This is a genomic window from uncultured Capnocytophaga sp. (assembly GCF_963525585.1).
GTDB lineage: Bacteria > Bacteroidota > Bacteroidia > Flavobacteriales > Flavobacteriaceae > Capnocytophaga.
Genome location: NZ_CAURLX010000006.1, coordinates 1 through 57,671 on the forward strand (window position 1 = coordinate 1; position 57,671 = coordinate 57,671).

The 57,671-nt window shown below is 37.5% G+C and carries 44 protein-coding genes and 1 pseudogene (1 of these 45 running past the window's edge); 25 read left to right on the forward strand and 20 right to left on the reverse strand.

The features are described 5' to 3' along the window. Window positions 1-198: 198 nt before the first annotated feature. From RYK20_RS02580 to RYK20_RS02590, 3 genes are all read left to right on the forward strand, one after another. Window positions 199-2,349 (forward strand): TonB-dependent receptor, encoded by a 2,151-nt coding sequence (locus tag RYK20_RS02580; protein ID WP_314894310.1) that lies wholly within the window; start codon window positions 199-201, stop codon window positions 2,347-2,349. A 148-nt stretch (window positions 2,350-2,497) separates the two neighbouring features. Further along, on the forward strand, window positions 2,498-5,554 hold the full coding sequence (locus RYK20_RS02585; protein ID WP_314894311.1) for a SusC/RagA family TonB-linked outer membrane protein: 3,057 nt from the start codon (window positions 2,498-2,500) through the stop codon (window positions 5,552-5,554). A 5-nt stretch (window positions 5,555-5,559) separates the two neighbouring features. Beyond that, window positions 5,560-7,107, forward strand: a complete 1,548-nt coding sequence (locus tag RYK20_RS02590) for a RagB/SusD family nutrient uptake outer membrane protein (protein ID WP_297980305.1) — start codon at window positions 5,560-5,562, stop codon at window positions 7,105-7,107. Window positions 7,108-7,243: 136 nt separating this feature from the next. Here the strand turns inward: RYK20_RS02590 and RYK20_RS02595 are convergent, their stop codons facing one another. Continuing rightward, window positions 7,244-8,053, reverse strand: a complete 810-nt coding sequence (locus RYK20_RS02595; RefSeq protein WP_297980302.1) for a hypothetical protein — start codon at window positions 8,051-8,053, stop codon at window positions 7,244-7,246. 287 nt (window positions 8,054-8,340) lie between these two features. Between RYK20_RS02595 and pheT the strand changes: the two genes are divergently transcribed. The 9 genes and pseudogenes from pheT (at window position 8,341) to RYK20_RS02640 (ending at window position 20,626) form a co-directional block, all read left to right on the forward strand. After that, window positions 8,341-10,767 carry a phenylalanine--tRNA ligase subunit beta gene (gene pheT / locus RYK20_RS02600; RefSeq protein WP_314894312.1) on the forward strand — a complete coding sequence of 809 codons (2,427 nt, stop codon included), beginning with the start codon at window positions 8,341-8,343 and terminating at the stop codon, window positions 10,765-10,767. 15 nt (window positions 10,768-10,782) lie between these two features. After that, window positions 10,783-11,391, forward strand: a complete 609-nt coding sequence (gene recR, locus RYK20_RS02605; protein ID WP_297980325.1) for a recombination mediator RecR — start codon at window positions 10,783-10,785, stop codon at window positions 11,389-11,391. A gap of 97 nt (window positions 11,392-11,488) precedes the next feature. After that, window positions 11,489-11,707: pseudogene (locus tag RYK20_RS02610) on the forward strand (biotin/lipoyl-containing protein); the annotation flags it as partial. Beyond that, the gene (locus tag RYK20_RS02615) at window positions 11,708-13,453 is read left to right on the forward strand and encodes a 2-oxo acid dehydrogenase subunit E2 (RefSeq protein WP_314894350.1); all 1,746 of its coding nucleotides are present in this window, start codon (window positions 11,708-11,710) and stop codon (window positions 13,451-13,453) included. It abuts the pseudogene before it with no gap. 9 nt (window positions 13,454-13,462) lie between these two features. Beyond that, complete coding sequence (locus RYK20_RS02620; protein ID WP_314894313.1) at window positions 13,463-14,356, forward strand: lysophospholipid acyltransferase family protein; 894 nt, start codon at window positions 13,463-13,465, stop codon at window positions 14,354-14,356. Between the two features lie 83 nt (window positions 14,357-14,439). Beyond that, window positions 14,440-17,250, forward strand: coding sequence for a 2-oxoglutarate dehydrogenase E1 component (locus RYK20_RS02625; RefSeq protein ID WP_314894314.1), 2,811 nt, complete (start codon window positions 14,440-14,442; stop codon window positions 17,248-17,250). Between the two features lie 311 nt (window positions 17,251-17,561). Beyond that, window positions 17,562-18,278 (forward strand): iron-sulfur cluster repair di-iron protein, encoded by a 717-nt coding sequence (ric, locus tag RYK20_RS02630; RefSeq protein WP_314801199.1) that lies wholly within the window; start codon window positions 17,562-17,564, stop codon window positions 18,276-18,278. Window positions 18,279-18,398: 120 nt separating this feature from the next. After that, a complete protein-coding gene (lepB, locus tag RYK20_RS02635) occupies window positions 18,399-20,000 on the forward strand; it encodes a signal peptidase I (RefSeq protein ID WP_314894315.1) in 1,602 nt (533 codons plus the stop codon). A 2-nt stretch (window positions 20,001-20,002) separates the two neighbouring features. Beyond that, the gene (locus RYK20_RS02640) at window positions 20,003-20,626 is read left to right on the forward strand and encodes a WbqC family protein (protein ID WP_314894316.1); all 624 of its coding nucleotides are present in this window, start codon (window positions 20,003-20,005) and stop codon (window positions 20,624-20,626) included. Window positions 20,627-20,660: 34 nt separating this feature from the next. Here the strand turns inward: RYK20_RS02640 and RYK20_RS02645 are convergent, their stop codons facing one another. The 3 genes from RYK20_RS02645 to rpsU form a co-directional block, all read right to left on the reverse strand. Next, on the reverse strand, window positions 20,661-21,425 hold the full coding sequence (locus tag RYK20_RS02645; protein ID WP_311456340.1) for a DUF6048 family protein: 765 nt from the start codon (window positions 21,423-21,425) through the stop codon (window positions 20,661-20,663). Beyond that, the gene (locus RYK20_RS02650) at window positions 21,391-21,888 is read right to left on the reverse strand and encodes a DUF6452 family protein (RefSeq protein ID WP_311456338.1); all 498 of its coding nucleotides are present in this window, start codon (window positions 21,886-21,888) and stop codon (window positions 21,391-21,393) included. The genes RYK20_RS02645 and RYK20_RS02650 overlap by 35 nt, the downstream gene beginning before the upstream one ends. 65 nt (window positions 21,889-21,953) lie before the next feature. Then, complete coding sequence (gene rpsU / locus RYK20_RS02655) at window positions 21,954-22,148, reverse strand: 30S ribosomal protein S21 (protein WP_297980079.1); 195 nt, start codon at window positions 22,146-22,148, stop codon at window positions 21,954-21,956. A gap of 188 nt (window positions 22,149-22,336) precedes the next feature. On the opposite strand from rpsU, the gene nadE reads away from it, so the two are divergent. From nadE to RYK20_RS02670, 3 genes are all read left to right on the forward strand, one after another. After that, window positions 22,337-23,122: an NAD(+) synthase gene (gene nadE, locus RYK20_RS02660; RefSeq protein WP_311456336.1), complete on the forward strand. Its 786-nt coding sequence runs from the start codon at window positions 22,337-22,339 to the stop codon at window positions 23,120-23,122. 114 nt (window positions 23,123-23,236) lie between these two features. After that, window positions 23,237-25,330, forward strand: coding sequence for a carboxy terminal-processing peptidase (locus tag RYK20_RS02665; RefSeq protein ID WP_314894317.1), 2,094 nt, complete (start codon window positions 23,237-23,239; stop codon window positions 25,328-25,330). Between the two features lie 111 nt (window positions 25,331-25,441). Next, entirely contained in the window at window positions 25,442-26,611 is a 1,170-nt protein-coding gene (locus RYK20_RS02670) for a serine hydrolase domain-containing protein (protein ID WP_314894318.1), read from the forward strand. 66 nt (window positions 26,612-26,677) lie between these two features. On the opposite strand, the gene RYK20_RS02675 is transcribed toward RYK20_RS02670, so the two are convergent. From RYK20_RS02675 to RYK20_RS02690, 4 genes are all read right to left on the reverse strand, one after another. After that, window positions 26,678-27,661 carry a DUF4837 family protein gene (locus RYK20_RS02675; RefSeq protein ID WP_314894319.1) on the reverse strand — a complete coding sequence of 328 codons (984 nt, stop codon included), beginning with the start codon at window positions 27,659-27,661 and terminating at the stop codon, window positions 26,678-26,680. Window positions 27,662-27,874: 213 nt separating this feature from the next. Then, entirely contained in the window at window positions 27,875-30,208 is a 2,334-nt protein-coding gene (locus RYK20_RS02680) for a UvrD-helicase domain-containing protein (protein WP_314894320.1), read from the reverse strand. 6 nt (window positions 30,209-30,214) lie between these two features. Further along, on the reverse strand, window positions 30,215-30,877 hold the full coding sequence (gene folE, locus RYK20_RS02685) for a GTP cyclohydrolase I FolE (protein WP_297980106.1): 663 nt from the start codon (window positions 30,875-30,877) through the stop codon (window positions 30,215-30,217). Between the two features lie 134 nt (window positions 30,878-31,011). Beyond that, window positions 31,012-32,232, reverse strand: a complete 1,221-nt coding sequence (locus RYK20_RS02690) for an HD domain-containing protein (protein ID WP_314894321.1) — start codon at window positions 32,230-32,232, stop codon at window positions 31,012-31,014. Between the two features lie 273 nt (window positions 32,233-32,505). On the opposite strand from RYK20_RS02690, the gene RYK20_RS02695 reads away from it, so the two are divergent. From RYK20_RS02695 to RYK20_RS02710, 4 genes are read left to right on the forward strand one after another with little or no spacing between them, the layout of a single operon-like run. Then, window positions 32,506-33,846 carry a dihydroorotase gene (locus RYK20_RS02695; protein WP_314894322.1) on the forward strand — a complete coding sequence of 447 codons (1,341 nt, stop codon included), beginning with the start codon at window positions 32,506-32,508 and terminating at the stop codon, window positions 33,844-33,846. A 10-nt stretch (window positions 33,847-33,856) separates the two neighbouring features. After that, window positions 33,857-34,885, forward strand: coding sequence for a ferredoxin--NADP reductase (locus RYK20_RS02700; RefSeq protein WP_311456329.1), 1,029 nt, complete (start codon window positions 33,857-33,859; stop codon window positions 34,883-34,885). 11 nt (window positions 34,886-34,896) lie between these two features. Continuing rightward, window positions 34,897-37,884 carry a tetratricopeptide repeat protein gene (locus tag RYK20_RS02705; RefSeq protein WP_314894323.1) on the forward strand — a complete coding sequence of 996 codons (2,988 nt, stop codon included), beginning with the start codon at window positions 34,897-34,899 and terminating at the stop codon, window positions 37,882-37,884. A 2-nt stretch (window positions 37,885-37,886) separates the two neighbouring features. Next, the gene (locus tag RYK20_RS02710; RefSeq protein WP_314894324.1) at window positions 37,887-39,599 is read left to right on the forward strand and encodes a TonB-dependent receptor; all 1,713 of its coding nucleotides are present in this window, start codon (window positions 37,887-37,889) and stop codon (window positions 39,597-39,599) included. Window positions 39,600-39,653: 54 nt separating this feature from the next. Here RYK20_RS02710 and RYK20_RS02715 read toward each other — a convergent pair whose 3' ends face one another. Next, window positions 39,654-40,568 (reverse strand): metallophosphatase, encoded by a 915-nt coding sequence (locus RYK20_RS02715; protein WP_311456326.1) that lies wholly within the window; start codon window positions 40,566-40,568, stop codon window positions 39,654-39,656. Window position 40,569: 1 nt separating this feature from the next. Continuing rightward, complete coding sequence (locus RYK20_RS02720) at window positions 40,570-41,331, reverse strand: 5'-nucleotidase C-terminal domain-containing protein (RefSeq protein ID WP_314894325.1); 762 nt, start codon at window positions 41,329-41,331, stop codon at window positions 40,570-40,572. Between the two features lie 76 nt (window positions 41,332-41,407). Between RYK20_RS02720 and RYK20_RS02725 the strand changes: the two genes are divergently transcribed. After that, window positions 41,408-41,920, forward strand: coding sequence for a hypothetical protein (locus tag RYK20_RS02725; protein ID WP_314894326.1), 513 nt, complete (start codon window positions 41,408-41,410; stop codon window positions 41,918-41,920). Then, window positions 41,917-42,798, forward strand: a complete 882-nt coding sequence (gene dapA, locus RYK20_RS02730) for a 4-hydroxy-tetrahydrodipicolinate synthase (protein ID WP_314894327.1) — start codon at window positions 41,917-41,919, stop codon at window positions 42,796-42,798. Before RYK20_RS02725 ends, dapA begins: the two co-directional genes overlap by 4 nt. Before the next feature lie 41 nt (window positions 42,799-42,839). On the opposite strand, the gene RYK20_RS02735 is transcribed toward dapA, so the two are convergent. The 10 genes from RYK20_RS02735 to RYK20_RS02780 all read right to left on the reverse strand — a co-directional run bounded on the left by RYK20_RS02735 (window position 42,840) and on the right by RYK20_RS02780 (window position 53,259). Beyond that, on the reverse strand, window positions 42,840-43,772 hold the full coding sequence (locus tag RYK20_RS02735) for an aspartate carbamoyltransferase catalytic subunit (protein WP_311456321.1): 933 nt from the start codon (window positions 43,770-43,772) through the stop codon (window positions 42,840-42,842). A gap of 35 nt (window positions 43,773-43,807) precedes the next feature. Continuing rightward, window positions 43,808-44,350 (reverse strand): bifunctional pyr operon transcriptional regulator/uracil phosphoribosyltransferase PyrR, encoded by a 543-nt coding sequence (pyrR, locus tag RYK20_RS02740; RefSeq protein WP_314894328.1) that lies wholly within the window; start codon window positions 44,348-44,350, stop codon window positions 43,808-43,810. 19 nt (window positions 44,351-44,369) lie between these two features. Further along, window positions 44,370-44,885 carry a hypothetical protein gene (locus RYK20_RS02745; RefSeq protein ID WP_314894329.1) on the reverse strand — a complete coding sequence of 172 codons (516 nt, stop codon included), beginning with the start codon at window positions 44,883-44,885 and terminating at the stop codon, window positions 44,370-44,372. After that, a complete protein-coding gene (locus tag RYK20_RS02750; protein WP_314894330.1) occupies window positions 44,885-46,510 on the reverse strand; it encodes an OstA-like protein in 1,626 nt (541 codons plus the stop codon). Before RYK20_RS02750 ends, RYK20_RS02745 begins: the two co-directional genes overlap by 1 nt. 82 nt (window positions 46,511-46,592) lie before the next feature. After that, window positions 46,593-47,126: a gamma carbonic anhydrase family protein gene (locus RYK20_RS02755; protein ID WP_314894331.1), complete on the reverse strand. Its 534-nt coding sequence runs from the start codon at window positions 47,124-47,126 to the stop codon at window positions 46,593-46,595. A gap of 29 nt (window positions 47,127-47,155) precedes the next feature. Then, window positions 47,156-48,895 carry a DNA mismatch repair protein gene (locus RYK20_RS02760; RefSeq protein WP_314894332.1) on the reverse strand — a complete coding sequence of 580 codons (1,740 nt, stop codon included), beginning with the start codon at window positions 48,893-48,895 and terminating at the stop codon, window positions 47,156-47,158. Between the two features lie 82 nt (window positions 48,896-48,977). After that, on the reverse strand, window positions 48,978-49,661 hold the full coding sequence (locus tag RYK20_RS02765; protein WP_314894333.1) for a hypothetical protein: 684 nt from the start codon (window positions 49,659-49,661) through the stop codon (window positions 48,978-48,980). Between the two features lie 14 nt (window positions 49,662-49,675). Then, window positions 49,676-50,017 carry a hypothetical protein gene (locus tag RYK20_RS02770; protein WP_314894334.1) on the reverse strand — a complete coding sequence of 114 codons (342 nt, stop codon included), beginning with the start codon at window positions 50,015-50,017 and terminating at the stop codon, window positions 49,676-49,678. A gap of 26 nt (window positions 50,018-50,043) precedes the next feature. Beyond that, window positions 50,044-50,811 (reverse strand): DUF6261 family protein, encoded by a 768-nt coding sequence (locus RYK20_RS02775; protein ID WP_314894335.1) that lies wholly within the window; start codon window positions 50,809-50,811, stop codon window positions 50,044-50,046. Window positions 50,812-51,105: 294 nt separating this feature from the next. Then, window positions 51,106-53,259: a sulfatase-like hydrolase/transferase gene (locus tag RYK20_RS02780; RefSeq protein ID WP_314894336.1), complete on the reverse strand. Its 2,154-nt coding sequence runs from the start codon at window positions 53,257-53,259 to the stop codon at window positions 51,106-51,108. 98 nt (window positions 53,260-53,357) lie between these two features. Here RYK20_RS02780 and RYK20_RS02785 point away from each other — a divergent pair, with 98 nt between their 5' ends. The 4 genes from RYK20_RS02785 to RYK20_RS02800 form a co-directional block, all read left to right on the forward strand. Further along, a complete protein-coding gene (locus tag RYK20_RS02785; RefSeq protein WP_314894337.1) occupies window positions 53,358-54,281 on the forward strand; it encodes an ATP-binding cassette domain-containing protein in 924 nt (307 codons plus the stop codon). Between the two features lie 40 nt (window positions 54,282-54,321). Continuing rightward, window positions 54,322-54,555 carry a uracil phosphoribosyltransferase gene (locus RYK20_RS02790; protein ID WP_314894338.1) on the forward strand — a complete coding sequence of 78 codons (234 nt, stop codon included), beginning with the start codon at window positions 54,322-54,324 and terminating at the stop codon, window positions 54,553-54,555. A 200-nt stretch (window positions 54,556-54,755) separates the two neighbouring features. Continuing rightward, on the forward strand, window positions 54,756-56,924 hold the full coding sequence (locus tag RYK20_RS02795; RefSeq protein ID WP_314894339.1) for a S9 family peptidase: 2,169 nt from the start codon (window positions 54,756-54,758) through the stop codon (window positions 56,922-56,924). A gap of 18 nt (window positions 56,925-56,942) precedes the next feature. Then, window positions 56,943-57,671: the beginning of a peptide MFS transporter gene (locus tag RYK20_RS02800; protein WP_314894340.1), read on the forward strand. Its footprint extends 735 nt past the window's final position; the window shows 729 of its 1,464 coding nt (coding positions 1-729); the start codon lies at window positions 56,943-56,945; its stop codon lies off the right edge, out of view.

Below are 57,671 nucleotides of genomic sequence, written 5' to 3' on the forward strand. Positions count from 1 at the left end.
TGATTTATAGACGTTTTATGTGTTTCTTTAACTAATATTCTATTTCTAAAAGAAGTATATCGCCCCACAAATGATGGAGAATACAAACTTGTATATAAGCAAAGGTATTTTTATTCATCTATTCAGTAATATTTATATTTATTTGTTTTATTTCTAAATAATTTTATATATTTGCACCCAAATATATAAATTGTTTTTATGAAGAAAATAGCCATTTTTGCTATGTCTTTTTCTGCTATAGGTTATGCACAACAGCCAAAAGCATATAATATAGAAAAAGATACTCTTGGGTTGGAGGAAGTCGTGATTACAGCTAATCGTATAGTTGAGAAAAAGACCAATGCTGTAGCCAATGTAACAGTTATTGACCAAAAACAGCTTAAGGAGTTTATACAAATAGCTCCAGACCTTTCCCAACTGATAGGAATGGTAGAACCAGCCTTGGCACTATCTAGCAATACGACTAATAACCGTTATCAGACGCTGCGCGGACGAAGTATGTTGGTGCTTATTGACGGAATACCCCAGTCTTCTCCTTTGAGAGAAAACAGTATTCGCCTACGTACTATAGATCCCTCTGCTATTGAGCGTATAGAAATTGTCAAAGGGGCTTCCGCTATCTATGGGAATGGAAGTGTAGGGGGCGTGATGAATATTGTAACCAAAAAAATACCCGAAAGTGGGGTCATAGGAGGACAGACTACCATAGGAGCTTCTGCTCACGAATCTATCAAGGAGGACGAGGGCTTTGGTTATGACCTCAAGCAACAATTCTATGGGAATTACAAAGGTTTTAGCTATTTGGTAGCAGGAGCTTTAGGACAAACAGGAACCGCTATTGATGGGGAAGGCTTGTATATCTCTCCTCGTTATGGATTGGGGAATATTCGTTCCTATAATGGAATGGTGAAGCTCGGATATAAGATAGATGAAAATAGCCAAATAGAGGGTATGTATAACTATTTCCAAAGTATCCAAAATTCTCCTTTAGTAGCTTCAGGAGGGCAGTACGGAATAAGTCCTCGTATAGGAGTTTTTGGTTCTCGAAATCCAGAAGAAAAACCTGATGGTACTTACTATGCCCATAATGCCTATCTAAAAGCTACCTCCAATAATATATTTTCTAATACAGACTTAGAAATAGTAGCTCTCACCCAGCACTATAAGCTTATGGCTGATTATCGTCGCCACAATCCTCGAGCACCTCGCTGGCGTAGCACCAGCGGACAAGCTACTATTGTAGGAGAGAAATATGGAATTCGTGCCCAACTTACTTCTAAATTCTTACTAGGCAAAAATATCTTTGCTTACCTACTCTATGGAGCAGATGCTCTTATTGACAAAACAGGACAACCCCTTGTGGATGGGCGTGTTTGGGTGCCTATGCTAACGGCTTATAATTCAGCTCCTTTCCTGCAAGCAAAAGTTACTCTCTACAACTATTGGACACTTAAGGCAGGTGCACGTTATGACTATATCAATGTATCTATCCCTACTTTTGAAGCACTACGCAATAGGAATACAGACCCAGTAACCATTGTGGCGGGGGATAATCTTTACTACAAAAACTTATCGCCTAATGTAGGACTTTCTTACAACCAATATAAATATTTCCAACCATTTGTGTCTTATTCACAAGGATTCTCCATTTATGATTTAGGACGTACAGTACGTGAAGCTACAAGTGCCGATGCGCTTAAAGGAAAAATCAATACTGACCCTGTAGTGGTAGATAATTATGAGGCAGGCTTCTATTCTCAGATAGGAAAGTATCTGGATCTTAGTGGTTCCTATTTCTATACAACATCTGAATTGGGTAGCGAGTTGGAAATGGATAGAACTACACATTTTTGGGTAGTGAGCAAAGACCCACAAAGAATATATGGCTTCGAGGTAGCTCTGGATGTACACCCTACACATTGGCTTACCCTTGGTGGTAGCTATATTTCTTATGAAGGAAAGAAGAAACCCAAAACGAGTAATAGTTTTGACACTTATATGAATAGCTCTTCTATTTCTCCAGCTAAAGCTACTATTTATGCCAATGTAAAACCAACTAAGAATTCCTTTGTACGTTTGAACTATTTACATTCAGGAGAACGCGATCGCTTTTTGGTAGATCCAGCTACAGGAAAATACAACGAAGGGCAAGGTGCCATTCGTTCTATAGACCTCTTCTCTCTCAGTGCAGGCTATGCCTTTAATAAGAACCTATCCTTAGGCTTAGGGATAGAGAACCTTATGGATAAGGTATATTATACAGTAGCTTCTATGCACGTAGCCCGTGATGTTGAATATGCTCGTGGTAATGGACGTTACTTTAACCTAAGTCTTACTTACAGATATTAATCAATAAGGATATTTAGGTCTTAAAAAGAAAAATCGTTTTATTAAAAACCTTAATAAAGCGATTTTTTTTATTAACAAAAGAAAAATAAAGAAATATTTGTTAGTTTCGTTTTTTTTATAGATATTTGCACTCTTTAAAAAAATGGAAATGAGACTAAAAATTTTCTATGGATTTATTCTGTTCTTACTAACCACTCCTCTGGTTTTTGGGCAGAATATTACCGTTACAGGAACGGTGAAAGATGGGCAAGGAGAACCCTTACTTGGTGTATTTATCCTTATCAAAGGAACTAGCAAGGGAGCTTCTACGAATGAAAAAGGGCAATATACCATTGCTACTAAGGTAGGGGATGTCCTTTATTACTCCTTTGTCGGGATGAAGAATATTGAGAAAAAAGTGACAGCCAAATCTACAATAATGAATATCACGATGCAGGAAGATGTACAGGAGATAGATACAGGGCTTGTCATAACAGGTTATGGAGCTCCTAAGGTAGGGAGTAAGACGGTAGCTTCTATAGCTACTGTACAGGGTAAGGAAATAGCACGAACTCCTGATGCTAATGCGATGGATGCTCTTGCGGGACGTGTAGCAGGGATGGTGGTCACCACAGGTTCAGGACGTCCAGGTAGCTCCTCAAGTGTGCTTATTCACGGTTTTAATAACTTCCAGTCAGCACTTCAAGGAAGTGTCTCAAACCAAACTCCTCTTTATATAGTAGATGGAATGCAAGTAAGTTCTGGTATTATGACAGATCTTAACCCTAATGATATAGAGAGTGTTACAGTGCTTAAGGATGCGGCTTCTACTTCTATTTATGGGTCACGAGCAGCTAATGGAGTGATTCTTATTACTACTAAGCGAGGTAGATTTAATGAACGAACCAATATCTCTATTAGTCATCAGTCTGGATTCAATGCAATTACAAGTGCCAGCCGTAAGTTCTTTGATGATATGATGACTCCTCGTGAGTATTTAGAATTTTGGTCACAGAGAGATCCTGCAGCAATACGTTCAGCAGCAGGCGTATCAGGCCGTACAGAGGTAGATACACAGCGAGCAGTAGAGAAAATCTTAGCTGAAAATCCCTACAATACCCGTTGGGATAAGGTCTTTTTCCGCGATTTCGTACCTACCACTCGTACCGATGTCTCTATTTCAGGAGGAACAGCCTCTACAACCTATTATCTTTCAGCAGGTTATTTAAAGCAAGAAGGTTCTACAGCTCCTTCTCAAGATTTCAAGCGTTATAACCTTAGTACAAGTGTGGATACTCGTATTAATAAATGGCTTAAGGCTGGGCTTTCACTCTCTGCGGGGTATAGTGAGCGAGAAGGAGGACGGTCTACTGTAGCAGGGGCAAGAGTACTTGCTTTGCCACTTTATACTCCTACCAATCCAGATGGAAGCCGAAAAAACTTTATTACAGGGATTACAGGACGTGCCACAGGATTCTATCACCCAGAGTATGATGCAGAGAAGCATCCTAGTAACTCCTATGGAACTGACCTAATGCCTATAGGATACTTAACGATTGAGCCTATTAAAAATTTAGTATTCAAAACACAAGGAGGGGTTCAGTATAGTGAAGGAGAATCTCAAAACAAACAATTACGTTCATTCACTGATTACAGATTTGGTTATGAGAATATAGCTTATACACAAGTATCTGAGAGTAAATCTTATAGAAAGACTTTTACTAATACCCTAGAATACAGATTTTTGTTAGGAGCTTCACACAGTTTTACTGCTCTCTTAGGGCAGGAATCTATTGAAAATATTTCTAAAGCATTAGAATCGCGTACCACAGGACAGCCCTCGGATGGACTTTCTATGCTCTCTCACGGAAGCAAAGAAGTTTATACAGGAGACAGCAAAACAGTCAGTGCCTTTAATTCTTATTTTGCTCGCTTAGAGTATGATTATCAGAATCGCTATTTTCTAGATTTTTCAGGGCGTCGTGATGGATCTTCTAACTTTGGAGCCAACAACCGTTATGCCAACTTCTGGGCAGTAGGGGCTATGTGGAAGATCAAAAAAGAAGCTTTTCTTAAAGATGTAAAATGGCTTACCGATTTAAACTTGCGCATGAGTACAGGAATTTCAGGAAATGCAGGAGGACTTAATTATAGTAATATTAATGTAATAAGCCCATCTCTATTATATGATTCACAAACTGGTTATACTCTCAATAGGTTAGGGAACCCTAATATACGTTGGGAAGAGCAACAGAAAACAAGTCTAGGACTTAATGTTGTTCTCTTGCACAATACTTCTCTTAATGTAGAATATTATAATCGTAGGACTTATGATGTACTTGCTTATCGAGATAATAACTCTACTAGTGGGCGTACCCAGCTTTATGGGAATTCAGGAGGAATGCAAAATCAAGGGGTAGATGTGAGTATTTCCTCACGAGTATATTATAATGAGGCAAATAACTTAAGTATCCGTCCTTATTTTAATATGAACTATAACCAACAGAAGATAACAGAAATTTTCGAGGGAAGAGAATCTCTAGTCAGCCTTAATAGTAATTTAGGATTTAAGATAGGTCGCCCTCTTGAATATACAGCAGTACTTCGTAAAGGAATAGATCCCAATACAGGGCTTACCCAGTGGTATATTCCTGGTGCCGATAAGATGGAAACACAAACGGATGATAGCCAGATAACAACCTCTTATAATACTAATTTGGCACAAACTACAGGGAAGAAAATGCATGCACCTCTAAATGGAGGGTTCGGATGGACTGTTACTTATGGAGGATTTAGCTTAGATATGAATTTCTCCTTTACAGTGGGTAACTGGAAAGTGAATAATGATATGCGTTATAGTGAAAATCCTGGTACATTCGCTTCTGGGAATATCAGTCGTAAAGTGTTTGATTATTGGAAAGCAGTAGGAGATAATCCTCGCCATCCAAAAATTACAGAGGGAACCTTTGTATATTCTGGAGATTCTCGCTTAATACAAAATGCAGATTTTCTCCGCTTAAAGAGTATTAGCTTGAGCTATACACTTCCTAAGGAAGTCATTGAGCAAATAGGATTTTTCGAGGGAGTTCGCTTATATGGTACAGCTCGTAACATTTTTACTTTAACCAAATATGAAGGGGCAGACCCTGAATTTTCTAATCCTATATCTTTAGGAGGCTATCCTCCTTCAAGACAGTTTTCTTTTGGGGTTGAACTTAAATTTTAGAAATAATGAAAAAGATATTTAATAGATTACCACTATACGTTCTTGCAGCTTTCTCCTTGCATAGCTGTGTCAAATTAGAACAAGAACCTTTTAATGAACTCAGTGAACATAAATCATTCCTTAATATAGAAGATGCTCAGTATTGGGTGAATGGAATGTATGACGGGCTCCGTGAAAATACTTATGGGAATGCTATGTATAGTACTGATGTACAAGCAGATTTTCTTAATGCTGTACGTAGAAATAATGAAACTCTCCCTGAGATACACCGCTGGAGTACTTTCACTTCCTCTAACGCAACTACAGCTGCCATTTGGATGGCTTACTATAAAGCTATTCAAGATATTAATATAGCACTGAAAGGAATTCCAAATATTCCTATTGTACAAGAGAGAGAACGTGTAGAAAGAGCTCAAATACAACGTAATTTGGGAGAACTTTACCTAGGGCGTGCTTATTATTATACATATCTAGTAACTCACTTTTGTGGAGCTTATGATGAATCATCAGCCTATGGATTACCTATTATAAAAGAATTTAAGGTGACAGATTTTCCAGCTCCTAGCTCTCTAAAAGAAACTTATGATTTTATTTTAGAAGATATAGCACAAGCTGAAGAATTGCTTGCCAATACAGCTGGAACAGTTGGCTCTACTACCTTTACTATAGATGCAGCGAAGGCTCTTAAGGCTCGTGTGCTTCTCTACAAAGGAGAGTGGGCTACGGCTTATGCTACTGCAAAGGCTCTGATTGATGCAGGAACATATCCACTTGCAACAACCCAAACATCACTTGCAGCTATTTGGAAGGAAGATGCTGTAACAGAGAGTATTGTGCAACTTTTTGCAAAGGCTCCTACAAGTATTGCTGGAGGAGTGAGTGATGAGTTACCTAAGTCTAATGATATCTATATAGGGGCTAATAACTATGACCGACGCTTAAGGCGTTTCCTCTATAATCCAAGTTTTATTCCTACCCAGTCCTTTGTAGATTTATTCGATACAGCTGACCGTAGGAAAAGTATTTACTTCACTAAGCTCTTTGTAGATTACGGAAATACTGTGTATAGGGATATTTATCTGGTAACCAAATATCCTGATAATAATAATCTAAAGATCAATTTTTCAGGACTACCTACCTATATGCACAAGCCAAAATTGCTCCGTGTAGCTGAGCTATACCTTATTGCCGCTGAGGCTGCTTATAAGAATGGAGACGAGACCAATGCGAAGACCTATCTTAATGCACTTAGGACAGCACGTATATCGGGAGCTACCTCTATTACAGCTACAGGAACAGCACTTTTTACTGAAATCCAAAACGAACGCAATCGTGAGTTAGCCTTCGAGGGCTTTCGCTTGTACGATATCAAGCGTTGGAACTTAGGCGTAGTCAGAGGGACTCCTCAGAATGTAGCAGCGATTTTCTCTACACCTGCCGATGAATACTATCAGCTGAATATTTCAGCAGGGAACTATAAGCTTACTTGGCCTATTCCAGCTGCTGATATTTCCTTTGAAAAGGGAAAATGGCAACAAAATCCAGGTTGGTAATAATATAACAAATAAAGGCTATCTTCTTAAGGTAGCCTTTATAATTATACTCTATAATAGTAGAAAGATGTTTGTAACCCAAAAGTTCAATGATTGATGTGAAAAAATAAGAAGGCTACCTGCAGGTAGCCTTCTCTTATTTGTAATATTCAAATTTCTGTTCTATGATAAGGTAGAGTTCTCCATTTTCGCTTTCAGTCTTTTTGACCCAGTTTCTCATTTTATCATATTCATAAGTATAATTTTTCTTTTGAGCAATAGTTCCGTCCTCCTTATAAATAATATTTTCCGTTTCATTACCTTCTTTGTCATAAGTAGAAGTTATTTTTCTTAGGAGTTTTCCTGAAGCATCATAAGTGATTTTTTCTAGAGGATTTCCTTTGGGGTCATTTTTATAAATGGTTTTGCTGGCGAGAGCCTCTTTTTTGTATTTATCCTCTTGAATAAGGTATCCTTTGGTATCATAGGTGAATATACTTTTTTCATCACATTCTCCTCCTACACAGCTGGATTTCTCTATAAGTTGGTTTTTATCATTATATTTTGAGAAATTACTCATAAAGATATTCCCTTGAGCTGTAAGCAGGTCGTGCCTGATGCGATTTCCTTTCTTGTCATACTCATAAAGGTTTGTGGAAAGGGTTTTGTTATCCTCATCCTTGGAGACAGATTCTATCAAGTATCCTTGGTCATTATAAGTATCGTGGTAGGACATAATCACACCATTATTGTCAATACGAATTTTGGTTGTACGTCCCTTAGGGCTAAATTCTGTAAGAAGCTCTGTATTACCTCTGAAAGGTTTTCCTTGTTCATCTATACGATAATCTAGAATACGATATGTTTTTACTTTTCCTTTGAGCTTAGCCGCATCCCAACCTGTTTTTTTATTTTGTCCAAAGGCAATAGCGCTTATTAGGCACAAAGCCAAACCTAATTTTTTCATTTTTATAAATTTATAAATATTTAGGTGGCAAAGGTACCATATTTTTTTTAATTGACAAAAGAGAAGTAAGTAGGGAACTTCTATATTTAGAGTAAAATAACAAAGTTATTGCAAGGGTTTAACTTTTTGTCGAATGAATTTAACTTGACAAAGCTTTCGAAATAACGTATATTTGCCTCTTTATTTATTTTCAAAGGAAGAATCTGTAACTTGTAGTTTCTTTGAAAAAAATTTTCTCATTACGAGAAAATATAGTAATTTTGCGTTTCCAAAACATATATCATTTTATGAAAATCTCATATAATTGGATTAAGGACTTCCTTAAGATAGATTTACCTAAGGAAAAAGTAGGCGAACTCCTTACCGACTTAGGCTTGGAGGTAGAAGGGATTATCCCATATGAAAGTGTAAAAGGAGGACTTGCAGGAGTCATTGTAGGGGAAGTAGTGGAATGCACCAAGCACCCTAATGCTGATAAACTAAGCCTTACTAAGGTGGATCTAGGAGAGGGTAGGGTAGTTCCTATTGTATGTGGTGCACCTAATGTAGCTCAAGGACAAAAAGTAGCAGTAGCCACTATTGGTACTATTCTCTATGATAAGGAAGGTAATTCCTTTAAGATAAAAAAAGGAAAAATAAGGGGAGAAGAGAGTCACGGAATGATATGTGCAGAAGATGAATTGGGGCTAGGCGATAGTCATCAAGGGATTATGGTATTGGACCCATCTCTTCCTAACGGGAAGCCTTGTAGTGAGGTTTTCGGTGTAGTTTCGGATGATATTTTCGAAATAGGGCTTACTCCTAACCGTTCTGATGCAATGAGTCACTTAGGGGTTGCCCGTGACCTCAGAGCAGGGCTCTTACAGCAAGGAGTAAATAAGGAGATTATCACCCCATCGGTTACTGATTTCTTTGTGGATAATCGCTTGCTTAAAATAGATGTTTTGGTAGATAATAAGGAGCTTGTTCCTCGCTACTGTGGGGTAACTATTTCCAATGTGAAAGTAGCTCCTTCACCCATTTGGTTACAGAATCGCCTTAAAGCTATTGGGATAACCCCAAAGAATAATGTGGTAGATGCTACAAATTATGTGTTACACGACTTAGGCCAGCCTTTGCACGCCTTTGACGCTCTAAAAATAGCAGGTAAGAAGATTATTGTTCGCAATGCTCAAGAAGGAGAAAAGCTTCAGACCCTTGATGGGGTCGATCGTACTCTTTCTCAAGAGGACTTAGTAATCTGTGATGCAGATAAGCCTATATGCTTGGCGGGAGTTATAGGAGGAGCTTTCTCAGCTGTAAGCCAAGATACAACCCATATTTTCTTAGAAAGTGCTTATTTCAATCCTGTCGCTATCCGTAAAACAGCTAAGCGATACGGACTATCAACAGATGCTTCTTTCCGTTTTGAAAGAGGAATTAATGTAGATACTTGCAAATACGCACTCTTGAGAGCTGCTATTCTTATTAAAAAAATTACAGGAGGAGAAATCTCTTCTGATGCTATTGATTTTTATCCTAAGAAGATAGAGGATTTTCAAGTATTTCTTACTTATGAAAAGGTGGATACTCTTATAGGACAGGTCATTCCTCGAGAGGTGATAAAATCAATCCTACACTCTCTAGATATCCAAATTAATAGTATTACAGAAATAGGAATGGGGCTTACAGTACCTTCTTATCGAGTAGATGTACAGCGAGATGTGGATATTATTGAAGAAATACTTCGCGTATATGGCTATAATAAAATAGATTTTTCTTCCAAGGTAAGTGCTTCAATGTCACATTCTAGTAAGTATGAGGATGCTAATATACAGAATATTATAGGAGCACAGCTAGCAGGACAAGGATTCTTTGAGATAATGAATAATAGCCTTACTACGGCTACTTATCAGGAACTCTCTTCAGATATTAAACCTTCGGAACAGGTGGCTATACTGAATCCTCTGAGTCAGGACTTGGCAGTAATGCGCCAGAGTATGCTCTTCTCAGGACTGGAGACCATTGCCTATAACAATAATCGTAAGCGTAGTGACTTGGCTCTCTTTGAGTTTGGGAAAACCTATCATAAGCTAGAGGATACTTATATAGAACCTAAGCATCTTAGTGTATTCCTCTCAGGAAATGTATATCCAGAGGCGTGGAACGCTCCTATTGAGAGGACAAACTTCTACTATCTCAAAGGATATGTGATGAATATATTCCAACGCTTAGGAATAGAATTTCTTTTAGAAAAACCATCTCAGGAGGCTATCTTTCAGGAAGGTATCCAGCTTTTTAAAGGAAAAACATTATTGGCTTCCCTTGGAGTGGTCAAAAGGAGTATCCTTAACCATTTTGAGATTAAGCAAGAGGTGTTTTTTGCAGATATTTATTGGGATAAAGTACTGGAGAATCTCTCTAAGGAGGTAGTTTATACTGAGATTCCTAAATATCCTGAAGTACGTCGTGATTTAGCTTTGCTTCTTCAGGAAGATACCTCATTTGAACAATTATATCAGTTGGCTTTCGTTACAGAAAAAGAATTACTGAAGAAAGTTTCTTTATTTGATGTCTATCAAGGGGAAAAACTTCCTAAAGGGAAGAAAAGCTACGCACTTAGTTTTGTACTACAGGATAAAAACAAGACCCTTACAGATACGCAAATAGATAAGGTAATGGAGGCTTTACTAGGAGCTTTTCAGAGAGAGACAGGGGCAACATTACGTTCTTAAGGAGGAAAAAGGATGATGAATTTTTCTTCCAAATTACTGGAAAATGCTGTCTATGAAATTGCTCTTTTACCAGGGATAGGGAAGCGGACGGCACTTCGCCTGGCTTTACATTTGCTAAAGCAACCCAATGCTCAAGTAGAGAGACTTGCAAGTGCTTTGGTGAGCTTACGTAATAATATTACTTATTGTAAAAAGTGTTATAACATTTCTGATACAGAGATTTGTGATATTTGTGCAAGCTTTCATAGAGATCCCTCAGTACTCTGTGTAGTAGAGGATATTCGTGATGTAATGGCTATAGAGAATACGGGGCAGTATAATGGCTTGTATCACGTACTTGGAGGTAAGATATCTCCTATAGACGGAATAGGTCCCAATGAGTTACATATAACCTCTCTGGTGAAAAGGGTTAAGGAAGAATCCATAAAAGAAATCATCTTTGCCTTGAGTAATACAATAGAAGGAGATACTACTAATTTCTATATATTCAAGCAGTTAGAAGGATTGGAAATAACAACTTCTACTATTGCAAGAGGGATTTCCGTAGGCGATGAGCTAGAATATACAGATGAAGTTACCTTAGGAAGGAGTATTCTTCATAGAGTCCCTTTTGAGGTACAATAAATATTTATATAAAAAGAATTTGGAGGGCTAAGAAAATAATAGTACTTTTAACCCCAGAAAAACAGACATTTCTAAACAATTTAAAAAGCATTAAAAAATGGCAAGATACGAACTGAAATTACCTCAAATGGGGGAAAGTGTGGAGGAGGCAACTGTCTCTTCTTGGCTCAAAAAAGTAGGAGATACAGTACAGATAGATGATATCTTGGTAGAAGTAGCTACTGATAAGGTAGATTCCGAAATTCCCAGTGATGTATCAGGAGTAATTGTAGAAATATTGACCCCAGAGAAAACTGTGGTTAAGGTGGGTGAGCTAATGGCTATTATTGAAACAGATGTACAAGAGGCTTCCCCAGAGCCTATTATACAACTTTCTTCTGCAGAGGCTCCTATACCTATAGAACCTACACAAGAAGCTATAGTGCCAGTTGCTTCCCAAGAGCATACGCAAGAAACAACTCAGGTTCCTGAAATCCAGGAAGAAGAAATAGCACAACAAGTCCCATATGTGCCTGCACCTATACAAATAGAAGCTTCTAAAAATGAAGGGATTACAGAGGAGGATCCATTCTTTTCTCCTTTGGTAAGAACTATTGCCAAAGAAGAAAATATCTCAGAGGAAGAACTCCGTACCATAGAGGGAACAGGACTTGCAGGACGAATCACGAAGTACGATATATTACGTTATATAGAGAATAAAAAGGGAGGAATAATATCTTCTTTACCTGTGGTAACTTCTAAGCAGGAAGATGCTCCAAGAGTAGGCGAGGAAGAATCTAGCTCAGTACAGAATAATATTCCAGAGGAAACAGTTGCTATGGGAGTAAGTCCTTTTGCACCAGTACAATCTTCGGAATCTTCTTTGATACAAGAATCTGCTAATACAATAGAGAAACAACTCCCAGAGCCTATACAAGAGTTACCTAAAGCTGAAGATCTCCAAGAAGAGGTTATTACTTCTGTACAGCCTTCAGAAACTGCTTCTATACAGGAAACTACCTTTAGTGATGCAGAAACACATCTTCCAGCACCTATACAAGACTTGCCTGTAGTAGAAAGTTCGGAACAAAAGACCCTTGAAGAGATTCTTCCAGAGGAAGAACTCCCACAAGAAGCTGTTCAAGAAAATAAAGAAGAAACCCCACAAGAACTTTCTCAAGAGGAGGTGAAATATCCTGATATTGCTGATTTTATGAAGACTTTTGCCGCAAGTCATCCTAAGCAGGAGCAAGTTACTGCACAAGTTACTGATTATAAGGAAGCAGAGCAACCTAAGATAAACTTAGAAGTTCCTAAGAATAAGCCCGAAGAAAAGCCTGTACCAGCTTCCTATACAACCTCTCCTGTGGATGATAATGTAGAAGTGATTGAGATGACTCGTATGGGAAAACTGATCGCTAATTATATGAGCGAGAGCAAGAAGATTTCAGCACACGCAACAAGCTTTATTGAAGTGGATGTTACTCGTATATGGAATTGGCGTAATAAGCATAAAAAACAATTTGAGGTACGTTCGGGAGAAAAACTTACTTTTACTCCTATTTTCTTGGAAGCAGTAGCTAAAGCACTCCGTGATTTTCCTATGATGAATATTACTACTGATGGAGAGCATATTTTCAAAAAGAAAAATATAAATATAGGAATGGCTACAGCTCTTCCTAATGGTGATTTGATAGTTCCTGTAATAAAAAATGCAGACCAATTAAGCTTATTAGGGTTAGCTAAGTCTGTAAATGACCTTGCTAAACGTGCTAGAGAGAATAAACTTAAGCCTGAAGAGGTAAAGGGAGGTACTTATACACTGACAAATATAGGAGCTTTTGGAAACTTATTTGGAACTCCTATCCTGAACCAACCTGAAGTAGGTATCTTAGCTGTGGGAGCTATACAGAAAGTTCCTGCTGTAGTAGAAACCCCTGAAGGAGATGTTATAGCGATACGTTACAAACTGATGCTATCTCATAGCTTTGATCACAGAGTGGTTAATGGTGCTTTGGGAGGAATGTTTGTTCAGAGAGTGGCACAATACCTTGAGCAATGGGATAGTAATAGAGAAGCATAAGTATTATTGATGCAATTACTTGTTTTCATTGTTTCTTATCCTTTTCTATGGGGAATCTCACGATTGCCTAATTGGGCTCTTTATGGACTTTCTGATGTAGTTTATGTGCTCATTTATAAGATTATAGGGTATAGGAAACGCGTAGTTAGGCGTAATCTAACACTTTCTTTTCCAGAGAAATCACTTGAGGAAATTAAGCAAATAGAACGAAAATTCTATCATCATTTCTGTGATATTTTCCTAGAAATGCTCAAAACAATGTCTTTTTCACAGAAAGAAATGCAAAGGCGGATGGTTTTTCCGAATAAGGAACTACTAGATAGGTTTTATCAGAATAAGCAGAGCTTTATTATTATGTGTGGGCATTATAATAGCTATGAGTGGCTTCTTTCATTAGCTGCTCAGATACCTCATACCTCCTATGCGCTCTATACACCTATTACGAATAAGTATTTTGATAGATTTATCCATAAAATTAGAGGAAAATTCCATAGTTATCTTCTTTCTCGATATAAAGCAATTGAGGAAATTCGCAAGCAACAGCATAACCAAGAATTATGTGCTTATGGATTGGCTAGTGATCAGTCTCCATCAAGTTCTCCTAAGGGTTATTGGCGTACTTTTATGGGGGTTATGGTGCCTGTATTTACAGGAGCAGAACGCATAGCCAAGCAGTTCAATATACCTGTAGTTTTTTGTGATATTCAGAAGATAAAAAGAGGCTATTATGAGGCTACTTTTGTCCTTATTTCAGAGTATCCTGCTCAAACTGCTGAACATCAGATTACTGATACTTTTACAGAATTATTGGAAGAACAAATACGAAAAAAACCTGAATATTACCTTTGGACACATAATCGGTTCAAACATTCCAAGCAAGAAGATTTATCAAAAAAACTATGAGAAAAATTTCTTTTTCTCGTAGTTTTTTCTTATCTTTGCTACTTTAATAATGTAAAAAGTTTTTATAAAAAAATTATTCCCTTATGGATAAATATTCTTTCCTAAATGCTGCAAATACACAGTTTTTTGCAGATTTATATGACCAATATGTGGAGAACCCAGACTCTGTAGAGGCGAGTTGGCGAGCTTTTTTTCAAGGATTTGATTTTGCTCGTGAGAACTATGGAGAGGATTTCTTCGAGGAAGAAGTGGTATTAGCTCAATCACAATCACGTGAGGTTTCCACTCCTGTGGTAGCTTCAGCACAAGTATCTCTCCCCATATCAGATAAGGTAGAAAAAGAATTGAGAGTACTGAACCTTATCAAGGCTTACCAACAGAGAGCGCATCTCTTTGCTAAGATAAGTCCGATCACTCAGCGTCCTTCTTATGAGCCTGCCTTGGCTATAGAGAATTTTGGATTCACTCAGGCTGACTTGAACACTGTCTTTGATGCAGCGAAGGAGCTTCAACTCCAACCTTCTCCACTTTCATTGATTATCAAAAAATTAGAGGATACATTTACCCAGTCCATAGGAATAGAATTTGATTATATAGAATCCTTTAAGGTAAAGGAATGGATTCAGAATAAGCTCTATGCTACCGATTTTCTTAAAGATTTCACAAAAGAAGAAAAGGTGCGTATCCTACAGAAATTAGCTGAATCTACAGCATTAGAGAATTTCTTTCATAATAAATATGTAGGGCAGAAACGTTTCTCTTTGGAGGGAAATGAAGCGGTTATTCCTGCTATAGATGCACTTATTGAGCTAGCAGCTAATGAGAAAGATGTAAAAGAAGTAGTTATAGGAATGGCTCATAGAGGAAGGCTTAATATGCTTATCAATATATTAGGAAAGAATCTACAGGATGTTTTTTCTGAGTTTGATGGAAAAGATTATGAAAACCCAGAATTTGATGGTGATGTGAAGTATCACTTGGGGCTTACTTCCTTAAGAACAACTACAAAGGGTAAAGAAGTATTGTTGAACTTAGCTCCTAATCCTTCACATCTGGAGACAGTTGCTTCTGTTCTTGAAGGAATTGCTCGTGCTAAGCAGGATATTCACTATGCAGATAAGCCTTCGCAGGTATTGCCGATAGTCATTCACGGTGATGCTGCAGTTGCAGGACAAGGAATTGTATATGAAGTAATGCAGATGGAACGCTTGAAGGGTTACACTACTCACGGAACTGTTCACGTGGTAATTAATAACCAAATAGGATTTACAACCAATCCTTCTGATTCTCGTTCTACTACTTATTGTACAGATATAGCCAAAGGATTCCAAGCTCCTGTACTTCACGTGAATTCAGATGATACAGAGGCTGTTGTTCGAGCTTTCTTATTTGCTCTTGATTATCGTATGACTTTCGGAACAGATGTCTTCATAGATGTTATAGGATACCGAAAATATGGACATAATGAAGGTGATGAACCTAGATTTACTCAACCTTCTTTATACAAACTCATCGGAACTCACAAGAATCCTACTGTAATATATACAGAAAAATTAGTTAATCAAGGTGTAATTACCCCTAAAGAAATAGAAGCCTATGAGGAAAACTATCGCAATCACTTAGATACAGAACTAGAGGCTTCACGCTTAAAAGACCTTACCATTATTAATCCTTTTATGCAAAATGAATGGCAAGGCTTTGATCATATAGCTTCTCAGCAAGATATGCTTTTGCGAGTGGATACTTCTTTTTCAAGAGAAAAGCTAGACCAATTAGCAGCACTTATTACAGTACTTCCTGAAGATAAGAAATTCATTAATAAGATTTCTAAAATTATTAAAGAAAGAAATAATCTGTATTTTGAGCAACAAAAAGTAGATTGGGGACTTGCAGAGCATTTAGCCTTTGCTACGCTTTTGTCTGAAGGACACGATGTACGTATCTCAGGAGAGGATGTAGGAAGAGGAACTTTCTCTCATAGACACGCTGTGATTAAGACAGAAGATACAGAGGAAGAAATAATTCCTTTGTCACGAATCAAAGAGCTTGGAGGAGGAACATTTAGATCATTTAACTCTTTACTTTCTGAATATGGAGTCCTTGGCTTCGAATATGGTTATGCACTCACTACACCACAGACTCTTACCATCTGGGAAGCACAGTTTGGAGATTTTGCCAATGGAGCCCAGATTATGATAGATCAATATATCTCCTGCGGGGAAGATAAATGGAAAAACCAAAGTGGTTTAGTAATGTTGTTACCTCACGGATATGAAGGACAAGGAGCGGAACACTCTTCTGCCCGCTTGGAACGTTACCTACAATTATGTGCTTCACAGAATATGTTTGTAACCAATTGTACCACCCCAGCCAATATCTATCATTTGCTTCGCCGTCAGCTTAAAGCTCCTTTCAGAAAACCTGTTATAGCTTGTTCTCCTAAGAGCTTGCTAAGACATCCTTTGGTGATTTCTTCTATTGAGGAACTTACTAATGGCTATTTCCAAGAGGTTATTGATGATGCCCAAGTAAATCCTCAAGAAGTACGTACTCTTGTATTCTGTTCAGGTCGTTTTTATTATGATTTGTTAGCTGAACGTGAGAAACTGAATAGGCAAGATGTTGCGTTAGTACGTATAGAGCAATTATTCCCATTGCCTGTAGAGCAATTAAAAGAAGTCATAGCCCGTTATCCTAATGTAACAGATTATGTGTGGGCACAGGAAGATCCTAAGAATATGGGAGCTTATGCTTATATGCTAATGAACTTTGACTTAGTGAAGTGGAGATTAGCTGCAATGAATGCTTACGCGGCTCCTGCCCCAGGTAGCCCAGCTCGCCATAAAGCTCGCCATCAGGAGGCTATTAATAAGGTGTTCTCTCCTAATAAATAGAGAATATAATTTTTTTGAATAAAGGAGAAGTTGTCTTTTTAAGACAACTTCTTTTTTTTTTTATAATATATTTTCATATTATAGATATTATCTATAATTTTTGAAATATGATATTTTTGATTTGTTTTGCTTTTTGAGAATTTTAATAATGTTATTATATGTTAAAAATATATTCTTTAAAAATTTTTAATTATTGTATATCAAAATTTTATAATTTTATTTGTTGTAAATAATTTATTAAAAAAAGACTTTGATATATTTTTTATTGTTTGGTATCAAAAAAAATCATACCTTTGCAAAAAAATAAAAGAATGGATTATACAAATAAAACAATTGGAGAAATTGTAGCGGCAGATTTTCGTACTGCAGCAATTTTTAAAAAACATGGGATTGATTTTTGTTGTCGAGGAGGAAGAACAATAGAAGAGGCTTGTGAGAAGAAAAAAGTTCTAGAGGAGCAACTTATAGACGAACTTTCCTCCTTGCCTAGCGGAAATGGAGATACTGTAGATGTAACAGGTTGGCCTCTTGATCTTTTAGCAAACTATATAGTAAAAATACATCACGAATATGTAAGGGAAAAAACACCTATTTTATTACAATTCTTGGACAAACTTTGTAAAGTACATGGAGATAGACATCCTGAGCTTTTTGAGATTAATCAGCTTTTCACAGAAAGTGCTCATGACCTATCAGAACACTTACAAAAAGAAGAACGAGTATTGTTTCCTTTCATAGAAAAACTTGTAAAAGCCTCTCAAACAGGAGAACCTTTAGAAGCTACTCATTTTGGAACAGTAGAGAACCCTATTGAAATGATGAAACATGAGCATACTGTAGAGGGTGATCGTTTTGCAAATATAGCAAAGCTTACTAGTGGCTATTTACCTCCAGCAGATGCTTGTAATACCTACAAAGTTACTTATGCAATGTTAGAGGAATTTGAGAATGACCTTCACCGTCATATTCACTTAGAGAATAATATCTTATTCCCTAAGGCAATTGCACTAGAGAAAAAAATGAAGTAAATACTTAATAACTCATAGCAATTTAATTTAAGGAGAGAAACTACTTGGAAAAAATCTAAGTAGTTTTTTTGTTTTACATTATAAATAGTGCTACCTTTGCACACCAAATACAAGTGATTTATGGTAACATACCTTATTGTTTTCTTAGGAGTTGCACTCTTGCAGGGTGTATTATTGTGGAAAGGCTATCAAAAGGCAGGCTACAAAGCTTGGCAAGCCTTTGTACCAGTGTGGAATATGCTTATTCTTTTCAAAATTATTCAGCGACCTTGGTGGTGGATATTCTTAGTATATTTACCTGTAATAGGGAATATTATGGCAATTGTACTAGCCTATGAATGGTTACATGTTTTTGGTTATCGCCAAAAGCGTTATACTCTTCTCGCAGTGCTTACTTTAGGGATTTATCTTTCTTATGTAACTTATTTGACTAAAACACAATATTTGGGTAAGAATGAGGCTATTATAGCAGAAAATGTCCCTTCTTGGCTTAATGGTATTCTTTATGCAGTAGTAGCGGCTTCTACTATTCATACCTATTTTATTCAGCCTTATACTATTCCTACTTCATCTCTAGAGAAAACACTTCTAGTGGGGGACTTTCTTTTTGTAAGTAAGTTCCATTATGGAGCACGTTTGCCTATGACACCTTTTTCTATGCCTATGGTACATGATACAATTCCTGTATTAAAGACCAGATCCTATTTACCTCAACCTCAGTTGCCTTATTTACGATTACCTGCTATAGAAAAAGTAAAAAGAAATGATATAGTAGTTTTCAATTGGCCTACTGATACAGTGCGATTCTTCCGTGATCCTTCAGGTATTCACGCATACAAACCTGTAGATAAGAAATCTCATTATGTGAAGAGAGCAGTAGCTATTTCTGGAGATAAATTTGAAATACGTGATGGAGAAGTTTTTATTAATGATAAAAAAGAAACTTATCCAATAAGAGCTAAGCTACAAACTTCCTACAGAGTAGAAACAGCTCCTGAATTCAGGGACTATTTGGTTAATTTGTATGGAAGGCAATATACAGCAGAACAACTTCTACCAGTTCTTTTATTCCAAAACTTTAGTGTGACTGATGCTTCAGGATTTAGTAGCCCAACTGAATTCATTGTACAATCAGCTACAGATGAAGTAGCTGAAAAAATACGTCAATTACCTCATATAAAAAATGTGAGTAAGATATTAGCTCCTAGAGAGTATAATCCTGCTATTTTTCCTCATAGCAAGAATTATTCTTGGAGTGAAGATAATTTTGGTCCAGTAGAAATCCCTGCTCAAGGAAAAACTATACAACTATCTATAGAAAATCTACCTTTGTATAAGCGTATTATTGCAGAATATGAAGGTAATGAGTTGTCTGTACAAGGGAGTGATATATTTATTAATGGACAAAAGGCAAATACTTATACATTCCTACAGAATTATTATTGGATGATGGGGGATAATCGTCATAATTCTGAGGATAGTCGTTATTGGGGATTTGTTCCTTTTGATCATATTGTAGGAAAACCTGTTCTTATCTGGATGAGTTGGGATGCAAATGCTTCTGGTCTTGATAAAATTCGTTGGAACCGACTCTTTACTACTGTAAATGGAGAGGGGGAACCTGTCTCTTATCTTTATTGGGTATTAGGACTAGGAATATTGGGTTACATTGGCTACGAGGTATATAAGAAAAAATACGGAGGAAAAGCTAAAAAATCATAACAATGAAAGTTTTATTACATCCTACCTATTTTCCTACCATAGCCTCCTTTTCTCTTTTGGTGAAGGAACAATGTCTGTTAGAAGTATCGGATAATTATCAGAAACAGACTTTTCGGAATCGTACCTACATCTATGGGGCAAATGGCAAACAGATTCTTACAGTCCCTATTTTGCATACAGGAGGGGATACAGGGCGTCAGTTCTATAAGGAAGTAAGGGTAGATAACAGTGTATCGTGGCAGAAAATCCATTGGAAAACTTTACAAACAGCCTACCGAACCTCTCCTTATTTTGAATATTATGAAGATAAGATAGCTCCTATATTTGAGCAAGCCTATACTTTTTTGTTAGATTTGAATCTCAAAACAATAGAAGTTCTCTTGGACTGCTTACATTGTTCTGTAACATGGGAAGAAACTACTCAATATCAAGAAAATTATGACCAAGTAAGTGATTTTCGCTATCTTTCTAATGCAAAAAAAACACATTCTATAGAGCAGGAGCCTTATTATCAGATATTTTCCGATAAATATGGATTTGTAGCGCAGTTAAGTGTTCTAGATTTGCTTTTCCACGAAGGAAATCATACCTTAAGTTATTTGAAGGAAAAGATAAGCATCAAATAGATAAAATGACACTCATCAAGGGTGTCATTTTTATTTAAGGAGCTTTGTATGTTTTTTCTTTAGTTTTCTTATAAAGAGGAATCATATAGGAAAGAGTGTAATTATAATTAATACCGAACTTACTTCCTTCCCATACACGTTGTACCCCTGGTATCCAGAAGTTAGGGAAATCATTTTTCTGTTGATATAATAAAAAACTGAACCTTACAGAGGCACCAGCATAGAAGTGCTTAAAGAGCTCTACTTTCATTCCTAAGATAGCTTCTAACCAGTGAGCAGTACGTCCTTTATAAGTTGTAAGAATATCAGATTGTGTTCCTATAACCGATTCATTCCAATAATTGTGAAGAGTATGTAGGGTATAGCCTGTCACCTCTTGGTTAAAAGTGGAAAATCCATAACGCCCTCCAAAATAAATCATATTCTCCATTCCATACCAGTTGGTATAGGAATTATAATCTACTCCTAGCTTAATGTATTGCCCATTAGTTGTAAAATCAAAATAGTCTGTATGGCTAGATTTACGTTCTTTTCCGACTTCTCCAGCAAAATAATAACGATAATTCCATCTATAATCCCCAACAATTTCTAATCCTTGATAATTTTTGTCAAGAAAAGATCGAATAGGCTTGGTAATATCAGCACCAAGGCGTAATCCATATTGTTGGTAATAGGTTTTTTCGTTATTTTCTTCCTTTTTTATAGTTTCCTTTGCTTCTTTAAGTGGTTTTTCTTGAGAAATGCTAGGAAAACAACAATATAAACTAATAAAAAATACGAATGCTAGCTTGTTTTTCATTTTCTATTTTTCTAAACATTACTTGTACTCGATTAATCCAAGGAATATTACCAGAGATAGAGTCGGAGGTAGCTGTAATTTGGTCATATATAATTTTGTAGCCACAGCCTTTATCTGAAAATATTTGTGAGGCATTAGCATTGATTTTTAGGGCTACTTGGGTACCACGAGTAAGGTTCCCTCTACTATCTACCACGGCATCTTTTACAAGAATAAAGGAAGATTCTCCAGAAGTTAGCCTTAGAGGAAGAGCTAAGGAATCAGTTGTAGAGATAGGTTGTATGGGTCTATTTTGGTCTTTTCCAATGACCAACAGATTATTTACAGGTTTTGTCCTACGAGGAGCATCCTTATCATAGATACGTACAATAAGGCGAGGAGTAACTACATTATCGGTACAGATATCATCACTTTCGCAACTAATGAGAAAAAGTAAGACAAACAAAAATAAAAATTGTTTCATTATTGAATTATTTTATATAAAAAAATCCCTGAAAAACAGGGACTTTTTCTTATTAAAAAGAAATGTTATATTTCTTCTGAATCTCTTAATTGCTGGATGAATTCCGCTCTTTGGATTACGTTACGACGAAGCACAGAGGGCTTAGTAAAGTGCTGACGTGCACGAAGCTCCCGTACAATTCCTACGCGATCAAATTTTCTTTTGTAACGCTTTAGGGCTCTATCAATATTTTCTCCTTCTTTTACTGGTATAATAAGCATAGTGTAACACCTCCTTTCATTTACGGGCGCAAAGATACAACTATTTTTCGTTTTTACAAAAATATTTTTATTTTTTTATATTATCACTAATTCTTAAAGATAAGCAAAAATATAGGGCTCATAATGTAGAAATTCTTCTTGTAAAGTTCAGGAATTATCTCTACTTTTGTGCCTTTAATTCTATAAAAATGAATATACCTAAAGTAGCAGAACATATCGTTGGTTGGCTTTCTGATTATATAGAACAAACAGGAATTAAGGGGATGGTTATTGGTATCTCAGGAGGAATTGACTCGGCTGTAGTTTCAGCCTTGTGTGCCAGAACAGGTAAGCCAGTTTTATGCTTGGAAATGCCTATCCATCAAGCTCCTAACCAGGTCAGTAGAGGAAAAAGGCATATTGAATTCCTCAAGGAGAGGTATTCAAATGTGAAAAGTTTAGAAGTGGAGCTTACCTCTGTTTTCGAAGAATTTGTTGCTCAGATTCCTCCAGTTCAGGGGAATGACTTAGCTCTTGCTAATACACGTTCTCGGCTTAGAATGACAACTCTTTATTATTTTGCGGGCTTGTATGGATATATGGTAGTAGGGACAGGTAATAAAATAGAAGATTTTGGAGTAGGTTTTTTTACCAAATATGGTGATGGAGGAGTAGATGTAAGTCCCATTGCTGATTTGATGAAAAGTGAGGTCTATAAGCTAGCAGAGTATTTAGATATATTACCTGAGATTCGTCAGGCAGCTCCTACAGATGGACTCTTTGGGGATAATCGTACAGATGAAGATCAGCTAGGAGCTTCCTATGATGAGCTAGAGTGGGCAATGAAATTTTCAGAAAACAAGAGTGAAGAGGATGGACTTTCTCTCAGAGAAAAGCAAGTACTTTCTATTTTCAGAAGATTGAACCGTATTAATCAGCATAAAATGAATCCTATTCCTATTTGTAAGATACCTAAAGAATATATAAATAATTGATAATCAAATAAATGCCGTTTGTGTTTAATGGATTTTATTTGAATAGTTAAAAAATATAAAATATATTTTGTTCTTGTAATAAATTATTATCTTTGCCAATTATTAAACAAACCAATGAAAAAAAATATTTTTATTCTTTTCTTTTTAGGAATTATTTCCTTTGCTTCCTGTAGTTTTACAGATAAAAAATTTGAACAATCAGCAGATAAGGAGAAACTTCTGATGGAAATTATCCAATATATGATATCTCGAGGACATTATGATAGGCAGTCATTAGATGATACTTATTCCAAAAGAGTTTTCAAGGGATATCTTCAGTATTTAGACCCTCAAAAACGTTATTTTATAGAATCTGATATAGATGAGTTTAAGAAAAGTGAAACTCAATTAGATGATGATCTAAAGAAGATGGATATTTCATTCTTCAATCTTACTTATAAGCGCTTACAACAAAGAATAGAAGAGGCAAATAAGCTTTCAGTAGAACTACTTAAGGGCTCTTATGAATTTTCTAAAAATGAATCTATCAATCTGGATTATGAAAAAAATCCTTATCCAAAGAACCAAGAAGCCCTCCGTGAGCATTGGCGCAAGCTTATCAAGTATTCTATTCTATCGAACTTGATTATTAAGCAAAAAGAAGAGCAGACAAAAAAAGAAAAGGATTCTAAATATATTGTAAAGAAAGAAGAAGAACTTAAAAAGGAGGCTATAGAAGCTACCGCCAAAGCCTTTGAAGAAATGTTCATGTCTTACAAAGACCTTACAGAGAATGATTGGTTTGGTATTTATCTTAATAGTTATGTAGAGGCTACAGATCCTCATTCAAGCTATATGGCTCCTGATATAAAGGAACGTTTTGATAGAGATATGTCAGGTAAATTTGAAGGAATAGGAGCTGTATTACAGAAAAAATCCGATGGAATACGTATCTCTGATATTATAATGGGAGGTCCTGTATGGAAAGGAAAATTACTTGAAGTAGGTGATTTGATACTCAAGGTAGGAGAGCCTAATAAAATTCCTGTAGATGTAATAGGAATGCGACTAGAGAATGCAGTGAAGCTCATTAAAGGAAAAAAAGGAACTGAAGTACAACTTACCGTAAAGCGTTTAGATGGAACTATTCAGGTGGTTTCTATCATCCGAGATATAGTAGAGATAGAAGAAACCTTTGCTAAGTCAGCCATCATTAAGAGCAAAGATAATAAGTATGGAATTATAAATCTGCCTACTTTCTATGTAAATTTCAAAGATGTACGTGAGCGTAATTCAGCTTCTGATATGGCGTTGGAAATAGCTAAGCTCAAGAAAGAGAATGTAGATGGACTCATTGTAGACTTACGTAATAATGGAGGAGGTTCATTAGCAAAAGTTGTAGAAATAGCAGGCTTATTTATCAAAGATGGTCCTGTAGTACAGGTGAGGGATGCTAATGGAAATGTACAAATACTCCGTGATACAGACAGAGGATTGCAATGGGATAAACCTTTGATTATTTTAATCAACGAACTTTCAGCATCAGCTTCAGAAATTCTTGCTGCAGCAATGCAGGATTATGGACGTGCTATTATTCTTGGTAGCAAACAATCTTATGGAAAAGGAACAGTTCAAGAACTTATAGACCTAAATAGAGAAGTCCGCAATAGTTCTTTAGGTGATTTGGGAGCTATAAAGCTCACTCGCCAGAAGTTCTATCGTATAAATGGAGGCTCTACACAGCTTAAGGGGGTTAATAGTGATATAGTTATTCCTGATCGTTATCAGTATATTAAGGTAGGAGAAAGAGAATTAGAAAATCCTATGCCTTGGGATGAGATTGGGCAAGCCTCTTATAATCACTGGACTGATAATAAAAAATTTCCTCAGGCTATCGAAAATAGTAAAAAACGTATTCAGAGTAATAAGTTATTTAAACTTGTAGATGAAAATGCACGATGGGTACAAAAACAAAGAGAAGAAAATACTTATTCTCTTAACTATGCTACTTACAAGAAACAAGTAGAGGAAAGTGAAGCTATGACAAAAAAATTCAAAGAGATAACAGAATATAAATCTCCATTAGAATTCTCTTCTTTGCCAAGTGAAGAACAAAAAGCAAAAGAAAATGAGGATGTAAAACTTCGTCGTGATCGCTGGCATGAAAGTCTTCAAAAGGATATTTATGTAGAGGAAGCGGTCTCTGTATTGAATGATTTATTAAAATAAAATGAGTTTACATATCATATTTTGAGTTTTTAACGCTTTAAAGATACAATCTTTGGAGCGTTTTTTCTGTAAAGATAAAATAATTAGGTTATGAAGATAAAAAATATAATAATGATGTCATTTTTTGCTTTTATACAGCAATTGTTTTCACAAAATATTACTGAAAAGCAATTATTTTCGGAAGATATATCCAATATAAATTCTCTAGAAAAAGGAATTCAACAAGCTGAAATGGTGGTACATTATCTTCTACAAGAAGGTTACTCCCCAAGTATTTCTGTTTGTGTTACTAAAAAAGGCTTTTCTATATGGGAAAAAGGATATGGCTACGCAGATATAGAGAACAAAATTCCTGTAAATACAAGAGAAACCCTTTATAGAATAGCAAGTGTGTCTAAGCCTTTGACAGGAGTATCTCTCACCAAGATGCAAGAGCAAGGTTGGATAGATTGGAACTGTTCGCTGTATGATTATGTGCCTTATTTTCCTGAAAAAGCTTATGATTTCACTATAAAACAATTAGCAGGACATCTAGCAGGGATAAGAGCCTATAAGGGAAAAGAAGTATTCTTAAATGAGTTTATGAGTATTCATGATGGGATAGGCGTTTTCGCTAATGATCCTTTACTATTTGAACCAGGAACGAAATATTATTATAATAGTTATGACTTCAATCTCATTTCTTTAGCAATGCAAGAAGCTGTGAAAGAGCCTTTTGAGTGGTATGTAACACAGAATGTTCTTCAGCCTATAGGAATGTTTCATACTTTTCCTGATATGGGAGGGCTCTCTCCTAATCAGTCTATTCCTTATGCTATGGATAAGAAAAATCGTTTTAGGAAAGCTACAGAGGTGAATAATTTCTTTAAGTTGGGTGGAGGAGGATTCCTCTCTACAGCTTATGATGTGAACCTATTAGGACAAGCTATTCTTAGTGGCGGGCTCCTAAAGCCAGCTTATCAGGAAGAGATGCTTACCTCTCAACGATTAAACTCAGGACAAGAGACAGGTTATGGCATAGGCTGGCAATCTACAGCGGATTGGAATGGGCGTACTTATTATGGTCACATAGGTAACGGAATAGGAGGATATGCGTGGTTCTATGTATATCCTAAGGAAGAGTTAGTTTTTACCTTTTTATTCAATACAACTAACCCTTCTATAGGGAAATATATGCATCGGATAATGGATTGTATAATAAAGGGAGCTAGCTATAAGGAATATATAACTAATAACTATCCTATTATTATACAAGAAGATACACAAAAAATATCCCAATAATCTTAAAAAATCGGTGTGAAAGAGGTTCTATATTTGATGGAAAAACCAATAAGTAGAATAACCTTTTTAATTAATAAACTTGATAGATTTAATAATAGTCTCTAGTTCAAAGAGCAAGTCTCGCTTGGAAGTACCAGGGGCAGCGATGAATCCTTCTATCACAATACAACGGTCTCTTGTAGGGTCCTCAATAATATAGTTACTAAAGGGGCCTCCTAGGACAAAATCTTTCACTTCCCATAAGCCCTTGCTTTCAATGGTAGGATAATTATTTATGACTGTTTTTTTGTAAGTAGGGGCAAAGGCAGTACTGGTAATCATATACATACCTTCTTCAGGGCCAGGTACATATTGAGCTCCTATAGAGTCTCTCATACGGATAAGTTCTTTGGTGCAATTGCTGTCATCTGAGCAGATTTTGCTTTTAGGGACTTCATAGATGAGGATATTTGAAGTGCCATTCTTCACTTTTCTCTCAAGCCAGAAAAAATTATTCTCTTGCTTGACAATATTATATAAGGAAGGGAATGTGAGGTGTATATGTAACTTTCGTTCCAATAAATCATCTTTATTCAGTGTGTTTTTAAAGCGATTTCTTACCTCTAACATTTCGTTTTCCTTAAAAGAAAAGATAATTTCGGGAGCAAAACGCTTGATTTCACTAATGAGGTCATCTGTAGTTTCTCCTATGAGGAAAGCTACTTTTTGAGGTTTTGCAAAAAGAGTATCTTGGATACCAAAATGATTCTGTGTGTCAGTGGTTACGATTAGGATATTTCGGCTTGCACGTGTCATTCCCTTGAATACTTCTTGTGGAATCTGTTGAATGTCAAAAAGTGGCTCTCTTGCTCCTGAAATCTCCTCGACAGGCTGGGCAAAATAATGCCTTAAACTGTCTCCAACAACCCCTCCCCATAGCTGAGGATCCATCACAATGGTTACAGAATTAATACTTCCTACAGATTGAGGAAGGTATTTCGTCTTTTTTTTCTCATCATTACAAGCTATGACAAGTATCCCTATAAGAATACTTAGAACAATTTTCTTCATATCAAAACCCATTGAACTATTTATACAGCGAATATTGTTCCAAAAATGCTTTTTTGAAATAAATTATATTTTTTTTAACGTAAATAAAAATATGTAAAAATGTAGTTTTGTGTAATTTGTTGATAATGAATGTCTATTATCTTTCAATTTATAAATATCAGAAAGAATAACTATCCTCAAATGAATAATTTTTTGTTCTTAATAAGCGTTAGGCTACGAGGGATTGATAATTTTAAACTTTGCAAAACGCAGAATGAGTGTCTTTTCACCTCCATTCTCAAAGCGTACTTTTGCTTTGCGATCAGTTCCAGTCCCTTCTAATTCAGTAACTGTTCCTTTTCCAAAACGTTCGTGTAGTAAGATATCCCCTACAGTTACTTTAGGGATATCTCCTATGTGTACAGGTTTGGCTTGTTCGGGCTTTTGTAGGCGTAATTTTTTGAGTTCTTCCTCTTTAGGTTTTTTGTAAGTGGGAGGAGGGCTATTAGTGGGTTTCTGTTGGCGCAATTTGCTTTTATCTACAGGTCGTTCAAAAGCATCAAAATTGAGTAAGGGCTTATAGCGGTAGCTTTCTTTGGAGGAGAGATATTCTAGATAACGGTCATCAATCTCATCAATAAATCGACTGGGCTCAGCATCCATTAGTTTCCCCCATCGGTAACGACTTTCGGTATAGGTAAGGAAAGCTTGCTTCTCGGCACGAGTGAGAGCTACATAGAATAAGCGTCGTTCTTCTTCTAGTTCGGTACGTGTATTTTGGCTTAGTGCAGAGGGGAATAAGTCCTCTTCCATACCTACAATGAATACATAAGGGAACTCAAGTCCTTTGGCAAGGTGAATGGTCATCAGGGATACCCGATTATCATCCTCAACTTCCTTGTCTAGGTCAGTGGCGAGAGCTACCTCTTGAAGAAATTCGGTAAGGGAGCCAGTGGCTTCATCTACCTCTTTTTGTCCTTCTACGAAATCACGAATCCCATTGAGGAGTTCTTCAATATTCTGCATACGTTCAATTCCTTCAGGAGTACCATCTTTCTTAAATTCATTTAGGATTCCTGTCCGTTTGGCTATATGCTCAGCAAGGGAAAAAGCATCATAGGACTGAAGCATTATACGGAAGCTCAGAATCATATTGGCAAACTCAATGAGCTTATTGCGAGTATTACTATTAATCCTCAGTCCATAGTCCATCAGTTCTAGATTTTTAATGATGGAGAATACCGGTAACTTAAATTCGTTGGCACAAAGGGTAAGCTTCTCTAAGGTTGTGTCCCCAATACCTCTGGCAGGGAAGTTGATGATACGATTAAGAGCTTCTTCATCGTTTTCATTGACTACCAAGCGGAAATAAGCAAGAATATCCTTAATTTCCTTTCGTTGGTAGAAAGAAAGCCCTCCATAGATACGATAAGGAATATCACGTTTTCTTAAAGCGTCCTCTATAGCTCTGGACTGTGAGTTGGTACGATAGAGAACGGCAAAATCCCCATAGGAGCGCTGGTGTTGCATTGCTTCTTCAAAAATGGAGCTTGCCACAAAGCGTCCTTCATCAGCATCGGTGGGACTACGATGTACCTTAATGGGAGCTCCTTCAGGATTAGCAGTCCATACAATTTTTTCCAGACGGGCTTTGTTATGTTCAATCACATTGTTCGCTGCTTCTACAATATTTTTAGAAGAACGGTAGTTCTGTTCTAAGCGATAGACTCCTACTTTTGGATAGTCTTTCTGGAAATTAAAAATATTATCAATATTTGCCCCACGGAAAGCATAGATACTCTGGGCATCATCACCTACCACACAGATATTCTGGAAGCGGTCAGCCAAAGCACGTACAATTAAGTATTGGGAATGATTGGTATCCTGATACTCATCTACAAGGATATAACGGAAGCGTAGCTGATACTTAGCAAGTACTTCAGGGAATACATTCAGGAGTTCATTGGTGCGTAACAGGAGGTCATCAAAGTCCATCGCACCTGCCTTAAAGCATCGTTCCACATAATTGCGATAGATATCCCCTAATCTGGGTTGCTTTGCCATCGCATCAGCTTCTATCAGTTCGGGAGAATTAAAGTATGCTTTTACTGTAATAAGGTTATTCTTATAAGAAGAAATACGATTGGCTATTTGCTTATACTTATATACATCCTTATCCAGAGCCATTTCTTTGATAATAGTTGCTATAAGCCTTTGGGAGTCCTGCTGGTCATAGATGGTAAAATCTCTTGGGAAGCCAAGCCTATGAGCCTCTTCACGAAGGATACGAGCAAAAACGGAGTGAAAAGTACCCATCCAGAGGTTACGTGCTTCACTTTGCCCTACAATGCGCCCGATACGTTCTTTCATCTCTCGAGCAGCCTTATTGGTAAAGGTAAGCGCGAGGATATTGAACGGATCAACTCCTTGGTGCATTAGGTAAGCGATACGATAGGTAAGCACACGTGTTTTCCCAGATCCTGCTCCGGCAATCACCATTACAGGACCATCCATATGAATTACAGGAGCCCGTTGTGCCTCATTAAGTTCTGCTAAGTACTTCTCCACGGGGTACTAATATTTTGTTTCGAGCTTAATATATTCTAGGAATTCTTTTCTTACAATAGGATCCTGAAAGCGTCCGCCATATTCAGCGGTTACGGTACTACTCTCAATATCTTTAATTCCACGAGAGTTGACACATAAGTGCTTGGCATCAATCACACAAGCGACATCCTGAGTGCCTAGGATACGTTGCATTTCTTGGACGATTTGCATAGTAAGTCGCTCTTGTACCTGAGGACGTCGTGCGAAATAATCTACAATACGGTTCATTTTGGAAAGTCCTAATACTTTTCCATTGGAGATATAGCCCACGTGAGCACGTCCTACAATAGGTAGAAAATGATGCTCACAGGTGGAATAAAGAACAATATTTTTCTCAATGAGCATTTCTCCATATTGGTAGTTATTTTCAAAGGTAGAAGAGCTAGGCTTACGCTTAGGATCCAGCCCTCCAAAGAGCTCCTTTACATAAGCTTTGGCTACACGTAAGGGGGTTCCCTTAAGGCTGTCATCCGTGAGGTCTAGCCCTAGGGTATGCATAATGTCAGTCATAGACTGAGCGATACGAGCTATTTTTTCTTCTTCAGAAAGATCAAAGGCATCAGCACGTAAAGGTGTTTTTGCAGAAGTACTTAGGTGGTTTTCACCAATAAAATCATCAGATGGATTCATTTATTTCTCGTTTGTTTAGGGGACAAAAGTACAAAATAAATGATTAATTACTAGTTATTAATTGTTAATTGTTAATCAGCAATGGTTAATTGCTTGTTTCACAAGGAGAAAAAGTGTGCCTGCGTATGAAATTATTACTTAGGGCTACATAAGTAGTACTTAGTTACTTTGGTAGCTAGTGCATCTAGGTTCATCTGGTCAGAAGCAATGGTTACATCCACCACTTGGTTTTCTTTAGTATGAATAAAAATATTTTGTTCGTCCTTTCGGTAGGCTGTATTAGAGATTTCTCCAGTGAAAACAAAGTAATGAGCTAGTGAAAGAGGAATATCATATTGCTTGGCTACTTTCTGGAGGAGAGATTGTACTTCTTTCTCGGTTACAGGTGTTTTGTAGAGCTTCACACGAAGCAAATCACGGTTAAGAAGCCTGTAACTGAGGTTAGAAAGTACCTTATCATCACTGTATTGCCATTGCTTGAGTCCAGAGATGATATCATAATCATCTAGTTGTGCAAATAACTGCAATGCTTTTGAATCAAAAAGTTCTTTAGTGATATGGTTCTGTACGAAAAATTCCAATGCAGGGGTCATTGGGAGATGTTTTCCCTCCTTATAAAGCTCTTTGACTCGCTCAAGCACCTTAATTAGGAGGAATTCCGCTCCAATACTCGTTTTGTGTAGATATACTTGCCAATACATCAGCCTACGAGCCACCAGAAATTCTTCAATGGAATAAATTCCTTTTTCTTCTACAATTAAGGTGTCATCCTTCACGGTAAGCATTGCAATAATACGTTCGGAGTTGATATTTCCTTCACCTACTCCTGTATAAAAGCTATCTCGCTTGAGATAATCTAGCCTGTCCATATCCAGTTGGCTAGAGACGAGCTGATTCATAAAGGCTTTTGGGTATTTTTTTTGAAAAATTTCAATAGCAATAGAGAGTTTTTCGGGGAAAATACGGTTCAACTCTTGCATAAAAGCCAAGGAAATTTCCTCGTGAGAGATTCCCTCTACAAGGCTGTGTTCCATAGCGTGGGAGAAAGGACCGTGCCCGATATCGTGTAGTAAAATAGCGATGTAAAGCGCTTCTTCCTCTTGGGCAGAGATAGTGATTCGCTTGTGTCGAAGTGTTTGTACTGCTTTCTGCATCAGGTACATACATCCTAAAGCGTGATGAAAGCGTGTATGCTTAGCTCCAGGGTAAACCAAGTGTGATAAGCCCATTTGGGAGATACGCCATAAGCGTTGGAAAAAGGGATGTTCTATTAGGTCAAAGATAAAAGCGTTGGGGATATGAATAAAACCATATACAGGATCATTGATGATTTTTAGTTTGTTACGAGGATTCATTTTTCTTTTTTATCTTTCTGCAAAGGTACGACATTTAACCACAGGAATCAAGTGGTAATTACGTTAAAAATACTATATTTTCTTGTTGTGAATCCTTAAAATATAAAGGATTTTATCACTTTTATTCATAGATAAAGGAGAAAATATCCAAAATTTTATGTTTCTTGTTAGGGGAAAAACAAAGAATTAAGAATACGTTAAACCAAGTAGAAATCCTTGACAAAGGTTGTTTTTTTTGTATATTTGCCTCCTGAATTATCCAAAAAAGCAACAATGAAAATACTCTTAAAAAATGGCAAACTCATTTCTGATCATAAAGTGATGGAAGGAGACTTGTTAATTGAGAATGAACGTATTGCTAAGATAGCATCAGATATATCAGCTAGTGAGGCTTCTCGTGTAATAGACCTTGAGGGAGCCTTAGTAATGCCTGGTGTGATTGATGATCAAGTACATTTCCGAGAGCCAGGGCTTACCCATAAGGCAACTATAGCTACTGAAAGTGCTGCCGCTGTAGCAGGGGGGACCACTACCTTTTTTGAACAACCCAATACACTACCACAGACTACCACTATCTCCCTCTTGGAAGACAAGTTTGCCCTTGCAGCGAGTCATTCGCTAGCCAACTATTCTTTTTTCTTAGGGGGAACGAATGATAATCTAGAGGAACTTAAGCGTATCAATCCACAGAATACAGTAGGAGTGAAGCTCTTTCTAGGCTCTTCCACAGGGAATATGCTAGTGGATGATGAGCATACATTGGAACAGATTTTTAGAAATGTCTCTACAGTGATAGCTACTCACTGTGAGGATGAGCAAACGATTCGCGAGAACTTAGCTCACTATTTGCAAAAGTATGGTAATGAGATTCCTATGCATATACACCCTCTCATTCGTAGTGCAGAAGCTTGTTACCTTTCTTCTTCACGAGCCATAGCATTGGCTAAGCAGGCAGGCGCTAGGTTGCACATCTTCCATCTCTCTACAGAACGAGAGACAGCTCTTTTTGACCCAAATATTCCTTTGGCAGAGAAAAGAATTACCGCAGAGGCGTGCATTCATCATCTATGGTTTTCAGATGAAGATTATGCTAGAAAAGGGGCTTTTATCAAGTGGAATCCAGCAGTAAAAACCCAAGCAGACCGTGAGGGTATCTGGAAAGCTCTCTTGGAAAACCGTATAGATGTTATAGCTACAGACCACGCCCCTCATACCCTAGAAGAAAAACGCCAAACAGATTACCTCAAGACACCTTCAGGAGGGCCACTTGTACAGCACGCATTGGTAGCCGCTCTGGCAATGTTCAAGCAGAGGAATATTCCAGTGGAACGCCTTGTAGAGAAGATGTGTCATAACCCAGCTATTCTCTTTAGAGTTGCCGAAAGAGGCTTCCTCAGAGAGGGATATTTTGCTGATATTGCTTGTGTAAGGGAACATACACCTTGGCAGGTATCTTCTGAGAATATCCTTTACAAATGTGGCTGGTCTCCCTTTGAAGGAACCGTATTTGACCATCAAGTAATATATACATTTGTCAATGGTCATTTGGTATATGACCACGGAAAGCTCTTTACCGAAACTAAAGGTAAGAGAGTAATTTTTAATAATATTTAATAGATAATTCTTGAAATCAATTTCTTTAGCTGTTTCACAGGTAGAGAGGATAACCCCTGAAGCAGTCAAAATTTCTTTCATTATTCCTCAAGATAAGAAAATAGCCTTTGATTTTTTTGCAGGGCAGTATATTACACTGCAACAGACACTCAATAACGAGTCTGTACGTAGGGCTTATTCTATTTGTTCTTCTCCATATGAAGAGGAACTGAGTGTGGCTATTAAGCAGTTACCACAAGGAAAGTTCTCTACTTATGCTTGCCAAGAGTTACAGGCTGGTGATATACTAGAGGTATTTCCTCCAGAAGGAAAATTTGCTTATATTCCAGAGATTTCCCCTGAGGATCTGGCACTTTTTGCAGCAGGGAGTGGCATTACTCCTATGCTAAGTATCATCAGGGTAGCTCTACAGAAAAACACCTCGAAGATTCTTTTGCTATATGGGAATAAAAGCCCTCAGACAGCAATGTTTCTTTCTGAGATAGAAGCTCTTCGTGAGCAATATCCAGATCGCTTATTTGTACAATATGTCTATAGTAAATCTCACGAGAAAGGAGCTTTATTTGGTAGGATAGACCCCGCAATGGTACATCATTTGCTTAAGAGCCAATATGCCTCCATTGATTTTGGGCGTTTCTATATCTGTGGTCCCGAACAGATGGTTGCTAGTGTGAAGCAAGAACTTCTTTTGAGCTATGATAAGAAAAAAATTCATACAGAGCTCTTTGCTACAGAGAATACCCCAAAAAAAGAATATAAGGGAACAACAGACATTACAGTTCGCCTCAATGGACAGGAACGAGTCTTTACTATTGAACGCAAAAAAGATATCCTTAGTGAGCTACTCAAGCAAGGGTTAGAGGTCTCTTATTCTTGTCTTTCGGGAGTATGTAGTAGCTGTATAGGTAAAGTAACCCAAGGAGGGGCAGATATGGATAAAAATCAGGTTCTCTCAGAGGAAGAAGTTGCTAAGGGCTTGATACTCACTTGCCAATCACACCCTACCTCTCAGGAACTTACCCTAGAATTTGATTATTAAAAAATAGATTGATGACTTATAGAAAAATTTTTCAAATAGCGTGTATCATAGCTCCTTGCGCTGTATTTGCTCAGCGTACAGCCTACTATACACATCCTAATGCTTCCTTAGAGAAAGCCATTAACCTGTATCATCAAAAGCAGTATAAGGCTTCTCAGTATCTTCTTCTTCAACAGCTCCAACAGGTATCCGACGCCTCTACTCAAGAAGCATGTAAGTATTATATTGCTTCAGCTGCAATTCATTTAGGACAGACAGGAGCTAATGACCAGATGGAGCAATACCTTAAGGAATATCCTGCATCTCCTTATGCTACCAATGCTTATCTGCAGATAGGCGATTATTACTTCACCAAAGGAGATACTAAGCGTGCCATTGCTTGGTATGATAAGGTGAATATAGGGGCTCTTTCTGCTTCTGAAAAAGAAAAATTCTCCTTTCAATATGGCTATGCGCTCTTTGCTCATGGGGATAAAGAAACCGCTCAACAGTATCTCTCAGAGGTACAACATTCTAAAACTTATGGAAAGAAAGCTGCTTATTACCTAGGCTATATTGCCTATGATGCCGATGATTATCAAAAAGCTAATGAATTCTTTCAGCAAGTAGGGGAGGAGAAAGAATTAAACAAAAACCTATCTTACTATCAAGCCGATATGAACTTCAAACAAGGAAATTTCCAAAAATCCTTGGAGGAAGGGCTTGCTCAGTTGAAGAAGGCAACTCAACCACAGTATCGTTCCGAGATTAATAAAATTATAGGAGAGAGTTATTTTAACCTTAAAGCTTATGATAAGGCAATTCCTTACTTAGAAGCTTATAAGGGAAAAGATGGTAAATATACCAATACTGACCTCTATTACTTAGGTTATGCTTACTATAAACAAGGAGATTACCTTAAGGCGATAGGACAATTTAATCAAATTATTGATGGTAAAAATCAGGTTGCACAGAACGCTTATTATCATCTGGCAGAGTGCTACCTTAAGACCGACCAAAAGCAACAAGCTCTCAATGCTTTTCGTAATGCTTCTCAGATGGATTTTTCTGATCAGATTAAGAAAGATGCTCATCTGAATTATGCCCGCCTAAGCTATGAGATAGGGAATGCCTATGAATCGACCCCTGCTGTTATACAATCCTATCTGGATACTTACCCAGGAGATCATACCCAAGAACTTCGAGAGCTTTTGGTTGATTCATATATCACTTCGGGAAACTTCCGTGAAGCCATCACCTTGCTAGACAAAAACTCCTCAGCTGATGATAAGACTTATCAGAAAGTTGCCTTCTTTTATGCTTTACAACTTTATAGTGATGGCTTGTTCCAAGAGGCACTTACCTATTTTCAAAAAGCTCAAGAGAAGTCAGATGCTCTTCTTAAAGCACGAGCTACTTATTGGGCTGCAGAAACTCATTATCAGCTACATCACTATAAAGAAGCACAAAAAGATTTCCAAGATTTCTTAAAGATGGATAAGAAAACAGTGCCAGAGTATGCCAATGCTTATTATGGATTGGGATATACACTTTTTAACCAAAAAGAATATGCTTTGGCAGCAGAGAACTTCACCAAATATATAGCAATGGACCCACCTCAGCCTCGCCTTACAGATGCATACCTAAGGCAGGCTGATAGCTATTTTGCTACAGGTAAGTATTGGCCTGCCCTTGAGGCTTATGATAGGGTAGTAACCCTCCATCAAGGGCAAATGGACTACGCTTCTTTTCAGAAAGCTATCAGCTATGGTATTGTGGATAGAGTACCCAAGAAAATAGAAGAACTCACTGCTTTTATCAAAAATTATCCTGAATCCAATCTTCGTCAGGATGCAATTTATGAATTAGCAAATACCTATGTAAGTCAAGGAAATACAGAAAAGGCTACTTCTTTGTATCAGCAATTACAAACACAATATAAGGAAGGGACTTATACTGCTCGAGCAATGCTTAGAGAAGGGCTGATGTTCTATAATAAAAACCAAAACCAGAAAGCTCTTGATCTTCTTAAGAAAGTAACTGAAAAATTTCCTAATACACCTGAAGCCCTGCAAGCGGTGAGTACAGCTAAGAATATCTATGTAGAGATGGGTAAGGTGGAAGAATACGCCTCTTGGGCTAAGAAATTAGGCTATGTAAATGTTTCTGATAATGAACTAGAAACAGCTGCTTTTGAAGCTGCTGAGCGAAAGTACTTACAACACCAGCAAGCTGAAGCCAAAGTGGCTCTTGAGAAATACCTCAAGGAATATCCTCAAGGAATCAATCTTCCTCAAGCTCGATTCTATCTTGCTCAGCTTTATTATGAAGGAAATGAAAAAGCAAAAGCTCGCCCTCTCTATGAAAAAATCTTACAAGACCCTCGTAATGAATATGCTGAACAAGTATTAGTAAGGCTTAGTAACATTTATCTTGAAAAAGGAGAGAATCAAAAGGTACTTCCCCTCTTACAGGAAATAGAAAATACGACTTCTGTACCCCAGAATACAATATTTGCTCGCTCTAACCTGATGAAGATTTATCATCAGGAAAAGCAATATCCTCAAGTGATTACCTATGCTAAAAAACTATTAACAGAAAAGAACATAGATAATCGCCTCAAGAGTGATGCTCAAGTGATGATAGCCCGAGCCTATATTGCTACAGGGAATGAAGCAGAAGCTGAGAAGCAATATGCTCTCCTGAAGAAAACAGCTACTGACGCTCTAATGGCTGAGACACTTTACTATGAAGCTTATTTTAAAAATAAAGCAGGACAATACAAAAAATCCAATGAAGTGATTCAAAAATTGGCTAAAGAATATGGTGGGTATAAGGAATTCTCAGCTAAGGGATTGGTAGTAATGGCTAAGAATTTTTATGGGCTTAAAGACCTCTATCAAGCGAATTATATTCTTAATAGTGTTGTGGAGAACTTCAAAGACTATCCAGAAGTTGTAGCACAAGCTAAAGAAACCTTAACTCAGATAAAATCTCAAGAAAATAAAAATTCTAAATAGAAATGAAAAGAACCTATATACTCTCCTTATCCTTTTTTTTCTGTATTTCTGCTACTTATGCACAGAATGATAAGCTAGGAACTATTTCGGTGGATATTGTGAAGCCTTATACTCCTACTATTGCCGATGTGCAAAAATCTGTAGAGGAAACACCTAAGAAGGATTCTGTAACAATCACTAAGAAAAAAATTACCTATACGATTCATTCTGTTCCTGTTGCTTCTACCTTTGTTCCAGAGAAAGGGAAGGCAGTACGAGTGAATACAGCTCAACAACGTGATACTCTCTATCATTCTTATTTGGCTCTTGGAGCAGGAAACTATACATCATTTTTAGCAGATGCCTTTGTAGCAGTTCCTTTAAGTGCCTCCTCAGATTTTTCGGTGGATCTCCAGCATCATTCATCTCAAGGGAAGATTAAGGAAGTTCCTTTGGATACCGATTTTGCTAATACACAAGCTCAAGCAGCTTATCGATATGGAAATTCACAATATCAATTAGGAGCTATAGCAGGAATTAACCATCGTTTTCTACATTGGTATGGAGTAGAGGATAAAAGCTTTTTGTCTATTGAAAATTCATTAAAACAGAATTATCTTAGTGGAGGGCTTTCGGCTTATTTTTCCTTGAATAATAGTATCTTTAAGGGAGCTGATTTTTCTGTGCAAGGAATAAAAGATGATTTCAGCAGTGGAGAAACACACTTGCAATTGAAGCCTTCTTTCCTTTGGAACTTCAATGAACAGCAAGCAGTCAAAGCACGTCTGGACTTGGATTACCTACAAGGCTCTTTTGCTAATGGGTTCTCAGTATCAGACAAGATAGACTATAAAGTTGCTTTATTAGGGATAAAACCAGCATATCAGTTTTCTAATGAACTTTTCTCAGGAAGGTTAGGACTGGGAGCTTATTATTTGAAACAAAATAGTGCAGGTTCTGGAGCTTTTAAGCTCTTCCCAGATCTTGAACTTGCTTATGATGCTTTAGGTGATGGACTTATTATCTATGGAGGAATTACAGGAGACCTTAAGCAGGTTACCTACCGAGAAAAGACACTAGAAAACCCTTATCTGTCTCCTAATCAGAACATACAGCCTACCTATACTCCTTATCATATTTTCTTAGGAATCAAAGGAGCTCTTACACAAGGATTTTCCTATGATGTAAATGTATTCTATGATCGTGTAGAAGGGCTTCCTCTTTTCCAAGCAAATGAGAAACTTTCTCTTACTCAATACAAGACCTATCAGTATGATAATACATATAAGCTTCTTTATCAGGATGTTATGCGGTATGGAATTCAAGCAAATTTGTTAGGAAAAATATCAGACCAATTTACATTGGATTTTTCTTTGCAAGCAATGGATTTTTCTATGGATAAGAATGCAGAACAGCCTTGGAATATTCCTTCTTTTACTACAGGACTCACTGCTTATTACCAGCTGATTCCTAATTGGAATATAGGAACTACACTTTTTTATGTGGGTGAGCGCAAAGACCTTAAGCATACTTTGGCAACATCTCCTAAGGAGGAAGTAACTCTCAAGGGCTTTTTCGATTTGAATTTTTCTACCGATTACACATTCCTTAAGCGTTGGACGGTTTTTGTAAACTTTAATAATGTTACAGGAAAACACTATGAACGCTGGACAAACTATCCTGTACAAGGGTTTCAAGTGTTAGGAGGACTCAAATATCGATTTAATGTGAAATAAATAAAAGAGGCTATCTGAAAAGGATAGCCTCTTATTTTATTTGTTAAAAGCTTTCTATACAAGAATGCGAGTACCACTGGCGGTGATTTTATCATCTAGATAGAAATCTATACGACCGAGGTTAATTCCATAACACCCAACCTGATTGACAAGGATTTCACGCCTACTTTTATTCTTAACAATGACAGGCTCACTGAGGAAAGTATGAGTATGCCCTCCTATGATAAGGTCTGTGTCATAGGTTCTTTCAGCCAGTTGCAGGTCACATACTTTGTCGGTACGATACTTGTAGCCAATATGAGAGAGGCAGATGATAATATCACATTTCTCTGTTTTACGTAATCGAGTTTCCATATCTATAGCAATTTCTATAGGGTCAAGGTATTTGGTCTCTCCATAAAGTTCCTTGGTAACAAGTCCTTTAAGTTCTACTCCTACTCCATAAACACCTATACGTACTCCATCTACCACGAAAACTTTGTAAGGGAGTGTTTTTCCCTCAAGAATGGTATTTTTGAAATCATAATTAGAGCAAATAAAATCAAATTTAGCAAAAGGAAGTTTTGCTAAAAGTCCTTCCATTCCATTATCGAAGTCATGGTTCCCTAAAGTAGCAGCATCATACTTAAGCATAGACATCAGTCGGAATTCCAGCTCTCCTCCATAATAGTTAAAATAAGGTGTTCCTTGAAAGATATCCCCAGCATCAAAAAGCAAGGTATTGGGGTTCTCCTTACGTACTTGTTCGATCAGAACAGCACGCCTAGCCACCCCTCCCTTATCAGGATAATGAGGATCATCAATAGGCAGAGGGTCTATATGGCTGTGAGTATCATTAGTATGGAGAATCGTAATGTGCTTCTTATGATTCTTCAGAGGGTTTTTCTTGTCATAAGCAAAAGAAGTACCTCCTAATCCTATTAGGAGTGCTCCAGCACTTATATTCTTAACAAAGTTACGTCTTTTCATCTTATTCTTTGAGTGTGAATCGGTGGTCTGTTCTGAAATCTAGAGTATCTACTTTCTTTAAATAGTTCAGTAGGGCATCCCTACATTCGTAATTGATATAGGTAGAGCTTAATCCTTTTGAGAAGAAGTTCATTCTATCACCTCCATTATAGAGATAATCATAAGTACATACGAAATAGCGTTTTTTGCGCTGTACAGGTTTTTTATTTACCAAAAAACTTATAATTTCTCCCTTTTTATCAATAGTGAGTTCTACTTGCTTGGAGATAGGATGGGGGTACTTGGTGTCTATAAGGTATTTGGCAAGCTCATATAGGGTATCTCCAGTGAGTTCTACCACTACGAGTTGGTTCTCAAAAGGCATAATTTGGTATATCATACGCGTGGTTACCTCTCCTTTAGGAATTTCTGTGCGGATTCCTCCCCAATTGAACATAGCAAAGTCAATATGTCGCTTACGGATTTTTAGGAAATAAGGGTCTGCTTCCTCATAGATAGCATCAGCCATAAAATTTCCTATAGGCATATTCAGGGCGGAAATTTCCTTAATCATCGTTTCCTTATTATAGGCAAGTACCTTATCCAGATATTTGTTCAAGTGGTAACGGAAAGGCGATAGATAGTCCATAATAACCTCATCTTCTTGAGTTTCTTTGGTAATCTCAAGCTGTTCTCCTTGAATGGTATGAGTGAAATAACTTTTTGATTTGCAAGAGGATAATGCTAAAAACAGTAGAAACATCCCTCCAAAAAATTTTTTCATAAAAATGTTTTAGTTTCAGGGCGCAAAATTAATAAATATTTATTACATTTGCAGAGAATTCTTTATAAAAATTATTTTGAAAATATTTAAGAATATAGCCATATCTCGTCGCATACGCAAGAACCTTAAGAAACAGGCTACCAACCTCAATGGAAAGAAGTTACAGGTACAGCGTGTAGGATGTATTGTGGATATAGAAGAAATTTCAAAGGTAGATTTCTTAAAAGATTTTATAAAAAGCTACGGAATAAATTCTGAAAATTATGTAATTCTGGGATATCAGGATAAGGGCTCCGATATTCAAATAGAAGGAATACCTCTTTTTTCTTGGAAGGATATTAATTATTCGGGAAATATTCGTAATTATCACGCTGATCGCTTATGGGAACTGGAGTATGATTTGCTTATTAATTGTTTCTCAACCCCCAAGCTACCCTTGCTTTTACTTTCTTCAGGAGTAAAAGCTAAGTTACGGATAGGACTTGCAGGGATTGATCTTGTATATAATGATATTATCATACAAGCACCCCTGAATGATGGAATAACTTTTATCCAAGAGGCAAAAAAAATAATAAAAACTATAGAATGAAAAAATTACAAGGAACGGGCGTAGCACTAATTACACCTTTCAGGTCAGATACCTCTGTAGATGTGCAAGCCCTTGAGCAATTAGTCCATTTCCAGATAGAGAATGGAATTGATTATCTGGTGGTATTAGGAACCACAGCTGAAACTCCTACATTAACTTTCCAAGAGAAAGAGCTCGTTAAGCAAACAGTAAAGCGTGCCAATGCAGGACGATTACCTATGGTGTTAGGTGTAGGAGGAAATAATACCCAAGCAATCATTGAACAAATAAGAGAGGTAAGCACAGAAGACTATCAGGCAATCCTTTCCGTGTCTCCTTATTATAATAAGCCTACTCAGGAGGGAATCTATCAGCATTATAAGGCGATAGCTCATGCTACTGAACTTCCTATCCTGCTATATAATGTTCCTTCTCGTACAGGAAGTAATATTGAGTATCAGACTACTTTGCGATTAGCTAGAGAAGTGCCTAATATTATAGGAATTAAGGAAGCCTCTGGGAATATAATGCAAGTAATGCATTTGTTACAAGGTAGGCCAGAAGGCTTTCTGGTCATCTCAGGGGATGATCCTACTGCTCTTCCTACCACTTTATTAGGAGGAGATGGCACAATCTCTGTTCTTGGGCAAGCTTTTCCTAAGCTATATACCGAAATGATTAATGCAGCTCTAGAGCAACAGAATCAACGAGCTAACGCTATTCATTACCAGTTATTGGAAGCAATGGAGCTTATCTTCAAAGAAGGGAATCCTGTAGGGATTAAGTCGCTCCTTTCTATTATGGGAATAATAGAAAGCTCACAAGTACGATTGCCCTTATGTAATGCCTCAGAAGGCTTAAAAGAGGCTCTTAGGACTTTTCTAGCTAAGATGAAATAATAAATAAAAAAACAACTGTAAAAATGCAATGAGAATTACACTCATTGCATTTTTATTTGTGAAGCTAGCAAATAAATTACAGCCATACGGATAGCCACTCCATTCTCTACCTGATCAAGAATAATAGACTGTTTGCCATCAGCTACTTCGCTAGTGATTTCTACTCCTCGGTTAATAGGACCTGGGTGCATAATAATGATTTCCTTATCTAATTCATCAAGTATTTGTTGGGTAAGCCCATATTGTTGTACATATTCTCTTGTAGAAGGAAAATAAGGAATATCCAAGCGTTCGTTCTGAATGCGTAGCATATTAGCCACATCGCACCAAGCCAAGGCTTTTCTGAGGTCGGTTTCTACTTTTACACCAAGCTCGTGTATATATTTGGGGATAAGCGTACGAGGTCCACAAACGGCGACCTCTGCACCTTGCTTATGTAGGGCAAAGATATTTGATAGGGCTACTCTGGAATGAAGAATATCCCCTACAATCACTACTTTCTTCCCTGCAACACTTCCCAATCGCTCACGAATAGAATAGGAGTCCAGAAGGGCTTGAGTGGGGTGTTCGTGAGCACCATCACCTGCATTCACAATGGGTACTTTCACGTGTTGAGAAAGGAAAACTCCTGCTCCTGGATTGGGATGGCGCATCACAACCATATCCACTTTCATAGCAAGGATGTTATTGACGGTATCAATGAGTGTTTCTCCTTTTTTAACAGAAGACTGTGCTGCGGAGAAATTAATCACATCTGCTGAAAGACGTTTTTCCGCTAACTCAAAGGACAGGCGAGTACGCGTACTATTCTCAAAAAATAGATTAGCAATGGTAATATCTCGAAGGGAAGGCACCTTCTTGATAGGGCGATTAATCACTTCCTTGAACTGATCAGCTGTGGTGAATATCAGTTCTATATCCTCAGGGGTGATGTATTTGATTCCTAATAAATGATTGACGCTTAACTGGCTCATAGGTGTAATATTTCAGTGATTAGTAGGCTTATAATTTATTTCTTCTCTATCAGATATACAGCATCTTCACCGTCTTGATCAGCCCAATGAACAACTACTCGTTCTTTATTGATAGCATCCACCGCTTTTCCTATATAATCGGGTTGGATAGGGAGGTCTCTACTGAAGCGACGGTCTATTAGTACTAAGAGTTCTACTTTGGTTGGGCGTCCAAAAGATTGTAAAGCGGTAAGAGCTGCACGAATACTTCTTCCGGTGTAAAGAACATCATCTATGAAGACAACTTTCTTATCTTCCACAAGGAAAGGAATATCGGTCGTATTGGCAACTAAGGGCTTTTCTCCTCTACGGAAATCATCACGGAAGAAAGTGATATCCAGTGCTCCACACTGGATTCCTTTTACATTGTACTCCTGAGAAAGCATATGTACCAAGCGTTGTGCTAGGAATATGCCTCGTGGCTGTAATCCAATGAGAACAGCTTCAGAGAAGTCTGTATGATTCTCTATTAGCTGGCACGCTAAACGGTGAAGAATAACGTGCAGTTCATTGGTGTTTAATAATTGTTTTCCCTCCATAAGATATGATTTTAAGCTGTTATGTTCTTATAAAAAATACTTCTCTTGATTGTTCTTTCCTGATAAAGAATAGAGCAAAAGAAAAAGTATCTATGATGACACTGAATTTTTTGTTTTCAGTAAGTTTTTTTACCGTGGGCTCATTCTCTGGTGAATGAGGACTTACCCATACTAATACACTGTCGTTATGCATCTGAGCGGTGAGTTCCTCAGGGGAAGGAAAATCACTTATATGATGTATAAAGAGCATATCTTTCTTCCCATTAGGGGTGTTATCAGTAAGTGGTTTAGGGAAAAAAATAGAAAAATCCTCCTGTTCACTGTATATTTTTATACTTTTAGGATTAAAATATGCTAATAAACGTAGAATAAACTGCCCTTTTTTCTCAGAAATGCCTTTTGGGTAGTTCTTAGATGGTTTTTTTTGAGAATTATAGAAGCATTGAGTAACTAAATTGTAAACAAAAGGAGAGTGAACCCCGTGCTCGGAGGTCGATTTCCATAAGAAAGATAAATATTTTCCTAGTAAAGCCATTAGTGTTCTCCTTTAGACTGTATTTTTTCTTCGATAAGGTCTGTTTCTTCACTTTTTATGCCTCGAATAGGGGTAGGGGCAATCTCTTTTTCTTCTTCAGGAAAGATGTCTTCCTTACGGGAGAGCATCTCCTCGCCACGCCAATTAAAGTTGGGAAAGCGCACTTCCTGCTTACTAATCTTATTCTCAGGATAGATGCCTCCTTCCACATCGGTATAGAAGATCACTTCTTCTATTTGCTGGTTGGTATCAAAATTTAAACGAATACGACTACACTTGGACTTATTAATTCCTACAAGCTCTTGCTGGTCATTATAAGCATAGTAGATAACTTCTGTATTCTGATACAGATTCACATTATTAAGCTTGTTCTCAAGAAATTTTCCCTTTAGGGTTTTCCCTTTCACTTGGTTGTAGCCTGTACCAAGGGAGTCCTTTTCGATTAAAAAAGCATTATCAAATACCTTTAGGGAATCCAGTTTTTCAGTTTGCGCATTAGCGAGTAAATGGATGTGGTCTCCTGTCATTTGGCTCTTGCCACTCCATACAATGGGCTTCCCGATAAGCTGTGTAAGCCCTGTAGATTGTTCGGAGTGGATAGAATCACACTTGCCTTGAATATCTGTTTTGTATATACGAGCATTAGGATAAGCACGAATTACCCGCTGTCCCACCTTTCCGGTTACCATAATTCGCTTGGCGTGAATGTAGATAGAATCTTTCCCCTTTTCTACTTCGCTAATTACCAGTGCTCTTTTGGTGATATACATAGAATCTTTTGCCTTATGTACCTCTCCATAATGCCCTTTGACGAGGGTTTTATTAATTGTATCTCGGATAATAATATGATTGGTAGCCGAAGCAAAATTCTTGAATTTGTCGAAGTAGAGGCTATCACCTGTAAGGATTTTATGGTCATAATCTATCCGAGCTTTGTCCATAAAATAACCCTGTTCTCGCTTGGAATCATAGAATCCTTTTTCTCCATAAGCGATATAGTCCTTACCTGTAACGGTTGTAGGACCAAACATATAGATATGCCCCGTAGTGTGATAGTAATCCAAGGTAAGGGAATTAACCTCGAAGTCAGCATTGGTAATTTTTACCTGTGAAGTGAATTGGCTCTTTTTGGGAGTAACATAGTAGCGTCCTTCTCGGCTGGTGAGTACATTCTCCTCATCACTTATTTTTCCATAGTTCAGGTAGTAAGCCTCCTGTTTATTGCGATCAAAGAAGAGTTCTTGGGTCTCGAGGGTCATTTTTTCATTGCGAAGCTGTACATTTTCCCTTGCCAAAGCCACTTTGGTATCTCCATTATATTCTATATAGTTGCTATTCATCTTCAGGGAGTCTCCTTGTTGGATAAAAACATCTCCAAAGGCTTTCACTTGGTTGGTTTTTTGGTATAAAACAGCTACTTCGCACCAAATATCCATTCCTTGGTGGCGGAACTGTACTTTTCGGTCATTATCAGAATTAAAAATTGTAGCCCCAGGATATTTCACATTATCAATAGTGAGTGTTCCTGCATAGACAATCTCTATCTGCTGTTTGGCTTGACCTAGTACATTCCCTCCTGACAACAAAAAAAATAAGAGGATAAGGAAAAAATATAATTTACGCATAAGTAATGATATGCTTATAGGAATTTTTTGCAAAGATAATTATTTTTGCTGATTAATAATATTTTTTTTCCTCTTTTCTTCGTTATTCCTCGCTATTGCTACTCTCTTGGTACCACTGGGCATACTTTACATAAGCATTAGCGATACGGTTTATTTCTCCTTCGGTGAGTTCGGGAGAGATATCCTTAATTTTTTTGGCGGGTACCCCTGCCCATACTTCGCCTGTGCCTATATGAGTACCTTTGGTAACTACGGCACCTGCTGCCACGATGGAGTTACTCTCCACTATACACCCATCCAAGACGATGGCTCCCATACCGATAAGTACATTGTCCTTAAGGGTACATCCGTGTATGATGGCATTATGCCCTATAGAGACATTGTTGCCGATAGTGGTAGAGGTTTTTTGATAGGTACAATGTACCATCACATTGTCCTGTATATTTACCTTGTTGCCAATGACAATAGCATTCACATCGCCCCGAAGGACAGCGTTGTACCATATACTACAGTCCTCACCAAGGCTCACCTCCCCAATGAGGACGGCAGTCTCGGCTATAAATACGTTTTTTCCTATAATAGGGGCTTTCCCCCTAAGTTCTCTTATGATAGGCATATGCTATTATGTTTGTTAGTTACGATATATTATTCCTCTATAATACCTAATTTTTTCATTAGGAAAGTTGCGTTTTTGTTCTTGCATATTCCATCTCGTAGCTTGTAATCGAAGGTGAGTTCCCCTTTACTGATTTCAGACTCAAAGCATTTGTTTTGCAAGAGCTCAGGATAATGATTTGTTAGGTTACACACTTCGATATCGTGAGTAGCGAGCACCCCTAAAGCTTTGAGCGAAAGTAGCTTCTCGATGATTTTAATAGTTCCGTGTTGCTTGTCTTCGGAGTTCGTACCTCTGAGCACTTCATCGAGGAGGACAAAACAGCGCTCACGTTGTAGGGTATCCACGATTTGTTGAATACGGTTGATTTCAGCAAAGAAGTACGACTTACCATCACTTAGGGAGTCTGATAAGCGCATAGAAGCCAACAAACGTAATGGGTGTACTACTGCCTTACGCGCACATACAGGCAAACCTACTAAAGTAAGTAGCATATTGACCCCTAAGGTACGCAAAAAAGTACTTTTCCCAGACATATTGGAGCCTGTAAGTAGAACAAAAGCCTGCTCACTGAGGGCTATATCATTGGTAATGCGCTCTTCTTTACGGATAAGCGGGTGACCTACGCTCTCAAAGGTAACCTTATACTCTTGGTTGAGTGTAGGATAGGCAAATTCAGGGTGGTTATAACTAAAGTTAGCAAAGCTACAAAGCACCTCAGTGTCAGCGACAGACTCTAACCATTGAGTAACTTCTCCTCCGTGAAGGGCTTTCCACTGAAGTAGGCTACCATATCGGTGGAGGTGATAGAAGGTAAGTACATTTAAGGGGATAGACACGAGGATATTCGCGACACTGTCCAAATCATCTAACAGGCGGGAAAGCTGGGATATATGGCTACTCGCTTGCTTATTTTTATCAGGAAATCGCCTCTCTACCTGTGCAATGCACTCTTTGAAAGCATACAAGATGGCATAAGTGCGCTCAAAACCTAGTTTTTCTTGAGAGATACGATTCATAAAGGTAAAAAAGACCACCAAATGCACAGAGATTAGCAATTTAGCAAGTACCGTAGCACCCTCATAGTTCCCTACATAACCTAACAAAACGCTTATGACAAGCAAGATAGGTGATAGGATAATGAACACACGGGTAAGCTTACTAAGCCTTTTTGCGGGTGCGTTTGCCCATTGGCGTAGCTTAGTATAGAAATCCTCACTGTCGTCGATTTGTTGGGCGTATGCCATAAAGGTTTGTCTCCAATCTAGGTCAGGAGTAAGGGCTTGGATTTGGGCTTGAGTCTGTGTAATTTTATCGGTAGAGGGGTGAAGCAAACGCTCAGCTAAGAGCTTTCTGCCTAAGAAGGTATGAGTACGATTAATATACTGATAGAGTGAGCGCTCACCAAGTATATCCAAATCATAGGCGTAAGGGTGGTTATCTTCCTCAAAGGCTTTGCCGTTGTCAGCAAAAAAGGTGTGATGCGTCAGGAAGTCTATTTCTTGCTCATTAATGCGTATCTTTGCTTTGGCAATAGCCCTGAGAGTGCTTATTTTTTTATGCCTTACCACCAGCAGAAGAAATAAAACAATAGCAAGCAGAGAAGCTACAGCCATTATAAGGGACGGTTCCTGAATAAGGTAATATACCAAAGCTATGATACCCCCCATCACAAGAAGTCGTAACAGCCCCATACGATTGTATTGGGCATTAAGGCTATTATATTCTTTTTGGGCTGAAGCTAAGCTTTCATTATACGTAGGTATCATATCTTGGGCTATTAATATATTAAGGTTGAATCAATCTTGTTTTTTTATACTATTGTTATTTGTAGGCTATCTGTTACTCCTTTTATTTTGTCTTAAATCTTTCTGGAGCTTCTAAATATACTTGCATCACCTCCTCATAGCGCTCATAGCACCGGTTTACAAAGGCTTGTATTTTGGGCTTTAGCGCTTCAAGGGTACCTTTCGCTTCAAATTCTTCATAGGTACATCCTTCGTGACCTGTTACCAAATACCCTAATATATCTACCTCATTATCTATATATTGGTAAAGTAAACAAAGGTCTAATAGGTCTATATCCTTTTCGTTTAGATATTTTTCTTTCCAAAGGAGCGAAAGATATTTTTCATACGGATAATTATCCCCTTTGTACTTACTACAATAGTCTTCTTTTATGATATTTGCTATTTCTTCTCTATCTATTAGGCGTGCTCGGTAATCTTCATAAAGTTGGTTGATGAATGTATCTATCTCAGAGTAGGCGGTATGATAGAATTTGTTGAAGATACTTATGAGCTGGCTCACATTATCAAACTCTTTACTCTCATAAACGCTTAGCTCATCAGTAGCTATACACAAGGCTTCGTAATCACAACGCAGGTAATTCCTCCACACGGTGAACCTTTTCAGGTGCGTTTCGGTTTCGAAATCCACCACTACGCCCTGGTTATCCTCCCCGAAAAACCTCAGGTTCTCTTCGGGGATTTTCTTTTCAAGCACTTCTTTTATAAAGGATTCTACATCAATCATAGATAAGGGTTTTATTAGGGGACAAATACATCATAGATAATAACTTCCTTGACCCCATCGTTCATATAGCAGGAAAGCGCAAGTATTAGGTCACTTCTTCCCTCTTCTTTTGTCCAGAAGGGAATATATACATCAAGGCTCTTTTTCTCCTCAATGAAGCAACTTTCTGCTAAGTCAAATGCTTCATCAGGCAAAGGGATTATTTTATAAGGATACCAATTGATTGTATACGCCAAATCCTCCACAAGGATATCGCCATTTTGCCCCTTGCGCTCTATAGAGGCGTAATCGTCAATAGAAATATGATACACCAATTCCTTAATGATAGGAATAAAAGTACTCAGTTCCAAGCTCATATAATGTATGGTTATCTCACGAATGATTATTCACCTGCTTTGCCCCCTTCTAACTTATTGCCTTTTTTACTCAAAACAGCTTGCGCTAAGCGTTGCTTGTTAGCGTTATGCGTGTCTTCTATCAGTTTGTTAAGTAAGTTGATAAAACTTTTACTTTCTTCTGTTGGAGTAAGCAAGTTGGTAGCAAAAGCATATTTTGTTAGTACCTTATATAAGTTATTAGTTGCTTTTTTTACTTCTTTGAAACTTACAAAAGTGTTTGCTAGCTGGCTTTCTGCTCGTCCTTCCGATAGGTTTTGGTAGGCTTTGTTATTGTTTTCTAATGCGGTGAGCGATTCTGACAGCCCTAAGGTATCTATATGCGCTTTATTCTCAGGCTTATTCAGGTCGTTAATCATACTACTGATAAACTGCGTTTTGGTACGCACAGGCAAGGACTGCACTCCTATATAATTCTTACATACATCATAAAGAATTACCGAAGCCTCTTTCTTGGTGCGGTCAGCATTATTACGACCTACCTTAAAGGAAGAGAGCAGGAATACAGATAGCTTACTCCTTTCCTTATCAATCGATGCTAGTTCTTTGGTCTCTTTGCTTATATAGCTCTGACCGATAATTTCCGTTAGTAGCTCAGATTGCTTTTTGAGCCCAGAAAGAAGCTCAGGTTTTACACCTATTTTCTCTGGGGTTGTCTTTTCAATCAAACTAATAGTAGCTTTGATGAACTGAGCGTACTCTCCTATGCTTAGCTTTTCAAGCCTAACAACTTTGATTTCTTTAATGTTTTCCATATTCTATAACTTTATTTTAAGTAAGTGTTATTCTGTAAATTTATGTATATTACTTTTTATATATAAAAGATGTAACTATTTTTTATTTTTATACTTCGACAAAAATAAGGGTGTTAATACAACTGTTAGTTTTACTACTTCATAATTCAGAAGCTATCAGCTTAATAGTTAGTTTTAGTACTTCGTACAATGAAACCTATAAAACTAATAGTTGAGTTTATAGCTCTCCACAACTAAAGCTGTAAAACTAACAGTTAGATTTATAACTTTTGATAGTCGATGTTATGAAGCTAATTATTTGTTTTTTGGCTTACTAACGTTCAACTCTCTGTTTTTAAGTAGGAAATAGGTGGTTTCGTAAGCGGATATACATTCTTTCATTAGCTTTCCATCAGGTTGAGCTACTTTGAGCTGTTGGTAAAAAATAGGAAGCTCTACCTTAGGTTGTTCAGCCTCTGGAACTATTTTATATTGTATCTGCTCACGCAAAGGCTTGATAATGGAAAGAGTGTCAGGGGTAAGGTAGCCCAGCTCTCGGTAGGTAGCTATATAGGCACGCGGTTGATAGAGCCAATTGAAAATATCCTTACCTAAGAATTTGCTCTTATAAGAAAAGTTCAAGAGTCCCATTACGGTAGGCATCACGTCTATTTGAGAAGCGAGCTTATCTATCTGTTTGGATTTTAAGAAGTCAGCATAGATAAGGCAGGGAATACGATACCTATCCAAGGGCAATTCGGTACGCCCAGCACTCGAAGCGCAGTGGTCGGCAACAATCACAAACACCGTATCCTTAAACCACGACTCTTTTTTAGCCAACTCAAAGAACAGCTTGAGTGCATAGTCAGTATATTTTACCCCACCTTGGCGCGATTTAGCCGTACCAGGGATATCAATGCGACCTTCTGGATAGGTAAAAGGACGGTGATTGCTCACGGTCATCCAGTGGTTAAAGAACGGTTTGCCTGTTTTTGCTTGGGCATTCATCTCCTTAATGGCTTTGCGCGCCATATCCTCATCACTTACCCCCCAGATGTTGGCAAAGGTAATCTCTTCAGGGGTAAAGTTGTCCCTATCTACAATATCATAGCCATTGCCTGCGAAGAAGTCCTTCATATTGTCAAAATAGCTATACCCCCCATAGAGGTATTTGACACTATACCCTTTGGACTTGAAGACACTCCCCGTGGTGAATTTGTCCTTGTTATCCTTCCGCTTTACGATACTCTCACCAGGGGTAGGAGGCACACAAAGGGTCAGAGCCTCCAAACCTCGTACAGTACGGTTGCCCGTAGCGTATAAGTTGGTCAGGAAAATACTCTTTTGCGCTAAGCTATCAAGGAAAGGAGTGATGCCCTCAGTATTGCCATAAGCGGCCATATATTCGGCCGAAAGACTCTCTACCGAGATAAGCACCACATTCTTATGTTGTTCGTCATCTTCTCCTTCTACAGAATAAGGGAGTTTTTTAACAGAAATATAGTCTCGTACGCCACAGCTGGGTACAGGGGGCTTTCCCATCAGTGTCTTAAAATGTTTTAAAAAGGTGGTTCTTGCCTCCTCTTCGGGTAGGGTAGGGTAGAACTGGAAGAAATCCAACTCGCTATGGGTGAAAGCATAATAGAACTTATACACCCCATTGGCACGTATCTCTTGAACGAATACATTGTTGGACTTAATCTCGTCAAACTTAGGGGTAGCCCACAAGCTCAAGAGGAACAATGTCACATAGCCCCCCAAGAACAAGCCTTTTTCTTTAAGGTTAGGGATGGTCTCAAGGGTAGATTTTGTTTTTTTATAGAGGAAAATAGTCAGAGCAAGTACTACGACAAATACTCCTGAGAAGAGCGGTACTACAGGGTAGCTCTCCATAATATTTCCGATAACCTCCGTAGTGTAGATCAGGTAATCCACCGCTATAAAGTTGTACCGTATCCCGAACTCATTCCAGAAGAAATATTCGCTAACAGCATTCATCACTATAGCAAAGGTATAGATAAATAAAGTAATGAAATAGAGTACATTACGCACTTGCTTGCACCACTTACCCGCAAAGAGCATCGCAGCAAAGCAAAGGGTCTTTGCCCCAAAGAAGTACAAGGCGATTTCCTCTACCGAACCTCCATATTGGTAGAATATATTATTAGGTACAAACTGTATATAGCCCAAGAGCAAAAGCATTGCCCCAAGGATAATATAGCCATAGGGCTTTTGGTACTTCACATTGGCGATAAAAAGGAAGTAAAGCACCAAGATACTAAGGGCTAAGCAGATGATAAACACATCGTTAAGGCTACCCACCAAGAGCATTCCCAAGACCTGCCATATAGAAAAAGAGGTTGTGGTAATGGGGTGTCCCATAAAAATGATTCTCAGCACTAAAGAAATAATAATATACAACCCACCTACATAAAGGAAAGGTTTTAGTCTGTTCAAAAGCTGATTCATACAAATATAATTTATTTGGCAAAGATACAACAAACAAATGAGATAGCACGGTCATTTTGGAAATAATTCTTATTTTTGCCCCACCAAATAGTCTGCAGATGCTTATCGTTGAAAATCTATCTTATACTTATACCGATACTAAGGTACTTGACAGTATTCACTTCTCCCTTTCCCCAGGGGAAGTACTCTCCATAGTGGGCGCAAGTGGTTCGGGCAAGTCGACCTTGCTCAAGGCTATCTATGGCTTATTTGACCTTGAGCAAGGTAAGATTTCTTGGAGAGGGACAGCAGTCTTAGGCCCTTCGCACAATCTGGTGCCTGGTTTTGCTAAGATGAAGTACTTAGCGCAGGATTTCGGCCTGATGCCTTATATGACAGTGGAGGAAAATGTAGGAAAATTCCTTTCTAACTTGGATTTGCCTAAGAAGCGAGCTCGTGTAGCTGAGCTTTTGGAGATGACTCTGATGCAAGACTATGCTAAAGTAAAACCTCTTTTCCTTAGTGGAGGGCAGAAACAGCGTGTAGGCTTGGCACAAACCCTTGCACAGGCACCTGAGGTGTTGCTCTTGGATGAGCCTTTTAGCCAGACGGATAGCTTTCTTAAGAATCGCATCCGTCAGAATCTTTTTGCTTTCCTTAAGGAGCATAAAATCACAGCTCTTATAGCCACTCACGAGAGCCAAGAGGCACTTGGGTTCTCGGATAGGATTATGATTATAAAGGACGGCAAGCAATTGCTGATAGACACTCCTGAAAGGGTTTATTACTCACAGAATGAGTATATAGCCACCCTCTTTGATGTAGTCAATAGACTACAAGAAGAAACAGGAGAAGAACGCCTGTACTACCCTCATCAAATACATATCGTAGCTCAATCTCCTTGGCAAGCAGAGGTAGAAAGTTGTTTTTTTCAAGGAGGATATTATTTGGTTATCTGTCGGGTTAATAAGCAACTTATCTACATAAAAACCACAGAAAAAATAGAAAAAGGAAAAAAAGTTTTTCTAAAAGTAGAAAAATAGAAAAAAAGTTGTATATTTGCACCAGATAAAACAACAACTTATGACAGCATTTTTCAGAGAAATCAAGTATTTTTTTGAGGAAATAGCCTTTGCTCCTTATGATTATCTAAGGAATTTGGAACTTTCCTCTTGGTGGGGAGCCAACACCCCTACGTGGATAATGATCGTTATTCTTTCCTGTCTATTATTTTATTGGGTAGGCCAGTTGCTAAAATTCGCTAAAGAGGGAACAGAACGTACAGATGTAACTTCTCATTCTTTTTTTAAGAATTAAAAAATATTTTTACACAGATATGGCGGCTCGGTAGCACATCGAGTCGCCTTTTCATTAAAAGAGATAGGTGTTTTTGGTATATCGTTGGTTTTTAGATGGTTATAAAATTTGTTTGTTTTTTTACCATAAAAAAAATATAAAAAGCAATGCTATATTGAAAAAAAAACGTAAAATTGTATTCTACAAAAAATATTCTAAAAATGAGAACTAAAATCTATTATGTGTGGCTATTTTTGATAGCTATCCCTTTGAATCTGAGTGCTCAAGGTAAGTCTATTACACTTGAGGATATTTGGGTAGATTATGCTTTCTATCCTAAAGGAATGACCAACCTTTCAGCACTGAAGAATACGAATGAATACACAGTGCTTAATTATGATTATACAAATCTTAACTATACAATTGATTTGTATAACTTTGCTACCTTAGAGAAAGAAAAAACGCTTTTTGATACTAAAAAATTCCCTGAAATTAAGCGTATTAATAGTTATACTTTCAATAAACAAGAAGATAAAATCCTGATTGCAACCAACAAAGAAGCTATTTTCAGACACTCTTTCTCAGCTGATTTTTATGTTTTTGACTTAAAAAAACAAGAATTAGCAAAGCTTACAGATAAGAAAATCCAAGAGCCTCTGTTCTCACCTCAAGGAGATAAAGTAGCTTATGTGTATAAAAATAATATCTATATATATGATACTCAATCTAAAAAAGAACAACAAGTGACCTTTGATGGAGAGAAAAATAAAATTATCAATGGGACTAGTGATTGGGTGTATGAGGAAGAATTTGCTATAGTGAGAACCTTTGATTGGAATGCAGACGGCACACAGCTTGCCTATATCCGTTTTGATGAAAGTCAAGTACCTGAATTCTCAATGGATATATATAAAACTTCTCTCTATCCCACACAGGATACTTTCAAATATCCTAAGGCAGGAGAAAAGAATTCGGTTGTTAGTCTCCATCTTTATGATGTAAAGGCTCAGAAAGCGACACAGATTCCTTTGGAGGCTTATTACATTCCTCGCCTACAATGGACAAAAGAAGCCAATATACTTAGTGTTCAAACACTCAATAGACATCAGAATGATTTTAATATTATCTTTGTAGATGCTCTTACAAAACAATTCAAATCCGTATATCACGAAGTAGATAAGGCATATGTAAGTATTACCAATGATCTTACTTTCTTGGAAGATAATAGTTTTATTATATCCTCTGAAAAAAATGGAAATAACCATCTTTATCATTATGATAAAAACGGAAAGCTTCTTAAGCAAATCACTCAAGGTAAATGGGAAGTAACAGAGTATTATGGTTATAACCCTAAAACTAAGCAAATTTTCTATCAGTCTACAGAACCAGGTTCTATTAATAGAGGAATTTATAGCATAGCTCTTTCAGGAAAGAATAAAAAGGCATTAGCAACAGAGGAGGGAACTAATGAAGCTACTTTTAGTCCTGATTTCTCATTGTTTATTAACGAATATTCAAGTGCTCAGAAGCCTAATTTTTATACATTAAATGATAGTAAAACAGGGAAGGTAGTTAAGGAAATTCTTAATAATAAAGAGCTAGAACAACGAGTAAGCCAATATCATATAGGTAAGAAAGAATTCTTTGAGCTTACCACAAAGAATGGTAACAAGCTTAATGCTTGGATGATAAAACCAGCAAACTTTGATGAAAATAAGAAATATCCTTTGTTTATGTGTCAGTACTCAGGGCCAGGTTCTCAACAAGTAAGTAACACTTGGTCAGGTTTTGATACATTCTGGTATCATATGCTTGCACAGAAAGGATATATTATACTTTGTGTAGATGGACGTGGTACAGGCTATAAAGGAGCTGATTTTAAGAAATGTACTTACAAACAGTTGGGTAAGTATGAGCTAGAAGACCAAATAGAAGCTGCCACTATTGTAGGTAATTATAAATATATTGATAAAGACCGTATTGGAATTTGGGGATGGAGCTTTGGAGGATTTATGGCTTCAAACTGTATTCTAAGAGGAGAGGTGTTCAAAATGTCAATAGCTGTAGCACCAGTGACTAATTGGCGTTTTTATGATACAGTTTATACAGAACGTTATATGCAAACACCTCAAGAGAATCCTGAAGGCTATGATAATAATTCGCCTCTTACTTATGCCAAAAACCTAAACAAAAAATTTCTCTTAGTACACGGAACTGCTGATGATAATGTGCATGTACAAAACTCTATGCGTTTGATAGAATCCTTAGTACAATATAATAAGACTTTTGATTGGGCTATTTACCCAGATAAAAATCATGGTATCTATGGAGGAAACACTCGCCGTCATTTGTATGAGAAACTCACTAACTTTGTTTTGAATAATTTATAATTTAATTTAGATAAGATAATGAATACAGAAAAAAAAGGACATCCAGCGGGGCTCTATCTTGTATTTTTTACAGGGATGTGGGAACGCTTCAGTTACTATGCGATGCGTGGTATTTTAGTTCTCTACCTAACAGCCTCTTGGCTCAATGGAGGGCTTGGCTATGAAAAAGGATTTAGTACTATTGTCTATGGCTTGGCTACAGGTCTTTGTTATTTTACCCCACTTTTCGGAGGGTGGCTCTCTGATAGCTATTTAGGACAGCGTAAGTCCATTGTTATAGGAGGGTTTATTATGGTAGTAGCTCAGTTTGTTCTCTTTGCTCCTGAGTTATTTACCTCTGTAGCTCCTAATCTATCGCCTGAAGATATTGAATTTAATCAATTAATAGGTCGTATAGGTCTTTTTACTGGACTTTTCTTATTGATTATTGGAAATGGTTTCTTTAAGCCTAATATTTCTTCCATAGTGGGTGATTTGTATGAACCAGGGGATAAGCGATTGGATTCAGCTTTCTCTATTTTCTATATGGGGATCAACTTAGGCGCAGTAATAGCACCCCTTATTGTAGGACTTTTGGCAGATAATATATTTGCTACCTCTTTCAAAGATGCTAATGGAGTGGAGCAGATCACTCATGGCTATCGTTATGGCTTTTTAGCTGCTGCTGTAGGAGTTCTTATAGGACAACTTTTGTTTGTGTTTTTCAGTAATAAATATTTGGGAAATATAGGTATAGCACCTAAAGGA

What these genes read in the sequence shown, in the direction of transcription:
- RYK20_RS02580 (WP_314894310.1), top strand. Translation starts at nt 199, where the DNA reads ATGAAGAAAATAGCCATTTTTGCTATGTCTTTTTCTGCTATAGGTTAT.
- RYK20_RS02585 (WP_314894311.1), top strand. Translation starts at nt 2,498, where the DNA reads ATGAGACTAAAAATTTTCTATGGATTTATTCTGTTCTTACTAACCACT.
- RYK20_RS02590 (WP_297980305.1), top strand. Translation starts at nt 5,560, where the DNA reads ATGAAAAAGATATTTAATAGATTACCACTATACGTTCTTGCAGCTTTC.
- RYK20_RS02595 (WP_297980302.1), bottom strand. Translation starts at nt 8,053, where the DNA reads ATGAAAAAATTAGGTTTGGCTTTGTGCCTAATAAGCGCTATTGCCTTT.
- pheT (WP_314894312.1), top strand. Translation starts at nt 8,341, where the DNA reads ATGAAAATCTCATATAATTGGATTAAGGACTTCCTTAAGATAGATTTA.
- recR (WP_297980325.1), top strand. Translation starts at nt 10,783, where the DNA reads ATGAATTTTTCTTCCAAATTACTGGAAAATGCTGTCTATGAAATTGCT.
- RYK20_RS02615 (WP_314894350.1), top strand. Translation starts at nt 11,708, where the DNA reads ATGGCTATTATTGAAACAGATGTACAAGAGGCTTCCCCAGAGCCTATT.
- RYK20_RS02620 (WP_314894313.1), top strand. Translation starts at nt 13,463, where the DNA reads ATGCAATTACTTGTTTTCATTGTTTCTTATCCTTTTCTATGGGGAATC.
- RYK20_RS02625 (WP_314894314.1), top strand. Translation starts at nt 14,440, where the DNA reads ATGGATAAATATTCTTTCCTAAATGCTGCAAATACACAGTTTTTTGCA.
- ric (WP_314801199.1), top strand. Translation starts at nt 17,562, where the DNA reads ATGGATTATACAAATAAAACAATTGGAGAAATTGTAGCGGCAGATTTT.
- lepB (WP_314894315.1), top strand. Translation starts at nt 18,399, where the DNA reads ATGGTAACATACCTTATTGTTTTCTTAGGAGTTGCACTCTTGCAGGGT.
- RYK20_RS02640 (WP_314894316.1), top strand. Translation starts at nt 20,003, where the DNA reads ATGAAAGTTTTATTACATCCTACCTATTTTCCTACCATAGCCTCCTTT.
- RYK20_RS02645 (WP_311456340.1), bottom strand. Translation starts at nt 21,425, where the DNA reads ATGAAAAACAAGCTAGCATTCGTATTTTTTATTAGTTTATATTGTTGT.
- RYK20_RS02650 (WP_311456338.1), bottom strand. Translation starts at nt 21,888, where the DNA reads ATGAAACAATTTTTATTTTTGTTTGTCTTACTTTTTCTCATTAGTTGC.
- rpsU (WP_297980079.1), bottom strand. Translation starts at nt 22,148, where the DNA reads ATGCTTATTATACCAGTAAAAGAAGGAGAAAATATTGATAGAGCCCTA.
- nadE (WP_311456336.1), top strand. Translation starts at nt 22,337, where the DNA reads ATGAATATACCTAAAGTAGCAGAACATATCGTTGGTTGGCTTTCTGAT.
- RYK20_RS02665 (WP_314894317.1), top strand. Translation starts at nt 23,237, where the DNA reads ATGAAAAAAAATATTTTTATTCTTTTCTTTTTAGGAATTATTTCCTTT.
- RYK20_RS02670 (WP_314894318.1), top strand. Translation starts at nt 25,442, where the DNA reads ATGATGTCATTTTTTGCTTTTATACAGCAATTGTTTTCACAAAATATT.
- RYK20_RS02675 (WP_314894319.1), bottom strand. Translation starts at nt 27,661, where the DNA reads ATGAAGAAAATTGTTCTAAGTATTCTTATAGGGATACTTGTCATAGCT.
- folE (WP_297980106.1), bottom strand. Translation starts at nt 30,877, where the DNA reads ATGAATCCATCTGATGATTTTATTGGTGAAAACCACCTAAGTACTTCT.
- RYK20_RS02690 (WP_314894321.1), bottom strand. Translation starts at nt 32,232, where the DNA reads ATGAATCCTCGTAACAAACTAAAAATCATCAATGATCCTGTATATGGT.
- RYK20_RS02695 (WP_314894322.1), top strand. Translation starts at nt 32,506, where the DNA reads ATGAAAATACTCTTAAAAAATGGCAAACTCATTTCTGATCATAAAGTG.
- RYK20_RS02705 (WP_314894323.1), top strand. Translation starts at nt 34,897, where the DNA reads ATGACTTATAGAAAAATTTTTCAAATAGCGTGTATCATAGCTCCTTGC.
- RYK20_RS02710 (WP_314894324.1), top strand. Translation starts at nt 37,887, where the DNA reads ATGAAAAGAACCTATATACTCTCCTTATCCTTTTTTTTCTGTATTTCT.
- RYK20_RS02715 (WP_311456326.1), bottom strand. Translation starts at nt 40,568, where the DNA reads ATGAAAAGACGTAACTTTGTTAAGAATATAAGTGCTGGAGCACTCCTA.
- RYK20_RS02720 (WP_314894325.1), bottom strand. Translation starts at nt 41,331, where the DNA reads ATGAAAAAATTTTTTGGAGGGATGTTTCTACTGTTTTTAGCATTATCC.
- dapA (WP_314894327.1), top strand. Translation starts at nt 41,917, where the DNA reads ATGAAAAAATTACAAGGAACGGGCGTAGCACTAATTACACCTTTCAGG.
- RYK20_RS02735 (WP_311456321.1), bottom strand. Translation starts at nt 43,772, where the DNA reads ATGAGCCAGTTAAGCGTCAATCATTTATTAGGAATCAAATACATCACC.
- pyrR (WP_314894328.1), bottom strand. Translation starts at nt 44,350, where the DNA reads ATGGAGGGAAAACAATTATTAAACACCAATGAACTGCACGTTATTCTT.
- RYK20_RS02745 (WP_314894329.1), bottom strand. Translation starts at nt 44,885, where the DNA reads ATGGCTTTACTAGGAAAATATTTATCTTTCTTATGGAAATCGACCTCC.
- RYK20_RS02750 (WP_314894330.1), bottom strand. Translation starts at nt 46,510, where the DNA reads ATGCGTAAATTATATTTTTTCCTTATCCTCTTATTTTTTTTGTTGTCA.
- RYK20_RS02755 (WP_314894331.1), bottom strand. Translation starts at nt 47,126, where the DNA reads ATGCCTATCATAAGAGAACTTAGGGGGAAAGCCCCTATTATAGGAAAA.
- RYK20_RS02760 (WP_314894332.1), bottom strand. Translation starts at nt 48,895, where the DNA reads ATGATACCTACGTATAATGAAAGCTTAGCTTCAGCCCAAAAAGAATAT.
- RYK20_RS02765 (WP_314894333.1), bottom strand. Translation starts at nt 49,661, where the DNA reads ATGATTGATGTAGAATCCTTTATAAAAGAAGTGCTTGAAAAGAAAATC.
- RYK20_RS02770 (WP_314894334.1), bottom strand. Translation starts at nt 50,017, where the DNA reads ATGAGCTTGGAACTGAGTACTTTTATTCCTATCATTAAGGAATTGGTG.
- RYK20_RS02775 (WP_314894335.1), bottom strand. Translation starts at nt 50,811, where the DNA reads ATGGAAAACATTAAAGAAATCAAAGTTGTTAGGCTTGAAAAGCTAAGC.
- RYK20_RS02780 (WP_314894336.1), bottom strand. Translation starts at nt 53,259, where the DNA reads ATGAATCAGCTTTTGAACAGACTAAAACCTTTCCTTTATGTAGGTGGG.
- RYK20_RS02785 (WP_314894337.1), top strand. Translation starts at nt 53,358, where the DNA reads ATGCTTATCGTTGAAAATCTATCTTATACTTATACCGATACTAAGGTA.
- RYK20_RS02790 (WP_314894338.1), top strand. Translation starts at nt 54,322, where the DNA reads ATGACAGCATTTTTCAGAGAAATCAAGTATTTTTTTGAGGAAATAGCC.
- RYK20_RS02795 (WP_314894339.1), top strand. Translation starts at nt 54,756, where the DNA reads ATGAGAACTAAAATCTATTATGTGTGGCTATTTTTGATAGCTATCCCT.